The sequence below is a fragment of the Bacteroidia bacterium genome (assembly GCA_039924845.1).
Taxonomy (GTDB): Bacteria; Bacteroidota; Bacteroidia; order DATLTG01; family DATLTG01; genus DATLTG01.
In genome coordinates this window covers 1-57,671 of record JBDTAC010000068.1, presented here as the reverse complement: position 1 = coordinate 57,671, position 57,671 = coordinate 1, and the positions used below count along the sequence as shown (strand labels likewise).

Here is a 57,671-nt window from a genome sequence, read left to right as displayed (position 1 = left end):
CACACATCAGTCATTTTATAAATATTCTGATTTATGCATTTACGTGTATTTTTCTTTTTTTATTCCTGCAAAAATTATTTAAAAATTATTCCATTCTCTTGCCACTGCTCGTTACTACACTGTTTTTGGTGCATCCTATCCATGCTGAAGTAGTAGATAGTTTAAAAAACAGAGACGCATTATTTAGTTTTTTTAGCTCTATTTTGTCTGCATATTTTTTTATAAAATATGCAGAAACCAATCGTGTTAAAAATATTTTTTTGGGAGGAATTACATTCATTGTAGCGATGGCCTCTAAAATTGATGCCATGACGTTTATCGTAATTATTCCCTTATTCCTCTACTTTTTCGGCAAATGTAATTGGAAGCAATTAGTTATTTGTTTTGGATGTTTACTACTTTCGGTAATCGTTTTTATATTGATACAAAAAAAATTATTATTCGGAATTCCAAAACATCGGGTTTTGGGGTACATCGAAAACCCTTTGTATTTTATACGTGGATATGCCACACGGGGAATTGCCGCATTGGCTACTTTTTTTTGGTATATTCAACTATTCGTTTTCCCGAAAAAATTAATTTGTTATTACGGCTACAACCAAGTGGATATTTTGTATCCGAATAAAATGATTCTTATAATGTCGCTTATAATCGTCGTCTCTTTTCTCATCTTGGCATTTATTGGATTAAAGAAAAAAAAGGTTTTTGCATTTGGTATTCTTTATTTTTTTATTTCGATTTCTATGTTCCTTAATATTTTGGTTCCTGCTGTTGGGATTGTCGCTGAACGTTTCGCATACATTCCTTCATTGGGTCTTTGTATTTTATTGGCAATCGGATTATTGGAGATTTTTAAAATCTCTTATACATCACATCAAGTAAGACTTTTGAAACTGAATCGTCCTTTTTTATTTACTATTTCTATCGTATTAGTTTTATTTTCAGTACGGACCATTGCACGAAATTTTGATTGGAAAAATCATTATACCTTATATTCTCACGATATTGTTGTTGCCGAAAAATCCGTCCATTTACAACAACTATATGCTACTAAATGCTTGGAATATTATTACGCTGACGATAACACGACAGGACAAACCAAAGAGCAATTAAAAAATGCTGCAATTGCTTCCTACAAAACTATTTTGGGAATTTATCCCGACGATAGGACTTCGCTAAATGACCTTGGAAAAGCAGAGATGATTTTTGAAAAAAACGATTCTGCCGCACTGCCGCTTTTGCAGAAAGCCGTGGAAGTGGATACGAATTATGTCGTCGCGTTTTTTAACCTTGCCACTTGCGAACATTTACTTGGCAACGACAGTCTTTCAGAAAAATATTTTTTAAAATCCATTGCATTAAACCCTCATTTTATGCCCGCTTACGTCAGTTTGACCAATTTATATTTACATCACGAATTTTACGATGCTGCTTTTGCGCTCAATTATGGAGCTTTAGATAAAGGAATAAAATCGGCAGCCATTTACTCCAATTTAGGAACCATTTATTTATGGAAAAACGATTCTCTGAAAACGGCAGATTACTACGAAATCGCTGTTCGTACAGATTCTATAAATAATGTAGATTGTCGTTTTTTAGAAAATTATTTTTTGAAAAAAGGAAACATCGAAAAATATAAGAAGTATCAAAAACTTTCCGCTCAAAAAATAATCCATCACGAAGAAGATATTCGCTTTTGAAAAATTATTTTTTTGAAGCCTCTTTTTGAAGTCAAAATTTCGAATTGAAAAATTATTTTTTTAAATCATTTTTTCGAAAAGAAAAAACTTATTCTTTTGTAACTTTCGAAATGGCGCTGGGTATTTGCAATAAATCGTAACTGTTATCATAAATCAAAAATTTATTTTTCCAGTCGGGTCCAAATTTTTCTTTGTAATCTCTCAAGCCTTTGTAATGTGAAAAGGAGCGAATATTTTCGTAAGCGAATTTCATTGTTTTTTCCGTAAAGTTTTCGCCTTTTTCAATTCCTGAAAGTGTTGCCAAACCTAAATTTACGTAGCGAATATTTTTTGTTTTAAAATACTCAAACATACTCACCATTAAAAAATCGAGTGAGCCGTTGGGCGCCGCATTTGTTTTTCGAATTAAATCGTACGTGCCACTTTCTGGAAAATAATCTGGCATTATATTTACAAAAGCCACTACTTGTTCTTCCGCATTTTCAACAGTCAAAATAGGCGTTATTTTCAAAGTTTCGAAATCAAAAATACCTTGCGATAAATACAATTCATCTCTATTATTATCCTTCAACCATTCGTCTGAAACAGATTTTAATTTTTGCAAAACGCCATCCTTTACAGGCGCTTCGTGTATTTTTAAATGATAACCCGAAGTTTCTACTTTCTTAATCGCATTGCGAATGGATTTCATTTTTCCACCTTGCAAACTAAATGTAGAAAGATCCAAAACGGCTTCTTGACCAATAATTAAATGCTTTTTTTTCAATGAAGTATAAATCGGCAAACTGGCTTCTGGAACTCGATAATAAAGCGCTTTCAGTCCATTGTCACGACAATATTTTTCAAATTCGACAATGGCTTCTGTCATTTTGTTTACATCGGCACAAACTGGATCTTCCAATACAATGGCATAATTTCCGCCGACTTTATAAGAAATAAATGCTTCGCGATCGGCAGTAAAAAAGAAATATTTATCCAAATAAGTTTTGAAATAATCGAGCGATGATTTTCCATATTTCTGTACTAATTTTTCCGCTTCATCTACCTCACTTTCTTCCGATTGTTGGTCTTTCACAAAAGGTCGCAAAATACTGAACAGCACAAACGAAATGGCTGCAAAGCCAAAGAAATAAATAGAAAATAAAAAATTTCGCGCAAATTTTGTGTGTGGATGGAGTTCTCCGGCATCAAATAAAAAGAATATTTTCAAAAATGTTTTTATAGATGCCGTCCACGAAAAATCTATTTGGAAATGTCGTTTGTCTAAAAAATAAAATCCGAGAATTCCGTATAAAAAAACACAGGCAAAAGTGATTAAAAAAGTAGTAATACTGAGTCGTGCCAAACGTGGATCAGGTTTCACAGAATATTGTTTTTTCGTGTAAATAAGTGCTGCGCAAGATATCAGCGCAAGCGTGGCTTCTTCGTAATCAAAGGCTTTTGCGATGTGTCCCAAAACGGATAAGGCAGTAATCACAACCGCCAACCACCACGCAGTTTTTACACCTCGTAACAAATACATGGATAAAATAATCAACATAAATCCAAAAACAATTACTAAAAAATTAGAAATATTGATGACATCCAAAGGCAAAATACTTTCCAGCAAATGCAATCGTGCTGGTATAGATGGAGTGATGGCAGAAATAATATTAATGATGCCGAGAATTAAAATAATGATGGAAGGCAAAATGCGCAATAGTAAATTATCTTTCTTTAAAATAAACGTAACAGCGCCTGTTAAAAGCGGCAACCAAAATTCGAAAAACCGAAATAATAATGTTACAGAAGCTGCGCCAATAGTAGTAAATCCGTATTGAACCAAAGTGTACGTCATGGTTACTTCGATGGCTCCCATGCCGCGCAAAAATGGAGAAACAATGAGTAACATCACCATCACCACATAGGCAATTATGGCGGCTTCGAATGAAGGTGAAATACCGAGTGCCAACATGGCGATATACACGTGCGCAATACCGACTACTTCGATAAAAAAGGAAAGAATATTTACTAAAATAAAATTTTTCTTACTTACTTTTTGATTTCGAAGTTCATCTAAAATCATTGCTAAATCAGGTACGTAGCGAATGACAAAGCGATACACGACTCCTTCTTTCATCAAAGAATAAGCAGCGAAAACTAAAATAAAAATCAGTAAAATCAATCCCCCAAAAGCGAACATTTCGTTGGACGTAATGCTGTTTTTGAGAAGCATGTACAGCAAAGTTGGGATGGCAACAACCGCGACCGAAACAATTCCGCAAAGCCCGTAAATGTAGGATGCAAAATGAATTTGTGTTTTCGTAATATTTTTTTGTTCGATGGGTTTTGTGAAAAAAGCGAGCGAAGAAAAACCTCCGGCAGGCAAGAAAACACTCACTACATTTCGTTTTAAAAATAAAATGCAAGCTGTTTTTAAACCCACTTTTTGGTAAATGGATTTAAAACTGTATTGATACATCAAGCCTTGCAGCAGAATGTAAAAAATGGTAAAAAGAAATCCGATGCCTACGTAAAATAAATTGGCATTTTCTAATTTGTCTTGAATGGCGACCAATTCCAAGTGCTGATTTTTCACGAAAAACAAACACAAAGAAAGCATCAGCAAAGCCAGCAATACTTGCCAAACGGATTTTTTGCTGAAGGTTTCGATTAGTTTTGATCGCAATCTGCGCTTGCCCATTCCTGAAAAATAATTTCCTCAAATTTAGCGTATTCTTGGAAAAGATTCATCTAAAATTCAACTCTTAAAAAAAGGCTTCCGAAAATTATTTTTTTCAATAGTTAAAAAGCGCTATTAATTGTTTTTCAAATCTCTCTTTCGGTAAAAAATCAGCTTCTAATTCTGCCGACATCGGAACGGGAGTATCCAAACTCGCGCTCCGCACCACTGGCGCATCCAGACTTTCAAAACAATTTTCAGAAATCATGGAGGCAATTTCGCCGCCAATTCCGCCTGTAAAAGTATCTTCGTGCAACACCAAAGCTTTTCCAGTTTTTTTCACGGAATCAATAATAGCTTGTTTGTCGTAAGGCAATAAAGTTCGCAAATCAATCAAGTCGGCAGAAATTTCAGGATGCAAATTCAAAATCTCTAAAGCCCAATGCACGCCCATTCCGTAGGTAATAACAGAAAGTTGAGTTCCTGTTTTCAACAATTTTGCTTTTCCAATTTCAATCGTATAATAATCATCCGAAATATCTTCCGAAATACTTCTGTAAAGTGCTTTGTGTTCGAAAAACAAAACTGGGTTTGTATCGTCAAAAGCTGCTAACAACAAACCTTTTGCATCAGATGGAAAAGCAGGATACACAATTTTTAATCCGGGTGTATGAAAAAACCAAGCTTCGTTAGATTGAGAATGAAACGGTCCAGCTCCTACGCCTGCACCTGTCGGCATACGAATTACCACATCGGCATTTTGTCCCCAACGGTAATGCGATTTCGCTAAATTATTGATAATTTGATTGAATCCACAGGTTACGAAATCCGCAAACTGCATTTCCACCATTGCCTTAAAACCGTTGATAGACAAGCCGAATCCAGAACCGATAATCGCCGATTCGCACAAAGGCGTATTGCGCACACGCTCTTTTCCAAACTCCGCCAAAAAGCCTTCCGTGATTTTAAAAACTCCACCGTACTCCGCAATATCTTGTCCCATTAAAACCAATTCAGAATGTTTTCTCATCGCCTGACGTAAACCATCAGAAATAGCGTCAATCAAACGTTTACTTGATTTTTTTTCAGATTTCGGAGCAACGGAAACATTTGCAAAAGGTGCGTACATATCACCTAATTCTCTTTGCGCATCTGGCTTTACGATGTTTTCAGCGTATGCAATTTCCAAGCCTTTATCAATTTCCTGTTTTATTTCGCTGCGGTATTCTTGAATAATCGTTTCGGTCAACACACTTTCTTCCAACAAATATTTTTCATAATTATTCAGAGGATCTTTTTTTCCCCATTCTTCCATCAATTCTTTCGGAACATATTTGGTACCCGACGCTTCTTCGTGTCCGCGCATACGAAACGTCATACATTCCAACAATATCGGATGCGGACGTTTACGAATGGATTCTGCAATTTTCAAAACCGTGTCGTACACTTCCAACACATTATTTCCGTCTACCTGCACGCCTTCCATCCCATAACCAATGGCTTTATCAATAAATTGTTTACAACGAAATTGCTCGTTCGAAGGCGTAGACAAACCATAACCGTTATTTTCCACAACAAAAATAACTGGCAAATCCCACACAGCAGCCACGTTCAGCGATTCATGAAAATCACCTTCGCTCGCGCCGCCATCACCCGAATAAACTGCTGTTACTTGATTGTTTTTTTTCAAAAGATTCCCCAATGCAATTCCGTCGGCAATCCCCAATTGCGGACCGAGATGCGAAATCATTCCGATAATTTTATATTCCTGCGTTCCGAAATGAAACGAGCGATCTCTACCTTTTGTAAAGCCGCTTTCTTTCCCTTGAAATTGAGCAAAAAGACGATTCAAAGGAATTTCACGCGAAGTAAAAACACCCAGATTGCGGTGCATCGGCAAAATATATTCTTCTTTTTCCAATGCCATCGCCACTCCCACAGATGAAGCTTCTTGTCCGATACCCGAAAACCATTTGGAAATTTTTCCTTGACGAAGTAATAAAAGCATTTTTTCTTCTATCATGCGCGGCTTCAGTAAGCCATTGTAGAGCGCAAGAAGGGTAGAATCTTTGTATTTTTTTCGGTTAAACCGAATTTCTGTTTGAGCTGTAATCATAAAAATATTTTTCTGGCAGACAAAGTTATACAAAAGACCGATTATAGCGAAAGTGTTTCTTCATTTTCAATCGTTTTATACCTTTGCTTTTCAAACTTTTTTTATGATCCCATTTTCGCCTCCGCACATCGACCAAAAAATAATCGACGAAGTAACGCTCGCCTTGCAATCTGGCTGGATTACCACCGGTCCGAAAACAAAATTTTTCGAGAAAGAAATAACACACTATTGCGGCAACAAAAGCACGCTGTGTTTAAATTCGGCTACGGCAGGCATGGAATTAATGTTGCGTTGGTTTGGTGTAAAAGCCGGCGACGAAGTTATTCTTCCAGCTTATACGTATGCCGCTACTGCCAATGTAATTATGCACTGCGGCGCTACTCCTGTTTTTGTGGATGTGAATAAAAATGATTTTAATATTTCCATTTCTGCGATTGAAAAAGCAATTACATCCAAAACAAAAGTAATTATGCCAGTGGATTTTGGTGGATTTCCATGTGATTACGATGAATTAAATGAATTAGTCATTCGTTTGAAAAATAAATTTTCGGGAGATACTTTAGAACAAAAAAAATTAGGTCGTATTTTAATTCTCGCAGATGCAGCACATTCGTTTGGCGCGATTTATAAAAACCGTACATCGGGCAGTTTAACAGATGTTTCGGTCTTTTCTTTTCATGCCGTAAAAAATTTAACTACTGCCGAAGGTGGCGCCATTGCACTGAATTTTCCCGCTCCTTTTGATAACGATAGTTTGTATCAATCGCTTTGCATAAAATCTTTGCACGGACAAAATAAAGATGCGCTGGCAAAATCACAAAAAGGAAATTGGCGCTACGATATTGTAGAACCCGGCTATAAATGCAACATGACGGACATCGCAGCATCCATTGGCAGAGTAGAATTAGCGCGTTATAAAAACGACACCTTAGTAAAACGGAAACACATTATTTCTGTTTACAATCAATACCTTTCCAAACACAAATGGGCAGAAATTCCAGAACAAAATACAAATGAGAAAACTTCTTCCTTCCATTTATATCCTTTGCGGATAAAAGGAATTACGGAACCACAACGCGACGAAATCATTCAATCTATTTTTGATTTAGATGTTTCCGTGAACGTGCATTTTATTCCCGTTCCGATGATGAGTTTTTACAAATCGCTTGGATATGATGTAAAAAACTATCCTGTTACATTCGATAATTATTCGCGTGAAATATCCTTGCCTGTTTTTTATGATTTAACAGATGACCAAGTCAAAACCGTTGCAAATGCTGTCATTGCATCTGTTGAGAAAGTGCTTTCGAAAAAATTATTTTTTGAAACTTGTTTTTTCTCCAATAATTGGTGGTTGAAAAATTATTTTTTTAACCGACCAAAACGCAAGCTGTAAAAAAGGGGCAGTCTACTAATTTTATAAGGAGCACCCAATGTTTTTAATACTTCTTCCATCTTTCGAGTCATTAAACAAGTGATGATAATTTCTTCTCCTTTTGTTGTGATAAGGCGAGTGTAAAAATAATACTGCATTCCTATAATGGCGAAATTGTACGATACTGCCATGTACACAACTATTTTTTCAAAATCTTGGTTTTTGTATTTTTTTTCAACACCATTTTTTTTCACAATTAGTTCGTCAAAATTTATGGTAATTTCTTCTCCTTTGTTTCTTAAGTAATATTCTATATGTAAATAAATGGCAGGAAGAGCAGAAAATAACCATCCACAAGTAAGTGCTATTAAGTATCCTAAACCTGGAAAAAAATATAAATAAATACCCATTATAACAATCCCAAAAATTTGATAGTTAAAGGCATCGAATTGGTTTTTAAGGGTAATTTTTAAGGTCATAATGTTTTTATGTTTTAACGAGGAGTCCACAGCCTCTGTTTATAGTATAAAATGATTACTTGTAATAATCTTTTCAAATTCTTGAGATTCTTTTGAATATTCTTTTGAAGATTTTTTTGGAAGATGATCGTACGCTTTTTCTCCTAACCAGAAAAGTCCTCCTACAGCTCCTCCTAATAAAGCACCAGCAGGGTCAAATCCTGTTGAACCGATTCCTGCCCCAATCCCTATTGACTCTAATAATCCATAAGAAACTGCTAAGTCCGTTCCAACCGAAAGAACAGTTCCTGTTGTTTTGTAGGCAAATCTTTTGCCACTTATTTCTCCACTTACGTAATCTTCTCTATTAGCCTCAAAATTAAGAATGTCGCCTCCGTAGCCTATAAAATTCAATCCATCTCCTGCATATCCTACTACTGCTGCAACATGGCTATTTTTTACTATTTTGGCTGTTTCTTTTAAACCAGAACCTAAATCACCAATTAAATCCAAAGATTCTCCATTATTCTTAGCAAAACTTACCGTATCTCCTAAAATAGCATTTTGTGCAGACTGAGGAACTTCACTTTCAGTAGGAGGCGGTTTTGGTCTATCTGCCACTATTGATACTGGTTTCAAATTTTTTAAAGGTAAGCCGCTACTACTTGAAGGCAATGTATCCTTACCAAAAGGATCGCAGTAAACAATCGGATTATCACCAAAACCAACATAAGGAGATTCCCCTGCTTTTGTTTTCGTGTCTAAGCTCCAACACCTGCCACCTAAACGGGTGTCCAGTTCTCTAAACTCGGTGGTGTAGGCGTTTCCAGTGCCATAAATCTCATCGTCTTTCTCCATTCCACTTAATCCGAACCTAAATCTTCCTGTATAGGTTTCAACAAAACTAACTGAAATAGAAAAATTATTTTTCATTTTTTTCTTTTGATAAAAATACAAAAAAAGTTGTATTAAAAATAAAAAATCCATTCCTTTTGAGAATGGATTTTAAACAATTTTAATCAAGAATAAATATAGTACTAAGCAGCTTTTTGTGTCTTAGACGTAATTTTATATTTTTTTCGCACCTTCTCCATATCCTTCAATAAAAGGTCTATGCTTTGATAGTACTTTTCACCCATTTTGTTTCTGATGTCCCGTGTCATTTGCACAGCATCAAATTTTTTCTTTCCCGTTTTCATTTTCTTATTCATTTTTAGTTAAAATTTCTCTTGGAGTTCTTATCTCCATTAATGGATAACCATTTTTTAAATTTACAGCGTTATACAGCCTAATTCTATCCAAGTTTACAATATGCTTAAAATTCCAGCTAACAAGAACATCCAAACGATTAACTGTTGCTGTTGCAATATGTAATGCATCGTTAAAGGATTTAGCTGTTATTGCTTTCTCCTTAATATAATTCCTCGCTAATTGTATGCTCTCAGTATCTAACAAAATTCGTTCCGTTTTTATTGATTCAAAAAATGTCATAATATGCTTTGGTGCATTTTCGAGTTCTTGAATAGTTAAATCAGAAACCACAGGAATTTTCGTTCGCTTTTCAAACTCCTTAAATAACTTGATTGTCCATTCTTCAAATTCTTCATCAAAATATCCTCCTATAACCGATGTGTCAATATATACACGCATACTTACTGTCTTTTAACTATTACAAAAATATCGAAAATTTCATTCCATTTTACAATTTTTCATTTTTTTAATTTAACGGAAACCATTTATTGATAAGCGTTCTTTGTTCGTTTAAATTATTTTGTTTGTAGCGTTCGGTAGAAGAAGTCCAGCGATGACCTGCTAATAATTGAACCTGTTCTAAGAATATTTTTTTCTCGTTCAGCCAATTAGCAATAACACTTTGTGGAATTGTTTTCGGTTAGCAATTTGAAATTCCAATCGGCAAAATCATTTCCAATTTTTTTTTCTTTTAAGTCCTCTCCTTTGGGGAGGATTTAGGTGGGGCTGAATGGTCCATTGCTCTGCTTCCCCTCTTGGCTACGCTATCCCTGATACGGCTGAAATGGTTTTCAAAAACTTTTTTTTGCAAACTCTTTTTTTTCGTTCAGAAAATTATTTTTTGAAAACTTTTTTTTCGTTTGAAAAATTATTTTATGAATTAAAAAGCTCAGGTGCAAATTGGAACACTACCAACACTACCTACTTGTCCCAGTTACAAATTCCTTTTGTAAAGATGATATTATCCATAATTACCACAATGTCTTTTATATTATCATCTTTTGAAAGGTATTCAATCGAATTTGAAACTTTTTGTTCATCATCTAATTCTATTAAATAATAATAATTAAACTCACATAAACCACTATTGCATCCTTCTAATTGGGATTTGAATAAAACAAAATTAACGTTACTGTTTCGTACTGTGTCGCTGTTATATATTCCTTGATAAACAAACATTAATCCTTTGTCGTAAATAAGTCCAACGTTGATAAATAACGAATCCTGATTAACGATAAAATAATCTGTTTTCCCTTTACTCGTATTATAAATATGATTATACGATAAACTAAATTGGATTGAGTCGGGGCGAGTAAACACATCCAATGAGGAATCCTCAATCGAGGAGCCCATAAGAAATTCGCTCGAAATATCTTTTATACTAATTTTTTGTCCTAAACAAGGCAAATTTAAAAGCAAGGCAATTAGTAAAAAACAAAATGAAGTACTAATTCCCTTTCGCTCCTGTTGCTTTTTTATATTCATCTGTAACTTTCATAAATGTAGTTCCGTAAGTTTTACCTCCTATTCCTATTCCTCCATACGCAGCAGTAGTTTCCCATTTATAATCATAGGTGCCTCGTATGCCAGTTTCTTTTCCCGCTTTATTAAAAAAATATCCCACGCCAGGTTTAGCATTGTTTTTTAAACCAAATAAATTATCTGCTTGAGAGGAAAAACGTAACCCTTCAGCCCATTTTTCTTTAGGGCTAGCAATGTCATTTCCTGCCCAGTTTGTTCCACCATTTGAGTAATCTACACCATCTGTCAAAGCATTAATTGCACCAGCAATAGCAGTTTGCTGAAATGTTCCATTTCTTGCTTTGTCTGAAGTATTGCTAAATATTTTAAACTGAGCGTTTGGATTACTTGAAGCGTAAGCAATAACAGATTTCCCGCTAATTTTTTTATAATTCAACATCGCACTTGCTATTCCCCATACTTCTTTTTTGTTATAAACTTTATCACCGACAGAACTTTCTCCATATGCAGTACCTGCAAATTTGATAAATTCAGAGTGATTGATATTTAATGATCGTGGATTTATTGGAACGAAAACTGTAGCTGTTTTAGTCTTTTGAACTTCTACATCGTCCGCTGTAAAAACTTGCTGACTTTTACCGATTCGTTTTATAAATTGTCCATTTGGTTTATAATAAAACTCTAGCCCATCTCTATCAATCCCTGCAATAGGCGTATTACTTGAAAATTGGAAAGGTGTTAGCATCGGATATTTTGCCGTCAAAGGGTCAACACTCATAAACCTACCCAATCTCGCATCGTACATCCTCATGCCGTAATCGTAGGCGTTTCCAGTTCCGTATAGCTCGTTATCTTTTTCTTTTCCGTTGAAGCCGAAACTAAATCTTCCTGTATAGGTTTCAAAAAAACTAACTGAAATGGAAAAAGTATTTTTCATTTTTTTCTTTCGATAAAAATACAAAATAAATTGCATGAAAAATAAAAAATCCATTCCTTTTGAGAATGGATTTTAAACAATTTTAATCAAGAAATCAGCTAACAAGATTATTCAAATCTTGCAGGTATTTTTTAATTGCCATCGCGTGAGATGGGAAATAATTTATAAGGACTACACGTTCTTTAATCTTGTCATAGCCGTATCTGTCATACAATTCTCCGAAAGTCGAATTAAGAAATGATGACGATAACGGAGTGCAATCTTTTAGCGATAATTTTACATTTTTGCCTGTGTCCATCGCTTTACTCATCGCTAAGTATAAAGCAAGTCCCTCCGTTGTGGTAGCTGTACCAGCAACAGTATCCATCAGGTTTATTACTACAGTCTTAGTGTTCATGGGGCATATATATTTTGCAAAGTTACAAATAAAATTCTTGTTCGGAAATCTCTTCTGTTTCAAGAGGTCTTAGATTCTCTGTTTTCAGTTTAATTACAATCTGAGTACCTGGAAAATTATTAGCGATGGCTCTTTTACGAAAGTAAGTACTATTTTGTTCCACAAATCCGTGATTTGAAGTAATTGTCAAACCACTTTTTAGCGTTTTAACAGCTGAGATAACATTGTTAAGCCCGAAACCTCTGTTCTGTGGAGTAGATTTTGTGGAAAATCCTTTTTCGAAGGCTTTCTCCAAAGCTTCGTCATCTGTCAAAGGTTCTTTCCCTTCTTGTTTTAAAAACGTGTTGATTGTGTTTGGAATTCCTTTACCAAAATCACACATCGACAATACTATTTCGTTTTTGTTCGGATAATATTGTGTGAAAACATATCCGCTCACTTCTGATTGTGCGTGGTCAATAATGTTGTTAAATATTTCTACCAAAGCCGTATCCAACGGCTGTAAATCTTTACCGCTAAAAAAATGATTCCGATAATAATTTGTCGACATAGAAGTATAAGGGCTTATCATTTCAGGATGTAATTTCCAAAGGCAAAATGCAGTTCCTATTTGTGTTTGTCTATAGTCTTTTCTGTTAAATCCTTCTTCCCAATATTGAAAAAAATTAAGTTTTTCCAAATACTTCGCTCCTTTAGAACTTGTGTTTTTGAAACTAATTTCAATTTTTTTTAAATGATATTCTTCAATCAAACAAGCTAATGACACAACGTGATGTGGTTTAATAAATCTTACATTAAGCATATCAAACTCTATCGTTTGTGGGTGTTTATTTAATTTAGTAAGCCTGTTTTGATTTAAAAAATCAGCCCAATCCTCAGTAATATTAGATGTTTCAACTGCTAAATAATGTGTCTCCTTCATTTGAAATAAAATTAATTCATAGTACAAAAGTAAAATTTAATTTAACGGAAACCATTTATTGATAAGCGTTCTTTGTTCGTTGAGATTATTTTGTTTGTATCGTTCGGTAGAAGAAGTCCAGCGATGCCCTGCCAATAATTGAACTTGTTCGAGTGGTATTTTTTTCTCGTTGAGCCAGTTAGCAATAACACTTTGACGAATCGTTTTTGTGTTTAAATTTCTATCAGGAAAAAGCGGTTTATAGGTAAAGATTAAATAATTGAAATGTTCGTTGTTTAGCGGTTTTCCTGTGCTTCCTGTGAGTACTGTTTGTACCTGTGCTTCTCTTTTTACTTCGTGTATTAATCGGTAAAGCAAATTAAATTGTTTCGGATGAATCTCTAAATGCCTTTGAGAATGCTGCTTACTTTCTTTGATAAAAATTATTCCATTTTCTAAATTGATGTGTTCTGTTTTTAAGTGTATAATTTCTGAAACACTTAGTCCTTGATAAATCAGCAAGGATACAATTGTTTGATTTCTGAGTTTGTTGTCAGCATAACGCTCTTCTCTTTCCATCAGTATTTCTAATTCTTTGCTTGAAAATAAATCTTGATGAATTATATCTCTTGTTCTTTTGCTTTTTAAATACAGCGTTTTACACGGATGAAAATTTCTTTTTCCGATTTCAATTAAATAATCATAATACTTTTTTATACCTGCAAGTACTGTATTGGAAGTATATGTATCGGGATAGAATTTTCTAACATCGCTCATGTAGTTAAGTATGTCTTGATGTTTGTATTCATCGGCTTTCGGATGTGAGCTGAGGAAGACGGAAACCGTATAGAGATAACTCTTAATCGTTTGTGCCGTGTGGTGCTGTTCGTGTAAATAATTTTCAAGTGTTTTCATTTGTTTCGCTTTTTCAATTTGTAATTTTCAATTATCAATTCTCCATTTTCAATTAGCTGTTTCTGTGAATCGCTATTTTAAAATTTAGTTGTTGCTTTCTGCGCTTGGAATAAATGTGTGAAGTATCAATACTTTGATGCCCCAAAAAATTCTTTACAAATTCAATATCTGCTCCTTTGTCAAGCAAGTGAGTAGCGATGCTATGACGTAGAGAGTGCAAACAGATTTCTTTTTTTATTGTTGTTCTTTTTAGAATTTCTTTCAAATCTTTGTACAAGTTGTCTCCTTGCATTCTTAATCCTGAATTGTTTAAAATAAAAGAGGATTCGATGTGTTTTTGTCTTCTGTTGATGTATTGTTCTCTTTCGTAAATCAAATATTCTCGAAGTGATTGTAGTACACTATCCGAAAGTGGAACAGTTCTGCTTCTGTGATTCTTTCCATCTCTAACTAATAAAAGTCCTTTGCTCAATTGTACATCGGACGTATTCAAATTTTGTATTTCTGTTCTTCGCAATCCACATCCATAAGCCAGCGATAGAATCGCTTTTTCTCTTTTTGTTTTTGTTGCCTGATACAATTCTTTTGTTTCTTCTACACTCAGCATTTCTCTTTCTCCATTTTTACCGATACTGAATTTTGGTAAACGTGCAGGAGAACCTTCTATGATACCCACATCCGTCAAATAATCAAAAAAGAGGCGTAGGGCAAAAAGCTGTCCTCTTATCATTGAATTGCTCAAGCCGCCTAATCTGCGTTTATTTGGTCTTTCTCCTAAGTATTCATAATATGCTATCACATCGCTTGCTTTAACCTGTTTTACGTCTGTAATAGTTTTGCTTTCCAAAAAGAATAAAAATTCACGTGCGCTTACTGCATACATTTCTGATTTAGCATAGCCTTTTGTTTGCAATGCTTTTGCAAAATCTTGATAATACTGTTCGTATTGTTTGTTGTAGAGTGGTAGGCTTTTCATTTTTATTAAATTAAGGATTCAGAATTAAGAATGCAGAATTTTTGTTCGGTGTTTTTGTTTCGTGTTTTTTCATTTTCAATTCTCCATTATCCATTTTCAATTAATTTTTAATTCTTGCTGTAAACTATGTACTCTTGGAATTATGGAACGCCAAGAGCTTTTCTCAGTGCTGCATAAGAGGTGGCGTTCCAAGCTCTTTGGAACGCCAAGAACCACCAAAAGCGCAGAATGCGCTTTTAATTCTTTCTTTCTCGGTTTTCATATCGTCCCAATAGGTTATTTTGTATTGAAAACCTCTGTTGGCATAACCGCCTATTCTCTGCACGTATTCCAATTTTTCCAGTTCTTCCATTTGCCGAAAGCATTGTGTTTTACTTAGGTTTAATGCAAGCCTAATTTCTCTTTGCGTAAAGACTATGCCGCTGTGCGGCTGACTATTTATTTTATCGGTTTGATTCGCGTTTTCGCTTTTTGTTGGTTCGGATAAAAGAACAGGCTGTGCCTGTGCCTGTTTCTCTTTATTGATAGTTGTAACATAGTTTTTCAGTTCATCAAAAAAATGTCTGAGAGAAGAATCCAAGTCATCTATTTTCATCATTATAGCATCAAAGAAAATTCGGCTCGCGATTTCTATGTCTTGTTCCTCAGTGATTAATCTACCTTGTTCGTCTTTCTTGCGTTGGTATTGATGCAACAGCGTGATTTGTTTTATGAAAACTTGGTACTGAGTATGTAGCCTTCGCATAGTTTTAGCTTGTAGCGGAATTTGTATTTTATCTGAATACGGATTCACAACTTCCATCGGCTGTAATGCTCTGATACAATTTTGTAAAAAAAATTTCGCTTTTTCTTCTTCTTTGCTGTCTATGTGTCCTGCTAATTTTTTGTGTTGATACTCCATTATTTTTTTTGTTTGTTCTTGGCTTTCGTCTATGCCTATCATAACAGAACGGTTCATGGTATCGTAGTGCATTTCTGCTTGGGTGGTAGCTATCAAAGAAGCAAAATGGCTCTTGACTGTTTTCATCGTTGATACTATCGCTCCTGTGCGATCCTTTTGTGTGGTGGAACAATGAATCGTTCCTGCGCTTTGTAATTCTCTGAAAGCATATCCAGCTTCTTCTTCTAATGAATCATAATCTTGAAGTAGGATAACTTTATCCATCAGTTCTTCTTTGTTGTAATGGTAAAAGGATTTACTTGTTACTCGTGTCATACTGAGTACATCTTCTTGCGGCAGGCATTGTCCTATCGTATTTATCAAATGACTTTTTCCGCTTCCGCTGTTTCCTTGAACCAATACATGAAGTGTTTCTTTCATCTTGTAAGTAGAAGCAACAACAAATAAAAGTCTGCGACTATTTTCTTCTCCTACCACGCCTGATTGTTCAATCAGCTTGTCTATGTTTTGCATCAAATTTTTGTTTGACAAAAATGCTACGCAATTTTTTTTTGTTTCGGGTAATAGGGCTGCGTAATTTCTTTTATTATTAAAAACAGGCTGTGCCTGTTCTGTTTGTTTTTCTCGAAAAGTTTCGAGTAAATCCGTCAGCAGGATTAAATCGTTTTCTATGCCTGCAGTGTTTTGATGAAACAGTTCTGCGATTTGTGCTGCAAATTGCAGGAGGTGTTGCCGCTCGTATAAATCTATTTTTACTCTTTCTTTTCTGCCGTGTTTTTTTTCTTCTACCATCAAGGTTATTTGCATACTGCCCAAGTCTTGACCTAACGCGCCCAATACATTGTAATCGTTTTCCGTCCTGCTTAAAACCAATTTATATTCATTCACTACTCTTAACTGTGGCGGCAAGGCAATGAGTTTAGCAATTCCATCGCTGGCATATTTTTGATAAAATTCATTCAAGTTTTCCTTTTCAGGAATTGCTACTCTTTGAACTTTGGCTCTTACACCTATCTCTCGTATCTGCTCCTCCACAGCCGCAGGCTGTTCTATTGTTTGTTCGTTTTCCACAGCCATAGGCTGCTTTATTATTTGTTCGTTTTCCATTTTATATTTTCATTTTGTAATTCGTAATTCTTAATCCTGCATTCTTAATTCTTAATTTGTAAATCAGTGGCAGAGCCACATTTCTCAATTAAAATAATTTCTTCCAAGTCATTTAATCCTTCTATCGCTTCGATATGTTCTTTACTCATTTCTCCGTTGTGCAAAGCGAGAACAGCTTCTTTGTTATCCATCACATTGGATTCTAAAAGTGTAGCTGCATCCAAAATAGTTTCTGTTAGGTACAAGCGTTTGCATTGTGGATGTGGGTAGTTCGGATAAAGTCCTAAGCTGTTTAAATATTCCTGTTTGTCTTTTGTAATGCCGATAGCATAAAAGTTTAGCACTTCGTTTTCTTTGTTACGTAGTGGAAAAAGAATCGCGTTTTTTCCAAAACAACAATAGCCTGTTTCTCCTGTATTGGTAGCTGCGGTGGATGCTATTAAAAATCCGATGCTTTTTAGTTCTTCAATAAATTCTTTGGTTTTCCGATGATGGATTTGTCCTGAATTAAATACCGCTCCGCTCTTTTCTATACTCAAAGATTTGTTTTGCAACCACTTTTTTGCTGTGGTAGATTTGGCACTTCGTATCCCATTGTTCATAGAGGCATGGAGCTTTTTAAATACCGCTTTATCTGAGGGTGTCGGCTGAAAGGCTTGCCCTCGCGCATCATAGATGTTTTTCATGCTTGCGAACCACGACACTTTTTTTTGTTTGTGCAAGCATTTTATAGCACTATATTTTATCCGAAGCCCTTGTTTTTGCTTGCGAGTATGAATTTTTTGTTGCAGCGCATCGTAGCTATAAACCATCACTTCTGTTTTCTTTTTTTTTGTTTGATGACTGAGAAGTATCGTTTGTTCTTTTTCTTGTTTGCGCCAGTTGTTTTTTGTTACGTAGGTATTGAGCAGTTCGGACGGATAACTACTCAGTAGAAATTTACCTTGTATCTTTTCAAGTGCTTGTAATAGCTTTTCGTAGTCTTGTTCTGTATAGCCTTTGTAATGTCCGCAGTCGGAATTAAAATAGGGTGGGTCGAGATAAAAAAAAGTATCCTTGCCATCGTATTGCTCAATTACTTTTAGCGCATCCTTGCATTCTATTTGTACCTGCTCTAATCGCTTGGCATATTCTTTTGTAAACGCTTCTCGTTTATTGGAAAGCGTCCTGCCAATAATTGAACTTGTTCGAGCGGTATTTTTTCTCGTTGAGCCAGTTGGCAATAACACTTTGCCAAATTGTTTTTGTGTTTAAATTTCTATCAGGAAAAAGCGACTTGCAAATAATCTGCAATTAGTAATTATCAATTATTAATTACTAATTCTCCATTGTCAATTGCTGCTGCTCCTTCTTGTAGCTACACCATCCCTGATACGGCTGAAATGGTTTTTAAAAACTTTTTTTTGCAAACCATTTTTTTTCTCGTTCAGAAAATTATTTTTTTGAAAACTTTTTTTTAGTTTGAAAAATTATTTTATGAAACTGGTTTTTTATTCCAATTTTTTATTTTGCTGCTCCGAAAAATTATTTTTTGAAATGTGTTTTTCGTTTGAAAAATTATTTTTTGAAACCGTTTTTTGATTTGAAAAATTATTTTTTCAAATACGTTTTTTCAATCAAGTTTTTATTTTTCTTCTCCGAAAAATTATTTTTTGAAATGCTTTTTTGGTTTGAAAAATTATTTTTTGAAATACGTTTTTGATTTTTTAAAAAGGACAGGTGCAAATTGGAACACTACCTATCGCACTACTCACTAACATTATTTTAGAGTCGTATCTTTTACGGATAAGTTATCTAAATTTACAATTTTGCAAGAATAATTATTTGTCGTTTTAGGTTGTTCCTCTAATATTAATACAACTTCTTTGGGGCTTATCCATTTTTTCACATCATAATCTAACGATATGCCATTTTCATTCTCTATTCCTTTTACATGTGTAATATTTATTTGCTTAACAACTTGCATTTTACCAGCTCCTTCAACTTTTCCCTGTCGCAGTTCTTCTATAATGGTACAAAATCCTTCTTCCTCTGAAAAAGTAATCAATCTATACCAATAATCGTGTAAGGTATCAGATGGTATTGTAAATCCTTGTTCTGCCCAATAAACATGCTCAATTTCGGGATAAAATTCTGGACAATTAAGATTATTTGTTTTCGAATTATTGGTTTTGCACCCAATAAAATATATTGAAAACAGAATTACGCATATTCGCATTTTCATTTGATTTAAAAATTTAGACGTAAACATTGAAATTTATAATAATCACTTTTTGTACTAATCATTTTTTTCTAATGTCCTATTTTTTTAGTTTATCCCTTAATTTTTTCATGTTTATTGTTTTATTTGTTCGTTAGCAGGCGGTGGAGATTTTAATTTATCTTGAGTAGCAGGAGCGACAGAATCGGGCTTATAGCCTCCAGTATCATTATTTAAACTTGTTGACTTTGCCTCTTTATCATTAACGCGTAAATCCTTATCTGTTGGTCTTTGTGTTTTATCTGGATTTGAGGCATCATATACTTTTTTTGCCTCATCTGCGTTTTTTCCTAATCCCATGTCAAGATGAAAATGCCCATCAGTATAAGGCTCTCCATCAGGGTTAATCCTTAAACCCGCTTTTTTAGCCGCCTTTTCTAATGTTTTTAAATCCCAACCTCCTGTCGCTAAATCTACTGCTAATGCACCATTTTCTTGAAGATGCCTAGATTGAGATGCTGATTTTCCAATAATACCTCCATTTGACCTAGAACGTATTTTTCCGTCTTTATCTCTGTATCTATCTCCTCCAGTAATAGGAATTTTGTATGAATGTATATCACGTCCTGAAATTGCTGATAAAGCAATATCAAATGCCTTTAGTTTTTGAATTAATGCTTTGTTGCTTAAAACGTATTTTCCAGGATTCGTGATATCCTTTCCAAAAGGATCGCTATAAACAATAGGGTTATCACTAAATCCTGCATAAGGACTTTCCCAAGGTTTTATATCAGGGTCTAAACTCCACCACCTGCCACCCAAGCGTGTGTCAAGCATTCTAAACTCTGTTGTATAAGCATTTCCGGTGCCGTATATGTCATTATCTTTCTCCATTCCGTTGAAGCCGAACCTAAACGCAGTATTGTTAAAATTCCTGCTATATAGGGGCGCGCCAAAAGGATAATAATCGGTGCTGCTAAGTATATCCGGCTCGTAAGAGGCAATTAGCATAGGATTGGTAAGGCTTTGTATCGGTATCTTTTTATCCGTGAAAACGCTCAACACATTACCTAAATGATTAGCAGCTTCGTAATGTATGTTTCCCAAATAATGGTTAATGGTATCAATATTTGTGAGTGGCAATGCACCAATCATTTCGGTTGCGCCCACTTCTGTACCCAAGCGCGAACTTCCGTAAATGTTGCGTTCGGTTTCCTTATAACTTAAACTAATGTTGGTGCCAACGGTATCTAACTTCTGCTGATACACCACCAATTCATTGCCTTGTGCATCACGAACGTAATAAGTATAAGTCCAACGCAAAGGCTCGTCTGTACCTCCGTTTTCCTTGCTGCTGCCGTGTGGTTTCACTACTTTGCTGATGCGGTTTCCACTTGGGTCGTAGTTAAACGCTAAATCAGGTAAGGCACTGCTTGCTGTCCTGACTACTTCCTTTATCTTTCCATAAACCGTAACGTACGACATGTTTAGCTGAACATAAGGCATGTTTAGCTGAACCTTAGGCACGTTTACATGAACGTATGGCACGTTTACATGAACGCATGACACGTTTACCTGAACGTATGGCACGTTTATCTGAACGTATGACACGTTTACATGAACGTATGGCACGTTTACATGAACGTATGACACATTGTGTTTTACCAAAAACGCTTTTACTTGTTTTTCCATTACTGAAAAATTATTTTTTTGAACAGAAAAACGCAGGTGACATTCTGAACACTACCTTAATACACCTTAGAATCTCCTAAATAAATAATGAAGTAATATGCAAATTTTGGATTAAATTTTATTTTTTTTGTTGTTATTTTACCCCAAGTAGATGTACATCGAATTTTGAAAGTTCCTTTTTTTATTTTTACGCTAAAAAATCCTGTACTATCTGCATAATTCCAGCCATCTGAAAATAAATTCTCATTATCCCAAGATGTTTTACCTTCAAATTTTATAGGTTCCTGAAACGCGGATTCTCCTTTTTCGGTGAAAATTTTTCCACTTACCAACACGCTATCCGAATTTTTATCTTTACTTTTTGTTTTCGTCATTTTATAACGACCTGGAATATAATAGCCATTGTCAATCTTTTTGGATTGGACAAATCCACAGAACAATAATGTTAAAAAAAATATTCCAAATAGTAATTTATTTTTCATAACATTTATGGTTTTAAAATTACTTTGCCTTGATCAAAATTTGCGGGTTTGTTACCTGTTTCATGTACTGTCGCATTACCATCACCTTTTGTCGGATCGTGCTTAGTTACATTAGCAAAAATATCTTTAATCGTAAATCTATCAACCGAGTTTGAATGATTTTGGTCATTAACACTCACGGTCATTAAGCCATTCTCCTTGTGATCTATTCCCAATGTATGACCGACCTCATGGGCACCTACACCATCAGTTGATTCGTAAGATTTTTGAACAGCAATATGGGTTCCATTTTGATAAGTTACACCTGCTCCTCCCTCATCTTTTACTTTCGGATCAACAAAAACAGGATTATCATCTTTTTTAACACTATAAATATTACTCTCACCTAAATAATTACCTTTAGAATCTTTTCCTTCTATTATTGCATCATATTCTGGATTAGCTGATTGTTTCACAGTAAGTTCAAATTTTATATTATAACGAACCTTATCATTGCCACTTCCCACCTCATATTGAAATTTTCCGCTTTGGTTATTCCAATATTGGGTTGCCTGTACCGCTGAGTTATATGAATCTTTATCTCCTTTTTGTGTGTAGTAAGTTGCTTTTATAATAATGGTTTTCGTATCGTGATTAGTATAAACTCCATAATCCATACCATCAAATTCTTGTTTTAAAATTGGAGAATTTCCAACGAAAGAATATGGACTTTGATAAGGATACTTTGCAAAAAGGTTGTCTATGCTGAACCATCTTCCTAATCTCGCATAATACATCCTCATGCCGTAATCGTAGTCATTTCCAATACCGTAAAGCTCGTTGTCTTTTTCTTTTCCGTTGAAGCCGAACCTAAATCCTGCTGTATAGGTTTTAACAAAACTATCTGAAATGGATAAAGTATTTTTCATTTTTTAGAACCTATTTTGGTTTGCGCTTGAAGGAAATTAAGGCTCGGAAAAAGGAAGGTAATTAATGAGGCTTGAAAAATTATTTTCTTCACGAGCATGAATTTAGCTTGGTAAATGTAATTCAATCGAAAATGATAAGCAAACTATTTTTCTCCCCCTGCCCTCTCCAGCAGAGATAAATTGGATTTGCTTTTTTGTCCCCCGCTGGACATTATGCAATCTCGCTGAACATTTACTCAATCTGACTGAGCGATAATGCAATTTCGGTGAACATTTAACCAATCTGACTGAGCGATAATGCAATCTGATTGAGCATTTACTCAATCTGACTGAACGATATAGCAATCCGATTGAGCATTTATGCAATCGCATCGAGCATTTATGCGGCTGTTAGTTCTAAACACCCAACATCAAATGCTGAATCATTTCAGAAAGAGACTCCCTTTTAATTATCAATTAACCATTGTCAATTCTCCATTATTCTATTTTCTTCTTCTAAATTCTGCACACAAAACAGCGGTAGCAATAGCAGCGTTGAGAGAATCCGCAGCATCCATTTGGTTTAATGAAAAGGAAGGAATGGATATCTTTTCATTAATATGAGGAAGTAATTTTTCGGAAATTCCTTTGGATTCATTTCCAATCACGATAAAACCAGTTTGATTTAATCGCTTTTCGAAAACATTTTCTCCGTTTAATACAGCTCCGTAAATTGAAAAATCATGCTCGAAAGTCGTATTGGAAAATAAATGTTTCAAATCCATATAACACACATTTACGCGAGCAATGGAGCCCATCGTAGCTTGAATCACTTTGGGATTGTACACATCCACTGTTTCGGGCGAACAAATAATGTTCGCAATTCCGAACCAATCAGCAATGCGAACAATGGTGCCCAGATTTCCAGGATCCCGCACATCGTCCAACACAATACTCAGTTGATTTTTTAATTCTGAATTTATCAAGGAATGAACTGGGATTTCGCAAACAGCCAATACTTCATTGGGCGTACTGAGCGAAGAGATTTTTTTCAATTCAAGTTCTGACACTATTATTTTTTCAATGCTTTCGGGAATCGTCTCCAAAAATATTTTTTCGAAGAAGTCAGCAGTTCCGAATAAGGCGCGTACTATTATTTTAGAACGCAGTAATTCAGGCACGATTTTAGCTCCTTCCGCCACGAAACAATGCTCCAATGCTCTGTTTTTTTTGAACTGTAATCCGGTAACCTGTTTAATTTGATTTTTTGAAAGCATTTATTTTAAGCCTAAATTATCGTCTAAAAAACTGATAAATAATATTAATTTTGCCAATTAAGGCGCATTGAACAGAATGTCAAAATTACAAATTTCCGAACGATTTTCTTTGAAAAAATACAGCATATATACCTGCCTTGTTTTCAGCACGCTTTTTTTTGAATACGCCTGTAATCCTACCCGCAGACTGCATGATGGTGAATTTCTGCTCAATAAAAACATCATCGTTGACAAACATACCAAAATAGAACGCGCCCAAATAGAAAGCTATATCAAGCAAAAACCCAATCGTAAAATTCTCGGAATTGTGCGCTTTCACTTAGGTATTTACAATTTAGTAAACGAAGACAAAGCCAATCAGAAAAAAATTGCGCACGACAAAAAAATAGATGCGATTAACCTGAAACGTGCAGCAGAAGGCAAAAAGCTAAAGAGCAAAGACCATCTGACTTTTGACGAATGGCTACTCAAAATTGGCGAGCCGCCAGTTATATTCGATTCTACTTTAATGCAAAAATCGGCACAACAGATTCATTTATTTCTGAACAACAAAGGATATTTTGATAATACCGTTCGCGATTCTGCTGTATATAAAGGAAAACAAGTAACTACGTACTATTTGTTGCAAACTAAAAAGCCGTATTACATCCGCCATGTCAATTATGAATTTAAAGATCCGCAATTGCAGCCTATTATTTATGCCGATTCTGGAAATTGTTTGGTGAACCAAGGTGCGATTTACGATTTGGATATCTTAGAAAAAGAAAGAGATCGCTTGACGACCTTACTGAATAACGATGGCTATTTCGACTTCACTAAAAATTATATTTATTATTCTGTTGATACCACTATTGGCAACAGAATGTTGGATGTTACTATTGATTTTAGTAAGTATCAACAACAAGTTTCGGGGCGTTCGGATTCTGCCATTGAAATTCCGCATCCGCGTTACCGAATCAACAATGTGTTTGTTAGAACGGATTATGATCCGCAAAAAGCGGACAAAATAACGGAAGACACCTTGAATATAAACGATTGTTTCATTATATATTCTGGCAAACTAAATTACCGCCCCAATTTATTTCTAAATGCTATTTTCATAAAAAAAGGCGATTTGTATCAATTGAGAAATGCCACCGATACGTATCGGAGATTGTCGGAAATAAAGGCGTTTAAGTTTATCAATATCCGATTTGTGAAACAACCCGGCAATTTATTGGATTGTTATATAGAAGTGGCTCCTGTGGTAAAACAAGCATTTACCATCGAAACAGAAGGGACTAACACCTCGGGAGATTTAGGTGTTTCCGGAAGTGTTATTTATCAGAATAAAAACCTTTTTAAGGGCGCGGAAGTTTTACAAATTTCTTTCAAAGGAGGAATTGAAGCGCAAAAATTAGTAACGACTACCGGACCGCAAACAACCGTGCAAAATTTTTTGCCATTCAACACTCTTGAATTCGGACCGCAAGCCACTCTGACAGTTCCGCGTTTTTTAACTCCGATAAAAGTAAATGCTTACAAAAATGCCGATCCGCAAACGGTCTTTACCAGCGCACTGAATTATCAGCGCAGACCGGATTATACGCGCTACATTGCAAATCTTACTTTCGGTTATACTTGGAAAGAATCCATTCGTAAAACACATACACTTAACCCACTCGAAATAAGTTTTGTGAAAGTAGGATTGCAACCCGCTTTTGAATCATCTTTGTTGCAAACAAAGGATTTACTGCTCATCAACAGCTACACCAATCACATGGTTACCGATTCGCGCTATACTTTCCAATACAATGATCAAGACATTAATCGGAAAAGCCACAATTTTGTTTTTTTTATAGGTAATTTAGAATCGTCCGGCAATATCCTCCGAGCTTTTGATGATTTCACAAACGCCGTAAAAAACAGCGAAGGCAGTTATCAAATTTTAAATTTACCTTACTCGCAATACTTGCGTGCCGATGTAGATTTTCGCTATTATCGCATCTTAACGCCGCATAGCAAACTTGTTTTTCGTACGGTAGGAGGAATGGGTTATGCGCTTTCTAATTTGGATGCGCTTCCTTTTGAAAAGGCTTTTTATGCAGGAGGTTCGAACGATATTCGTGCGTGGAGAGCGCGAACATTGGGTCCTGGAGCCTATTCTGCCACCGGAGAAACGTTTGACCAAGTAGGCGATATTTTAATGGAAGGAAATATGGAATATCGTTTTAATATTTTTAGAATGCTGAATGCTGCCGCATTTATGGATGCCGGTAACATTTGGTTGCGCAAACCCGATCCAAATAGACCCGGAGGAGAATTTAACGTTAATACCTTTGCCGGACAAATAGCCATTGGCGCAGGGTTAGGTTTACGTGTTGATTTTAGTTTTTTTATTATTCGCTTGGATGCTGCTGTTCCGCTGAAAGATCCTTCTTATCCGATCAACCAACGTTGGCAATTTGGAAATCATCCTTTGGCTTTGTCGAAAATAAATCTGAATTTCGGAATTGGTTATCCGTTCTAAAAAAGGTGTTTGAAAAATTAATTTTTCAAACACTAAAATTAACAGAACGCAATCGCTTTATTTCACCGCAATCACGGATATCTCCACATTCACATCTTTTGGCAAACGTGCTACCTGAATGGTTTCACGCGCAGGAAAATCACTTGTAAAATAAGAACCGTACACTTCGTTCACTTCCGAAAAATTAGTCATGTCTGATAAAAAAATACTTGTTTTTACAATCGAATTAAAATCCAAATTCGCTTCCGCTAAAATGGCTTTTATATTCTCCATTACTTGTTTTGTTTCGGATTTTATATCGTTCACTATCAGATTTCCAGTAGTTGGATTGAGTGCGATTTGACCTGAAACAAATAACATGTTATTTGCAAAAACAGCCTGACTATAAGGTCCTATCGGTGCGGGCGCTTTGGTTGTTTGAATGATTTTTTTCATTCTTTGAAAAATTATTTTTTCGAGACTCAAAAGTATCAATAATAATTAGTATAAGTTGATATAAAAAGTGTAATTTCGTGTCGGTCGAAATGCTTTATTGATTTTGGAAAATAATCCCCCCGTTATCATCTCCAAGAAAACTTGTTCTTAAAAAATGTTAAATAAAAAAAAGTGCAGGCGTGTTTATTGCCGAAAAAAAGTATTTTTGCGCTGCTCATAAATAAAGAAAATTCAAAAACAATCCAATGTTCACACTCTTAAAAAAAGAGATTAGCAGTTTTCTAAATTCATGGATAGGATACCTTACTATTCTCGTTTTTTTATTGGCTGTAGGTTTGTTTATGTGGGTTTTACCGATGGATTCCAATGTATTAGAAAGTGGATTCTCTTCGTTAGATGCTTTGTTTATTGTAGCTCCTTGGGTGTTTTTATTTCTGATTCCTGCCATCACGATGCGCTCTTTTGCTGACGAAAGAAAAGGTAGAACCATCGAATTGTTACTCACGCAACCACTTTCCGATCTTCAAATTATTTTAGCAAAATACGCTGCCGGATTATTTTTGGTTGTGTTTTCCTTATTACCCACATTGATTTATTATTACAGTGTTTCTCGTTTGGGAAATCCTCCCAGAAATATTGATACTGGAGGAATGTGGGGCTCTTACATCGGCTTGCTTTTTTTAGGTGCCGCCTTTGTTGCCATCGGTATTTTTGCTTCTTCCGTTACCGAAAACCAAGTTATCGCCTTTATTTTGGCAGTTTTACTTTGTTTGTTTTTTTATTACGGTTTCGAATTTATAAGTACCGCACACATTTTTGGTAAAGTAGATAATTTCATTTTAGCTTTGGGCATCAATGCACATTACGCCTCCATGAGTCGCGGAGTGATTGATACACGCGATGTTTTGTATTATCTCAGCCTTATTGGTATTTTTATTTTGCTGACAAAAACAGTTTTAGAAAGTAGAAAATGGTGATTGAAAAATTAATTTTTTGACCGACAATTTTGACACAGAAAAGAGGAAATAAAAAACGCGATATCATTTGGTTGGTGCTCAGTATTGCCATTGTCGTGCTGTGTAATTTTATCGGCTCTTTTGTTTTTCATCGTTTTGATTTAACATCCGAAAAACGGTATACTTTATCGGACGATACCAAAAAAATGATGGAAAGCGTGAACGATATTGTTTACGTAAAAGTGTATTTGGATGGTGATTTCCCTTCAGGATTCAAGCGTTTAAAAAGTGAAACGAAAGAAATGTTGGATGAGTTTCGTGCTTATTCTCACGGGAACGTTCAATATGAATTTATCAATCCGTCTGCTAATCCAGATACAAAAGTACGCGATGCTTTTTACCGCCAATTGTACAATCAAGGATTAACGCCCACTAATTTACAAGTGAAGGACGACAATGGCGGATCGTCCGAACAGGTTATTTTTCCTTGGGCAGTAATCAGCTACAAAGGACAAAGTGCGCCCGTTCAATTGCTTCAAAATGATCCCGGTGTTCCGCCAGACGAAGCACTGAATAATTCTGTTCAAAAATTAGAATATGATTTCGCAAGTGCGATGCGCATTTTAAAAAATCCGGTACGTCGTGAAGTTGGCTTTTTATACGGGCACGGAGAATTAGACTCCTTGCGAGTTGCCGATATTACCAATACCTTGAATGATTTTTATGTAACAAAACGCGTAAAAATAGAGGGAAGATTAAAAAGTTTGCAAGACATTGGACTGTTGATAATCGCCAATCCAGATACCATTATCAACGAAAAAGATAAATTTATCATTGATCAATTTGTGATGCACGGAGGAAAAATTCTTTGGCTCGTTAATTCCGTTTATACTAATATGGATAGTTTGCACCATTCAGGCATTACGATGGGGCTTCCGCGTGAGTTGAATTTGAATGACATGCTTTTTAATTACGGTGCGCGCATCAATACGGATATTGTTCAGGACATGCAATGTTCCATGATCCCTATTAACAAAGCTTTTCGAGGTAGTCCGCCAGATTGGCAATTGGTGCCTTGGGTTTATACGCCCTTGGTGGGAAATAATCCTCAAAATATCATTACAAAGAATTTAGATTTGATAGAATTTAATTTTGCCAGTTCCCTTGATACTATTGGTTCAGAAGGAATTAAAAAAACCTTTTTACTACGTACTTCTAAATACAGCCGTTTGGCAGAAACACCTACGCGCGTAAGTTTAGGAATTGTGGAATATCCTTTGGCAATGCAGCAATTCGATAAGCCTTTCCAGCCATTGGCAGTGCTGTTGGAAGGTAAATTCAAATCGTTGTACACCAATCGCGATATCCCAAAAATTGTGAACGACAAAGAAATTGATTACAAATATCAAAGTCCGGAAACGAAAATGATTGTGATTGCGGATGGAAACGTTATCAAAAACGAAGTGCAGCAATCAACAGGAAGAGCGCTTCCTTTAGGCTATGATTTTTACACGAATCGCACTTACGGAAATAAAAATTTTATACTCAATTGTATCAATTATTTAACTGGTGATGAAAGTTTAATTCCGCTGCGCGGAAGAGAAATTAAATTGCGTTTGCTCGACAAGAAAAAAATAGCGAACGAGCGCTTGCAATGGCAAATAATCAATACAGTACTTCCTTCTTTGTTAATTATTATTTACGGAATGATTCAATTTTTTGTGAGAAAACGAAAATATTCTCTTTGAAAAATTAATTTTTTGAACGCCTTTTTCTAACCAAAATAATTTTTGTTATTATGAAAAAAAATAAAATCCCATTGATGATTGTCGCATTTCTGGTGGTAATTGCCATTTTCGTGTTTATCAACCGGCAAACAGACAGCACCATCAACAAAGCAGAAACTGCTTTCGCAGTAAGCGATACGGCTTCGATTGATAAAATATTTTTAGTGAATCAAAATAGACAAGAAGTAACGCTTACCCGTGTACAAGCTGGTGTTTGGAAAGTGGACGATAAATTTTATGTGCGCAACGATGCTATGAATACTTTATTAACAACAATAAAAAACGTAGATGTAAAAAGCCCTATTGGCAAACTCGGTCGTACAAATGTGTTGAAAGATTTGGCTGCTGGCGGAACGAAAGTGGAAATTTACCAAAACGGAAAATTAGTGCGTAGGTATTATGTGGGCGGCGAAACTCAAGATCAGTTGGGAACGTATATGTTGCTTTCTGATCCAGAAACAGGGAAAAACAGCACAGATCCTTTTATTATGTACATTCCTGGGTTTGACGGATACCTGACTACGCGTTATTTTACGAAGGAATCTGGCTGGAGAGATCGCAGCGTTTTTAGGTATATCCCTACGGAAATAAAATCGGTGCGCGTTCAAAACAATCAACAGCCAGAAAAAAGTTTCCAACTTAATTTCATTAATTCCAATCATTTTTCCTTAGTTTCATTAAGCAACAGCCCTTTCCCGAAATGCGATACCATCGCTGTAAAGCAATACTTTTCTTATTTCCAAAATATAAATTTTGAAGGATTTGCAGATAATTTACCGATACACACACGCGATTCTATTTTAAATACTGCACCTGGATTTATCATCACGGTAACGGATGTAAAAGGAAATCAAAAAACATTGAAAACGTATGCGAAATCTGCACAGCCAGATCAATTGGATCAATTCGGAAAACCATTAGTTTACGATAGCGATCGCTTTTTTGGCTTGATTGACGGAAAAGATTTTGTGTTGATGCAATACTACGGCGCCGGAAAAATTTTACAAACAGAAGATTATTTTAATCCGGATTATGATCATTTGAATACAAATAACGCTGTTAAAAAATAGTGTATAACTATTCGGGTACTACCTTTTAATAACAGCGTTGATACGTTAAATTTGTAGTTCGAAAAAATAATTTTTTAAACGACAAATTCTATGGTGTTCATTGTATCCAGTTCCACTTTATTGAGACAACTTCAAACTTTGAGTGGGGTTCTAAATTCGAGCAATACGCTCCGCATTTTAGATAATTTTTTATTCGAAATAGAGAAAAAGAAATTAACGGTTTCTGCTTCTGATTTGGAAAGTACTATGACTACCAGCATTCCTGCGGAAGCAAAAGATGCCGGAAGTATTGCCATTCCTGCAAAATTACTATTGGATATTTTAAAAGCCTTGCCAGATCAACCGCTTACCTTTACAGTGGACGAAGAATTATTCGGAATAGAAATTAGTTCTGATTCTGGAAAATATAAATTGATTGGACAAAACCCGAAAGAATTTCCGAAAGTTCCTTCTATTGACGCACCTTCTGCAGTTGAGTTGGAGCCAGCAGTTTTGGCTGCTGCCATCAACAAAACAATTTTTGCAACGGCTGCCGATAAATTAAGACCAGTGATGACGGGCGTTTTATGTCAGTTATCGAAAGAAGGAACAACTTTTGTTGCCACAGATGCTCATAAATTGGTGCGTTACAAACGTTCCGATGCGGTATCAAATACAGCGGCTTCCTTTATTTTACCGAAAAAACCACTCGGATTATTGAAAAATATTTTAGCCAATGTGGAAGGAAAAGTGAAAATGGAATACAATAAAAAGAATGTTTCTTTTTCGTTTGATTCGACCATTATTACCTGCCGTTTAATTGATGGACAATATCCGAATTACGAAGCGGTTATTCCGAAAGACAATCCCTATAAATTAACGATTGATAAACATGCTTTTTTGAGTTCTATCAAACGCGTTTCTATTTTCTCGAATAAATCAACGCAAATGATTCGTTTGAAAATTGCTGGAAGCGAATTAAATATTTCTACTGAAGATGCTGAATATTCCAGCGAAGCGAACGAACGTTTGACATGTCAATATTCTGGCGACGAAATGGAAATTGGTTTTAACGCTAATTTTTTAATTGAAATGCTTTCCAATTTAGATTGCGACGAAGTGTGTATGGAATTATCTTCGCCGAACAGAGCTGGAATTATTACGCCCGCGCCACTTGAAAAAGATAATAAAAACGAGACTATTTTAATGCTTGTAATGCCTGTTGCTTTGATGCAAATGGCTTAAAATTTCACGAATAAAAAGGATTTGAAAAATTATTTTTTCAAATCACAAAACCAAAAACCCAATGTTTTTGATTCGAGCAAGGAACAGTTATCTTCTGATTTTTTAATTTCAAGCGGACGATAAATTTTCTCTGCTATTGAAAAATTTATTTTCTTTTTGAAAATTGGTCCTGCAAAACAAAAGGTGTGAAACTCTCCGTTTTCTCCACAAGGATCTACGTTATCTGGCAAATCAGTTATAAATTTTTGTGTGATGATTTCGCCTACGTGTTGTTCATTTAAAAAGGCATCGTTGGCACAACAAATAATAGTTTGGAAACCGAGCGACAAAAATTCTGTAATCAACTCCTTCGTATTTTTTTTCCACAAAGGATAAATTCCTTGCATGTTTACTTTCGCCAAATTAGCATCGCGATACGTGCGTAAATCTTCCAAAAAGATGTCGCCAAAAATTATTTTTTCAACTCCTTTTTTTTTGTAACGAAGTAAAAATTCTTCCATCTTATTTTCGTATTCTGCATTGGAACCTTGATTCACATAGATTTTCTCCAAAGGAATTCCCACAGAATCTGCTTGCATTTCCAGTAATTCTTCGCGCACGCCGTGCATCGAAACACGTTTGAAATTTTCATTCACCGTCGTTAAAAATGCGATAACTTCATATTTGTTTTCCTGCTGTATTTTGTATAATGCCAGAGCGGAGTCTTTGCCTCCGCTCCAACAAAAAACAACTTTTTCTTTTTTCTCCATTAAAAATTATATCTCAAATTTACGTATTCTCCTCTGCCTCTGGTAGTGTATCCATTGATTTCGCTGTAAGGCGTGTTGAAAATATTTTCCATACGGAAGCCTGCCGAAAAATATTTGCAGAAATTGTATTTCGCATTAAAATCGACCAAGGTATATGCTGCTACATCTGTTGTGCCAAGCGCACCATAAGGACCGAGATTGCCTTCGTAAACAGCATCTGTACGAGACCCCACCATATGAATATCCATTCGTAAAATTAATTTTTCGATTGGTTTGTATGTCATTGCTATATTAGCGTTGTTTTCTGGTCTGCGCAATAATCCAAAAGTATTTGTTTTTTGTGTAAGGAAAGCACCACCGTCAAACAATTGCACATAATTATCCTGTGTTTGTTCTTTACTAATAGAAGCCGGATCGTATTGCAATGTTCCGTTTACAACGCTCATATTGGCTGAAAAAAATATTTTTTTACTGAGTTCGGAAGTAATCGTGAATTCAAATCCTGTATTGGTTTGTGTACCCGCATTCACATACGTATCGCCGATAAAATCCAAGTAAGAAAGTGAATCAATTGGTTTTTTACTATTCCATAAATACACGTATTGAATCGAATTTTGTACTACTGTGTTGAACCATGTAGCAGTAAAATGAGTGTGATTTCCGAAATCGTGTTTTATACCCACTTCAAAACTTTGCGATGTTTCAGCTTGCAAATTTTTATCTCCCATATTTATTGAAGAACTTAAAGCTACATCTATTGGCGAATATAACTCATACAAAGATGGTGCATTAAAACCAGTGGAATAACTTGCATACAACAAAGAGTGTTCACTTAATTTATAAGAAGGATTTAGTTCGTACGAGAGATTATTTCCGTACGTATTTTGATTATTGAATCGCCCACCGATAATCAAATTAAAATCTTTCAATTTTTCGTTGATACATTTTCCGTTGATATCTGCCTGCGCATATTCGTAAGTAATATTTTGATGCGCATTTAGCGAATCTATATTATTCGTAGAAATAAATCCATCAGAATCATAAATTCCACTCGACGTCATGGTTTCGTTGTACATTCCGCCACCAGCAATCAGCGAAATATTTTTTAAATCATATTGCAATTGAAACTCGTTTGTTGCAGAAGTTCCTTTATAAATTTCATTCGAATATTCAGGTGTTCCGTATTTAAAATCAATTGTTGTGTCTTGTATTTCTTTGCGTTGCACATTAGAAATGCCACCATTAAATTGGATTTTAAAATGATCCGAAAATTTATAACTCGCATTATAATTATAGGATTTGCGCGTAAAAATAAGTGTATCCTTATTTGCATTCGTGTAAGCGCCAGCATCAATTCCAGCACCTGAAATCAGGTATTTATACGATGCAGAAACATTCCATTTTGCATTTTTAAATCCGACAGTTCCTGTCATTTCTGTTTTAACATAATTATCTCTGTCTGGATTTTGTTGATACGGCAAAGGATGGGTAACGGTATCCACCGTTGAGTTTAAACCTTGTACATCCCATCTATTGATTCCGCTTTCCACATAAAAGCCATTTTGAAAAGTATAATTCAAAAAAGCATTCTCGCGAAATGTAGAGGTTTGATTTCCGAATGTTCCTGCGTCTTCCGAAGCATCTACATGAAAGTCTTTTGAAAAATTATTTTTTGTGATGATGTTGATGACTCCACCAATGGCAGAAGAGCCATACAAGGTACTTTGCGAACCTCTTACAATTTCGATGTGATCCACATTTGCCAAAGAAAGCTCAGATAAATCAATCGCGTCATCTACTGTTGAAGGATCGGTTATCCGCACTCCATCAATCATAACCGTTGTTTGATTGTTGTCGGCTCCTCGCATAAAAATACTTTGATTGGAACCTGGATTTTGACCTGTTCCCACAATGTAAATGCCTTCTTGTTGCGAAAGTAATTCTGCCACACTATTGTAAATGGAATTGTGAATTTCTTGGCTCGAAATAACAGTAATACTTCGCCCCACATCAAGTACATTTTTTTCGGTACGGGTGGCGCTAACTACTACTTCATTTAATTTTTGTTTGGCAATTAGCGATGTGTCTCGCTGGGCAAAAACGCTTTGTTGTGCAATTAGTAAAATACCTATTACAAACAGGTTCATATAATTTTTTTTCTCCTTTTTCATTTTAATTTTTTTTAAATAAGTGAAACAAAAGGAGTAAAAAGAGAAAGGAAAAGTAATCGCAAAAACGATTTCCATTCTGAGCTCTTTACCCGAAAGCATTGAATTAATTCTGAATTGGCAGGTCTTCTGACTTGCTCCGTTTTGTCTGGCCTTCCCATTCGTTATTTGAACAGTGGCGATGGAATTGACAAAATTTGTAAGAGCTCACAGCAGCGGGAACTGTTCCTGATTTTAACAGGATTCCCTTTTAATTTTGATGTTTAATGAAAAACATCTAAAACCACTTCGGCGACAAATGTATTTATTTTTTGGTACAATAATAGTGTTTGAAAAAATATTTTTTCAAACACTATTAAATTCGATTCTGTCAAAAAAGGCATAAAAAAAATGCAAGCTCAAGAGCTTGCATTTTTTCAATTCGGAAACTATTTTTTCTAATAAAAAATTATTTTTTTGATGGATGTATGTGCCGTTTCTGTATCGGTAATTTTCAAAAAATAAATTCCAGGAGCAATCGTTCCTCTTTGCATCGCGTAAAAGGAACCATTAAATTGGCTGCTCAACAATTGTTTTCCAGCAACATCGTACAGTTGAACCAAATGTTGGTTGGTATTATTTTTACTGAATTGAATAAATACATCGCCTTGCGAAGGATTTGGATAAACAGTAAGGTCGTTATTTTGCACCAATTGCGGAACTGTTGTTACAGAAGGTTGCACTAATAAAGGACGTAAAAATATTTTCACGAAATTAACAGTGGTGTCCATGTAAGCAATTTCTGCAGCTGTACTTCCAGCATACGGAACGTGATCTGCATTGTAAAAAGTATAAAAAGGATTTGGAACACCTACGTGTGTAGCGCGCAAATGCAGCGAATGACTTCCATCTACACGCATAATCGGATTGCCTGCAACTACGATAATCGAAGAGCCATAAGGAACGGTGTGATCAGAATCTCCTTGCATACTCACAAACGGAATTGCGCCTGTTTTTATCCAAGCAGAATCTCCCAAAGCACCACATAAATTCACTACTCCATTCACGTTATCCGAATAACCTGGATTTCCACTTGTGCCTTCCAAACCGCCTAAAGAAGCAATGTTTACATAGGATGGAACTTCGCTGTTTTGAGTTAGATACGCTAAGTGCAATGCCATAAATGCACCCGCAGAACTTCCGCCGGCGAACACATAATTGGGTTGTACTTTATAGGTATTGGTCGTTGCAAAATCTTTTCTGAAAAAGCGAACGGCTGCTTTCATATCTTGAACAGCCCGAATAACAGCCGGTACCGCATGAATTGAATCGAAGGGATAAAATCCCAAACGATAATTAATAGATGCTGTTACGTAACCCATTTTCGCAAAAGTGGTACAGAGCGAAGTTACATCTTGGTCGGTGCTGGCACCGCCGACAAAACTGCCTCCGTGTGCAAAAACAAGAACAGGACGTTGAGAAACAGTATCTCCGACAGGTTGATAAATATCCATCGTGAGTGTTACCGGACTACCAGTATAATCCGTATTAGAGCCATACGTAACGCCAGAAGTAATGGTTACAGAAGAAAATACTTGCGTATAATATCTTCCGTGTGTGGTGTCAATCGGGATGGTTCCTGTGGCAGATGCACTTTGTGCCATCGCACCAACAAATAAGAAAGCCAACATCTTTAAGTAGAAATTTTTTTTCATAGTGAATTTTTTTAAGGTTTATTGAGGGTTGAAAAATTATTTTTTTGAGTGGTATTTTTTAATACTTCTGTAAAAGTAGTTTATATTTTTTAAAAAACATATTCTACGCCGATACCCGGAATAATAGCTTTCGTTTTATACGTTCCGCTAAATTGTGTTTCGATGTTGGTATCTGTGCGTGTAGCCACATCATCATACAAAAAAGACAAATCCACATTTATTTTTTTAGATGCTTTCCAAGTCATTCCTGCACTTAAGCCAATTTTATTGGCATCGGGCGTTTCCGGTGTTAAATAGCCGTTGGGCACTGGACTCAAATCATAATACACTCCCGCTCGTAAAATTATTTTTTCACTCAACTGATATTGTGCACCTACACGAAAAATAAAAGCATTTTTATAATCTCTCGGCGAATGAATATTTTGAAGTTGTGCGGTAGTTGTTTTAAAAGTGAAAGCCAGCGTATCGTAGGAATTCCAGCCCACATAATTTACATCAAAAGCCAATTTTAATTTCGGATTAACAACGTAGCCAAAACCAATACTGGCTTCAAAAGGCATTACAATTTTACTTGTAAAAGTAGTGGTTGGAAAATAACTACTCAAGGATGCAGGAACCGTAAAATTAGCCGTTCCGTTGGTAATATTGACAGGCACATCGGAGCGAAAATCCAATCCGACAGAAAATTTTTCAGTGGGCTTATAGTAAATGCCTGCGTTGAATCCGTAACCATTTGCGCTACCTTTCAAATTGGCTTCTCCGTAAGTCCCGTTGGTATTTTGAACAGGAATGGCGCGCTGTAATTGAAAAGATCCGATACCAATTACCGCACCCAAACCAATTCCCAATTGCGGGGTGAGTTGGTAAGAGAAAGTTGGTTGGATAAAAATGGTTTTCAAATCAATATTTTGAAGTAAAAATTCTCCTTTCCAATTGCTTGGATATTCTACGCGACTGCCAAAAGGCGTATAAACGCCCAATCCCACATTCCATTTGGCTGTTTTTTTGAATTTAAAATTAGCGTATAAATTAAACGGAGTATCCACTCCTGGTGTCGTTCCTACGTTGTACGTATCGGGCGAAGGAGCTAAATATTCGGTTCTCGGAAAAATAAAATTTCCAGAAACATTTACTGCATTCGTATCCATAAAACACAAAGCGCCAGGATTAAACAAAATGCAGGCGCCATCGAGCAACAAACCCGTGCCGGTATGTCCCATTCCGATTTGTTTTTGTCCTTGCAGATTTACCTGGAATCCGCCTGCTTCAACGGATAGAGCGCTTATTAAAAATAACGAACTGAGTAAAATGTTTTTCATTGAGAAAATTTATTTCCTCAAAAATACTCTTTTTTCGGAAATTGTAATTTTGAATAATAACGAAAAATGGTATTTCGAAAAATTAATTTTTCGAAGACAAAAAAATGGCATCTTTGGTTTTAGTACTATTTTTGAAAAGGAGCGTTCCAAAAAATAATTTTCAAAATATAAACAACGATGCGAATTTCTTTTCTGTTTAAATCGGGATTCATTTTAATGGTATTACTAATCGCTTTTTATTTCGGAAATCCTCAAAATAAAAATGCAGATAAAACGCTTTTAAATCCAAATCTCCAGTCGTTGTTGCTTCATTTTAAAAATACAAATTCATTTCCTGTAAGGATTGATTCTACTTATATGACTAATTTTAGTACGAAAGATTCTTTGGGTGCAAATGAAATAAGATTATTAACCACAAAATGGTTGGACGACAGTCTTGTTATGAACGATGAAGATCGGTTGAGCGATTTTTATAAAATAGATTCGGTAAAAGCAGCGCATGGTTTTTCGAAATGGGCGGAGAAATTAGACATTGGAATGACGAAAAACGCCAATGCGTACGGTTTGCAGAAAATAAATTTGAATCATCATTTGTCGTTATTGATTTGGGCAATTTCTTATTCCAGCTACGAAGCAGACCCTTGGTGGCATACAACGAGTATTAATTTTACAGAATTAAATGAAAATAAGTTGGGAGAAACATTTTGTTTGGGACAAATTTCTTTTTGGATAGATACTCCAAATTCCTATCAATTTATTTTGTCGGGAATTTTAAATCGAGATGGAAAATTAGTGTTGGATAAAAAATCGGAAGAATATAATTTAGACGATTCAACAAAAACACTCGAAAATACGCATTTTGAGTACAGCCTCACAAATAATAAAATTATTCTGAAAGTAAAAAATACGTTTTGAAAAAATAATTTTTCAAAATGAAAAAGCACGAAAATGAAAAAATAAGCACGGGATAAATCCTTTAATACACTCAATGTAAAATCAAAAAAATCGTGTAAATAAAATGTATCCTTATCACAACAAAATAAAGCAACGAATTAAAAATAAGGAGTTAGTAAGGTACGAATACGTGGAGAATTATAAATCAATAAAACCTTGCTTACTTTTATATTTTTCTACCGAGCCAAAAATAAGGCCGATTCGTAAACATCGCTTTGAAGAATATGAATTGATTTTAAACGAATTTGCAAATAGATAAGGATAGAAAATATTCTGCCCCTCAAAAAAATAATTTTTCAAAACGGTAAAAACTTTTGTCTTCGGAAAGATTCTTCACTCCGTTCAGAATGACATTCACATTTTCAAATTAGCAAATTTCCAAATCAATTCTCCATTCTGAATTTTTAATTCTTAATTTATAAGGATCCAATCATTTTCTCCGGTTTTACCCAATCGGTAAATTGCTGATCGGTTAATAAACCTAAATCTATTGCTGCTTTGCGAAGCGTTAATCCTTCTTTGTGTGCTTTTTTTGCAATTTTTGCTGCATTTTCATAGCCGATATGCGTATTGAGCGCGGTAACCAACATCAGGGAGTTTTCTAAATTATGTTGTATCTTTTCGTGATTCGGTTCAATACCCAAAGCGCAATGCTCGTTAAAAGAGTTGCAAGCATCGCCAATTAATCGCGCCGACATCAACAAATTAAAAATCATAACGGGTTTAAAAACATTCAATTCAAATTGTCCGTTCATCCCGCCCACCGAAATCGCAACGTCATTCCCAATAACTTGCGCACATACCATTGTCATCGCTTCACATTGTGTCGGATTTACTTTTCCTGGCATAATGGAAGAACCTGGTTCATTTTCAGGAATTGAAATTTCACCAATTCCACAACGTGGACCAGAAGCCAACAAACGAATGTCATTCGCAATTTTCATCAAACTCACCGCAATCATTTTCAACGCACCCGAAGTTTCCACAATCGCATCGTGTGCGGCAAGCGATTCAAATTTATTTTCGGCGGTAATAAAAGGTAGTCCAGAAAGTTCCGCAATTTTTTTCGCCACCAACACATCGTAACCTTTCGGAGTATTTAACCCGGTACCAACCGCAGAACCGCCCAAAGCCAATTCCGACAAGTGTTTCAATGTGTTTTTCAGCGCTATTATTCCGTGTTCTAATTGAGAAACGTAACCCGAAAATTCTTGCCCAAGCGTTAATGGCGTTGCATCCATCCAATGCGTACGACCTATTTTCACAATGCTTTTGAAGTCTTTTGCTTTTTTATCGAATGTATTTTTTAATAATTCCATATTTGGAATTGTATTTTTGATAATTAATTTATACGCTGCAATATGCATGGCAGTGGGAAATGTATCGTTAGACGATTGTGATTTATTCACGTCATCGTTCGGATGAATGGATTTTTTTTCGTCCATTAACTTTCCGCCCATTAACACGTGCGCACGATTGGCAACCACTTCGTTCACGTTCATATTCGATTGCGTTCCAGAACCTGTTTGCCAAACTACCAAAGGAAATTGGTCGTCTAATTTTCCTTCTAAAATTTCATCGCATACTTTTCCGATGATGTCGGATTTATCTTTCGGAAGCACGCCTAATTCGCAATTAGCAATGGCTGCCGCTTTTTTCAAAATGGCAAATGCCTTGATAATTTCTTCCGGCATGTGTTGTCCGCCAATTTTAAAATTGTCTTTGGAACGTTGTGTTTGCGCGCCCCAATATTTTTCGACAGGTACTTTTACCTCGCCCATCGTGTCTTTTTCGATTCTGAAATTCATGATTTTTAGGTTTTTTTATTCGTGTATTTTTAGGTTTGAAAAATTATTTTTTTGAACGTTAAATTATTTCTAACACCTTTTCAGGCGGACGACCAATCACCGCTTTATTTCCATTTACTATAATCGGACGCTCAATCAATATCGGATTCTCCACCAATATTTTTATCCATTCGTCTTCCGAGAAATTTTTTTTCGAAAATTTTTCTTTGAATAACATTTCATTTTTTCGCACTAAATTTTCAGCTTTTATGCCGAGCAATTTTACCAATTTTTTCAATTCATTTTCAGATGGTGGATTTTTCAAATAGTCTACCGTTTCGAAAATTATTTTTTTGTCTGTTAAAATGCCGCACGCTTCGCGGCTTTTAGAACATCGGTTGTTGTGATATATTTTTATCATCTTTTTTTATTAGTGATTATGTAATGAGGTAATTAAATGATTAAGAAACTAAGAGATAAAGTGATTAGGTTTTTAAATCTTCTTTTAATTTTTTAATTAATCTGTTGAGTAATGCACTTATTTTTCCCATCATTTCATTTACGGAATTATATTCTGTTAGATTAATATAGTTAATTTCATTAGAAATAGTAAGTAATGTATCTACTTCACTCAGAGAACCGGAAGCAATGTACAAGAATTGAATAAACTCTTTTTTAGTATTTCGAGCAGCATCTTCCGAAATATTTGTTGGAACAGAAACTGCGGTTCTTCGCAATTGAGAAATCAATCCGAATTTTCCTCCCTCTGGAAATTTATTTGTAAGTACATAAATACGCTTCACAAATTCAATTGCATTTTGCCAAACAATTAATTTTTTATGCGGACGCTCAATCATTTTTTTCCTCTCTTCTTAATTACCTCATCACTTAATCACCTAATCACTTTTTACGAATTACCAAATTCCATTAAAAATCGTTTTATAAATTCGTTCAAATCTCCATCCAATACGGCTTGCACGTTGGATGTTTCGTATTCTGTACGCACATCTTTAATTAATTTATACGGATGCAACACATAATTTCGGATTTGCGAACCCCACTCTATCTTTTTCTTCGAACCTTCAATAATATTAATGGCTTCGCGCTTTTTACGCATTTCCATCTCAAATAATTGTGATTTTAAAAGCTTAATCGCATTCTCTTTATTTTGCAATTGCGAACGCGATTCTTGATTTTTAATTACAATTCCTGTTGGCTTGTGATACAGTCGTACTGCTGTTTCTACCTTGTTTACATTTTGTCCGCCAGCTCCTCCCGAACGAAATGTTTCAAATTCAATTTCAGATGGATTGATGTCAATTTCAATCGTGTCATCAATCAGCGGATACGCGTAAACAGACGCAAAAGAAGTATGTCGTTTGGCATTGGCATCAAACGGAGAAATGCGCACCAAGCGGTGTACGCCGTTTTCGCCTTTCAAATATCCGAAAGCATAATCGCCTTCAATTTGCAACGTAACCGATTTAATTCCCGCCACATCGCCATCTTGACGATCGGTTTCTTTTATAGTAAATCCATTTTTATCCGCCCACATCATATACATCCGCATCAACATCGCTGCCCAATCGCAACTTTCCGTGCCGCCCGCGCCAGAATTGATTTGTACCACAGCGCTCAGCACATCTTCCTTGCCGCTGAGCATATTTTTAAATTCTAATTCTTCGAGTTTTTGCGTGGCGAGTTTTACTGTTTCGTCCACTTCCAATTCGGTGGCTTCGCCTTGTTTTTGGAAATCAAAAATCAACAATGCATCGTCCATACTTCGCTGTAAATCATCGAAAGCATTGGTCCACATTTTTTTTGATTTTATTTGACGCAACAATTCCTCCGCTTTTTTGGGATCATTCCAAAAATCGGGAGCTAAACTTTTTTCTTCTTCTTCGGCTATTTGTTTTAACTTATGATCGAGGTCAAAGATGCCTCCTCAACGCTTCGGTGCGCTCTTTCAAGTCTTTAAGTTGTTCGGCTGTTATCATGGCGCAAAGATATAAAATTTGTTTTTCGCGAAGTCAAAAAAAAGAGCTTCGAAAAATTATTTTTTTGAACCTCTTTTTTCAGCTTTAAAATTATCCGTTTTCAATTTTTCTTTTGGTTAAAAGTCCTCTTAATTTTCCTATTTTTGTCGCGTTTTTTAAACGTTTCAAAAATTATTTTTTTGAATGAAGATTTTTACCAGCATTGCCGATTTTCCTATAATTATCGTTCCTGTAGTAACCACCGGGACCTTTGATGGCGTGCATTTGGGACATCTCAAAATAATTAATCGTTTAAAAGAAATCGCTACAAAAGAAAAAGGCGAAACCGTTTTACTTACTTTTTTCCCGCATCCGCGGATGGTGCTTTTTCCGGACGATAACGACTTAAAATTATTGCTGACGCAAGACGAAAAAATTCAGTTACTCGAAAAAGCAGGTATTGATAATTTAATTGTCTTGCCTTTTACCAAAGAGTTTTCACGACTTTCTTCCATCGATTTTGTGCGCAGTATTTTGGTGGATGGAATTCACACCAAAAAATTGGTGATTGGTTATAACCATCATTTCGGCAGAAACCGCGAAGGCAGTTTTGAGCATTTAAAAGAATTTGGTCCTTTGTACGGTTTTGATGTGGAAGAAATTCCAGCGAAAGACGTCGAAAATAGTGAGGTGAGTTCTACAAAAATTCGCAAAGCTTTGCAAAAGGGCGACATCCGAAAAGCCAATGAATACTTAGGTTTTCCGTATTTTATCACTGGTAAAGTAGTGCAAGGAAAACAATTGGGGCGCACGCTCGGTTATCCCACGGCAAACCTCGAAATAAGCGACAAACACAAGCTCATTCCTGCCGACGGCATTTACGCCGTAGAAATATTGCACGCAAAAAAGATGTACAAAGGCATGATGAGCATCGGCAAAAATCCAACTGTTGGAGGCACTTCGCGTACAATTGAAGTAAATATTTTTAACTTTGATTCGTCTATTTACGGAGAAGAGTTGGTGATTTATTTTAAAGAATTTTTGCGAGACGAAAAAAAATTTTCAGATTTAGATTCGCTTATAAAGCAGATTGGGCTTGACAAAGAACATAGTTTAAAAATTCTAAATTCCTAAATTTTGAATTCGAAAAAGATTTTTTCCTTTCAAAAAATTATTTTTTTGATGCTGCTTTTTTTGGCTTTTCAAAAACAAGCAAAAGCGCAGTTATTGGATTCGCTTTCCTTAGATACAATGCACGCCTGCACCAGTATCGCGGAAGCGATGAAACATCCCGATGAAGTTAGAAAATTGGTGTTGCGCAGAAAACATTTGGAGGCCTTTCCGAAAGAAATTTTTTTGATGCACAATTTACAATACCTCGACTTAAGTAAAAATAAAATTACCGTTATTCCTTCTGATATCAAGGAATTGAAACAATTGCAAGTACTGCAACTGGCGCGTAATAATATTGATACACTGCCGCCAGAAATAGGCGATTTGAAAAATTTATTTTGGCTCAACGTCAATCAAAATGGACTTTACGCTTTGCCGGCAGAAATCGGGAAACTTACCAATTTGCGCATATTGGATTTATGGAATAACAATTTGTCTTTTTTCCCGGATCAAATGAAAGAGCTGCGCAGACTGAAAATGCTGGATTTACGCGTTATTATTGTGAGCGACATCAATCAAAAACGCTTGAAAAAAATGTTGCCGCATACGTTGATTTATTTTTCGCCAAACTGCCGCTGCGAAGAAGATTTTTAAGCCGTTTTTTCACTCTCGAAAAAATAATTTTTCAAACATCCTTTTTTCACTCTCCAAAACCGCCTTATCAACAATAAAAAAATCTTTATTAACAATGGTAATATCACTTACATAGCGGATATATATTTCTTACCTTTGCAGCTAATAAAAATGAGGATGAGCAGTTTGAAAAAAATAAACAATGCCTTAATTTCAGTGTATTCTAAAGATGGTTTAGAACCAATTGTTCGCCAACTTCAAGCACTTGGGGTGAAAATTTTTAGTACAGGAGGTACACAAACTTTTATTGAAAAATTAGGTGTAAGCGTTGTTCCTGTTGAGGAATTGACATCTTATCCTTCGATACTTGGCGGAAGAGTGAAAACATTGCATCCAAAAATTTTTGGCGGAATCCTTGGCAGACGTGAATTACAAGACGATTTAATGCAATTGGAAGAATATCAAATTCCGGAAATTGATTTAGTCATTGTTGATTTATATCCTTTTGAAGACACTGTAAAATTAGGCGCTTCGGAAAGCGACGTAATTGAAAAAATTGACATCGGCGGTATTTCATTGATTCGTGCCGCAGCCAAAAACTTTAAAGATGTAGTGATTACTTCTTCAAAGAATGATTACTCTTTTTTGCTCGAAACTATTTTAGAAAAACAAAAAGGGCAATCTTCGTTAGATGACCGAAAAGCATTGGCAACAAAGGCTTTTAATGTTTCTTCGCATTACGACACCGCTATTTTTAATTACTTTAATTCTGAAAAAAATAATTTTTTCAAGCAAAGTGTTTTAAATTCTAAAACGCTACGTTACGGCGAAAATCCTCATCAATTGGGTGTTTTTTACGGAAACTTAGACGAAATTTTTACACAGAAAAACGGGAAAGAATTATCCTATAATAATTTATTGGATGTAGATGCTGCCGTAAATTTAATGGCAGAATTTACCGATACTACTTTCGCGATTTTAAAACACAACAATGCTTGCGGAATTGCTTCCGATAAAAATTTATTGACTGCATGGAAAGCTGCTTTGGCAGGCGATCCAGTAAGTGCTTTCGGTGGAATTTTAATTACTAACGTACCATTAGATGTTGCTACTGCCGAAGAAATAAATAAATTATTTTTTGAAGTTATCATCGCGCCAGCCTACGAAGAAAAGGCTTTCGAGATTTTAAAAACAAAACCGAATCGAATAATTTTAGAGCAGAAAAAAGTTTCGCTTCCGAAAAAGAATTTTCGAACACTGTTAAACGGCGTCATCGAACAAGACAAAGATTTAAAAACAGAAACCATCGCAGACATGCGAACGGTAACGCTTGTAAGTCCTACACAAGCCGAATTAACCGACCTTGAATTTGCAAATAAAGTAGTGAAACAAAGTAAATCAAACACCATCGTTTTGGTAAAAAATAAAAAACTTTTAGCAAGCGGTGTAGGACAAACATCTCGCGTAGATGCCTTGCAACAAGCCATTCACAAAGCCACCAGTTTTGGTTTTTCATTGGAAGGTTCCGTGATGGCATCGGACGCATTTTTCCCATTTCCGGATTGCGTAGAAATTGCACACAAAGTGGGAATCAACGCAGTTATTCAGCCGGGAGGATCCATTAAAGACAAAGACTCTGTTACCTATTGCGATGCGAATAAAATGACGATGGTGATGACGGGAACAAGGCATTTTAAACATTAAAATAAATGATTGAGGATTTCTCATTTAGGATTTAATTCTCTTAAAAAAATTTAATACTAACAATTGGATTGGAAATTTTAAATCCTAAATTTCAGAATCCTAAATCGAATAAAAAAAGAATGGGTTTATTTAATTTTTTAACACAAGAAATAGCGATTGACTTGGGAACAGCCAATACGCTGATTATTCACAACGACAAAGTAGTGGTGGATGAACCGTCTATTGTTGCCATTGACCGATTGACCGGAAAAGTAATTGCGGTAGGAAAAGTGGCGCAGCAAATGCACGGAAAAACGCACGAGAACATTAAAACCATTCGTCCGCTGAAAGATGGCGTAATTGCGGATTTCCATGCAGCGGAACACATGATTCGCGCGATGATAAAAATGATTAATCCAGGAAAACATTTGTTCAATCCTTCTTTAAAAATGGTTATTTGTATTCCTTCCGGAATCACGGAAGTGGAGAAACGCGCCGTTCGAGATTCCGCAGAACATGCAGGCGGAAAAGAAGTTTATTTGATTCACGAACCAATGGCTGCGGCTATCGGAATTGGAATTGACGTGGAAGAGCCGATGGGAAATATGATTATTGATATTGGCGGAGGAACCAGTGAAATCGCGGTTATCGCGTTGGGCGGAATTGTTTGCGATAAATCTATTCGGATTGCAGGAGATGATTTTACAGCGAATATCGAAGAATACATGCGCAGACAACACAATTTATTGATTGGTGAACGCTCCGCAGAAATCGTAAAAATAAAAGTAGGTGCAGCGATGGAGGAAATTGAAGATCCACCTGAAGATTACGCTGTACACGGAAGAGATTTGATGACAGGCGTTCCGAAAGAAATCCATGTTTCATATAGAGAAATTGCGGCAGCATTGGATAAATCCATTTCGAAAGTGGAAGAAGCTGTTTTAAATGCGCTGGAGATGACGCCACCAGAGCTTTCCGCAGATATTTATAAAAAAGGAATTTATTTGGCGGGCGGCGGTTCCATGTTGCGCGGATTGGACAAACGTATTTCCTTGAAAACGAAATTGCCCGTTCACATTGCGGAAGATCCACTCAGAGCAGTTGCGAGAGGAACAGGAATTGCTTTGAAAAATGTAAATAAATTTCAGTTTTTGATCAAATAAAAATGACCTTGAAAAAGAGGTTTGAAAAAATATTTTTTCAAACCTCTTTACAGCAGATAAATCATGAGAAACCTTGTTACCTTTATCTGGAAACACCATTTTTTCTTTCTGTTTGCCCTATTGCAGGGCTTCTCCATCTTTTTAATTGTTCAGAATAATAAATTTCAGCGCGCCGGATTTATCAATTCATCCAACAAAGTGGCCGGATTTTTTTTTACGCTTTCATCGCAAGCCAACGAATACCTCAATTTAAAAAATACGAATCAAAATTTAGCAACGGAAAATGCGCGTTTGCACAATTTGTTGCTTTCCTCTTTTATCCAGACCAAGGCAGAAAAATATTGGATTAACGATTCCATACACAAACAAAAATATCAATACATCAGCGCTAAAGTCGTTAACAATTCAACCGATCAACGCAGCAATTATCTGACCTTAGAAGCAGGAAGTTCGCAAGGTGTGAAACCAGAAATGGGCGTTATTTCGGGATCCGGAATTATTGGAATTGTAAAAAATGTTTCTGCTAATTTTTGTTCCGTCATGTCGGTTTTACACAAAGAAACAAAGATCAGTGTGATGATAAAAAAATATGGCGCATTTGGTCCACTTTCGTGGGATGGCGGCGATTATCGTTATGCACAGTTAAGTGATATTCCTGGAAATATTAAACTTCAAAAAGGAGACACTATTTTGACAAGCGCTTACACTGGAATTTTTCCGGAGGGCGTAATGGTAGGTACAGTAGAAAGTTTTTCGACCGTTCCCGGAGAATATTTTTTCAAAGTAAAAATAAAACTTTCCACTGATTTTAAATCCGTAAGTAGCTACGTTTTTATAGTTGAAAATGTGATGAAAGAGGAACAAGATAGTTTAGAAAAAGTTTCGCAAAATGCTCAATGACGTTCTCCGAAATACCGCACGCTTCCTGATTTTAATGCTTTTGCAGGTGCTCATCGTGAAAAATATCGAACTCGGAAAATTCGTAAATCCGTTTATTTATATTTTATTTTTGATGATGCTTCCTTTTACCATTCCCAATGGATTATTGCTGATTATCGCATTTGTAACGGGCTTAACGATGGATATGTTTTACAACACGATGGGAATGCACGCGTTTGCTTGCGTGTTTATGGCGTATTGTCGCCCAAGCGTGTTGCGCATTATTTCTCCACGCGATGGATATGAATTTGGTGCAGAGCCTACTTTGCGCTCGATGGGTTTACAATGGTTTTTACCTTATTCGATCGTGTTGGTACTCATTCATCACACCGTTTTATTTACAGTCGAATTTTTTCGTTTTTCAGAATTCGGATCTACCTTCTTAAAAATTATTTTTAGTTCTATTGCCACCATTATTTTATTGTTCATCAGCCAATTTTTATTTTATAAAGAAAAACAAAAATGAATCGTTTTTCGGAAAGGCAATACGTAATTATTGGTATTTTTTTGCTGGTCGGATTGGCTTTTATTATCCGTCTTTTTTACATTCAAGTCATCGACGATAGTTACAAATTAGATGCGCGCAATCAGGCTTTTCGCTACGTAACGCAATATCCCGACAGAGGATATATTTTTGATCGCAACGGAAAAATTTTAGTGTATAATTCGGCGGCGTATGATTTGATGGTGGTGCCGCACGAAGCAAAAAATATTGATACGATGGCACTCTGCAATCTCATCAATATTTCGAAAGAAGATTATATTGAAAAAATGAAAAAATCTTCGACAAGTCCTAATTCCCCACGTATTCCTTCAGTCTTCGCATCTCAACTTTCGGCGGAAACGTATGCTTTGTTGCAAGAACAATTGTATCGCTTTCGCGGATTTTATGTTGAAACGCGCTCGCTCCGAAAGTATCCGATGAAAACAGCAGCACACGTTTTAGGCTACGTAGGCGAAGTAAGTGAAGACATTGCCGATACCAGTTCGTATTACAAACAAGGCGATTACATTGGTATCAGCGGCATAGAGAAATCCTACGAAAAAGAATTGCGTGGAAAAAAAGGATTGAAAATTATCATGGTGGATGTGCACAACCGAGAAATGGGCAGTTATCAAAACGGGAAATACGATACCATTGCCGTTCCGGGCGCCAATCTCACCTCCTCTATTGATGCGGTTTTAGAACAGTTAGGTGAAAAATTATTGCAGAATAAAGTTGGAAGTATTGTTGCCATTGAGCCCGCAACTGGTGAAATTTTAGCGATGGTTACTTCACCTTCTTATGATCCAAATTTATTGGTCGGACGAGAGCGTTCGCACAATTACGCGCAACTGGCTTTGGACACTATTACAGTGCCTTTGTTTAACAGAGCGTTGATGGCGCAATATCCTCCGGGCTCTACCTTTAAGCCAATCATGGCACTCATCGGACAACAAGACGGCGTGTTATCTCCAAGTACGCATTATTATTGTGATGGCGGTTTTCACATGGGTAATTGGACTGTTAAATGTGATGCGGCGCACGGTTCCCTTGATTTGGAAGATGCGATTGCACATTCTTGCAATACTTATTTTTGCAATGTTTTCCGCAGTGTGATTGACGCGCCGCAATACGATAGAAGTACCGTAGAAGGTTTTGAGGCTTGGAAAAAGGCTATTTTCAGTTTCGGTATTGGTCAGCGGTTGGCGATTGATTTACCCAATGCACTCAGAGGTTCCGTGCCTTCCGTTAATTATTACAATACTTTATTTGGAAAAGGTGCTTGGAAAGCTTCTAATGTTATTTCGCTCGCCATTGGTCAAGGCGCATTGGGCGTAAACCCACTACAACTCGCCAACGAAGCGGCAATTATCGCAAACAGAGGTTTTTATTATATCCCGCATATCATCAAATATATTGGTGATAAAAAAATGCAATTGCCAAAATACACCACCAAACAATATACTATTGTGGATCAAAAATATTTTGGAATTGTTGTAGATGCGATGGCGGAAGTGGTGGAAAAAGGAACAGCCGCTGCTTCAAAAATAAACGGAATTGACATGTGCGGAAAAACAGGAACAGCGCAAAATCCGACGGGAAGAAACAATTCGCTTTTTATCGCTTTTGCGCCGAAAGACAATCCAAAAATTGCCATTTCTGTTGTGGTGGAACGTGGCGGATTTGGTGCAGAAGTAGCTGCTCCTATTGCGAGTTTAATGATAGAAAAATATTTAACGGATACGATTACTCGTCCTGATTTAGAAAAAAAGATTATCGCTGAAAATTTAATTCAATACGTTGAAAAGAAGTAGCACTAAAATAGTAGAAGGAGTTGATTGGACACTTATCATCATGTATGTGATGTTTGTGTGCATCGGCTGGATGAACGTGTACGCCGCCATATACAACGATGCGCACAGCAGTATTTTTGACATGTCGCAGAAATACGGCAAACAATTAATTTGGATTGGAACCGGATTTTTACTCGCCCTTATTATTCTCATTATTGATGTTGATTTTTACACCGCATTTCCTTGGCCCATTTATGTATTAAGTATGTTGATGTTGGTCGCAGTTTTATTCCTGGGAACCACTATTTCTGGTAGTAGATCTTGGTTTCGGATTGGTCAAGTGGCTATACAGCCCGCCGAATTTGCCAAGTTTGCCGTCGATTTGGCTTTGGCAAAATACCTCAGCAATATGGATACGAACATGAATAAATTATCCACCAAAATAAAATCCTTTCTCATTATTTTATTTCCCGCATTACTCATTTTACTCGAAAACGAAACGGGTATCGCCTTGGTTTATTTGGTATTTATTTTAGTGATGTATCGCGAAGGATTATCCGGGAACATGCTTCTGTTGGGCTTTTTGGTGTTGTTGCTTTTTGTGCTTTCTTTGGTCGTCGATAAAATTATTTTAATCGGTACACTTTCTGGTATTGCAGTAATTTTTATTTTGTTAATGAAAAAGAAATTGAAAAATATTTTTTTGATTCTAAGTGTTTTGCTGCTTTCCTGCGGAGCTGTGGTTGGCACGAGTTACGCATTTAATCATTTGCATGGATATCAAAAAAAGAGATTGGATGTTTTTTTAGGAAAAGGCGATGCCAGCGAAAAAACAAAATCGGGCTACAATGTCAATCAAGCAAAAATTTCAATTGGTTCTGGAGGCTTTACTGGAAAAGGTTTTTTACAAGGCACGCAAACAAAATATAATTTTGTTCCGGAACAAGCTACTGATTTTATTTTCTGTACCATCGGCGAAGAATGGGGATTTCTGGGAAGTGCTTTTGTAGTTATCGCTTTTATGTTTTTTATCTGTCGAATTGTTTTTTTGGCAGAACGACAGCGCTCTTTATTCAGTAGAATATACGGTTACGGCGTGGCGTCCATTTTCTTTTTTCACGTAATGGTAAACATCGGCATGACGATTGGATTGGTTCCTGTTATCGGAATTCCCTTGCCATTCTTCAGTTACGGAGGTTCCTCGCTTTGGGCATTTACTATTCTATTATTTATTTTTATAAAATTAGATGCTTCGCGCTTACTCATTTTGCGCTAAGCAATAAAATTCCTTTTGAAAAATTATTTTTTTGAAGCCGTTTTTTTGATGTAGAAAAATATATTTGAAAAAATATTTTTCAAAGCATAGCGTAGGATGTTTTTTTCTTAAAAGATTATATTTCATAACTCCGTTGGAGTAGACAAAAAGTCTAAATTTTATTCGAGATTCGATACCGAAAAAAAATTCTTCGCGTAGATTCTGAATCAAGTTCAGAATGACGATAAATTTTCAATTAGCATCGCTACATCTGCACATATTCAAATTCTCAAATCTAATTTAGGAATACATTTTATCCATTAAATTTTTGTATTTCGCTAAAATAAATTTGCGCTTTAATTTTAATGTAGGCGTTAATTCTCCCGTATTTACGCTCCATTCATCGGCAATCAATGCAAACTCTTTGATTTGTTCCACGTGTCCGAAGTTTGGATTCATTATTCCAATTTCTTTTTTGAAACGGGCAATTACCAAAGGATTTTTAATCATTTCGGCATTGCTTGTGTACGGAATATTTTTCCGATTACACCATTCTTTTAAATATGGAAATGCAGGTATTACGAGCGCTCCAGCAAATTTTTGTCCATCGCCCACCACCATAATTTGTTCCATAAAATGCGATTCCTTAAATTTATTTTCAATCGGTTGCGGAGCAATGTATTTCCCTCCCGAAGTTTTCAATAATTCTTTTTTCCGATCGGTAATTTTTAAATATTTTCCATCTTCCAACAAACCAATATCGCCTGTGTGAAACCAACCTTCGCTATCAATTACTTCCACCGTTAAATCCGGACGTTTGTAATAGCCTAACATAACGTTAGGTCCTTTCACCAATATTTCTCCATCCGCGGCAATTTTTACTTCCACATCTTTAATTATTGGGCCTACTGTTCCGAATTTCGCGCCGCCTTTGGCAGTAGTGTTTACAGAAATAACAGGAGAAGTTTCCGTTAATCCGTAGCCTTCCAAAACAATAATTTTTGCTGCCCAAAAAACACGTGCCAAACGTGGTTGCAAAGGCGCACTTCCCGAAACAATGGCTCTTACGTTTCCGCCCAAAGCTTCGCGCCATTTACTAAAAACGAGTTTGTTGGCAATGCTCAGTTGATACGCGTACCACCAGCCATTTTTGCCATCTAATTCATAACGCAAACCAAGATTTAAAGCCCAAAAGAAAATTATTTTTTTGATACCTTTTAATCCACTTCCGGTAGCAACAATTTTTTCATATATTTTTTCGAGTAAACGCGGAACGGTTGAAAACACTTCGGGTTTAACTTCTTTTATATTATCTATTAATTTATCAATACTTTCCGCATAATAAATAGAAACGCCCAAATACATATATAAATAAGTAAGCATCCTTTCGTATACGTGATTAATTGGTAAAAAACTCAGGGCTTTCGCTTGATTATCAATGGGCGGCAGGTCTTCAACGGCAATTACATTACTCATAATATTTTTATGCGAAAGAATTACTCCTTTTGGTGTTCCTGTTGTTCCGGAAGTATAAATAAGTGTGGCGATATCATCCGGTTTTACCGCAGCCTTTAGAGCATTTAAATTAGTGGTCGAAAAAACTTTTTTTCCAGCTTCTAAAATTTCTGTCCAACTTTTCGCGCCAATTACCGAATCGAATGTAAAAAGATTGTTTATCGTTGGGATTTCACTAGCGATATTTTTTATTTTTAAAAATAATTCTTCGCTCGAAACAAACACCAATTTTACTTCTGCATCATTTAAAATAAAACGATAATCGGCTTCGCTGATGGTTGGATAAATTGGCACGTGAATGGCTCCAATTTGCAACATGCCCATGTCCAAAAAATTCCATTCATAACGATTGTTAGAAATGGTCGCAATTTTATCCCCCGCTTTTATTCCAGCTTGTAAAAGTCCGCAACTTATGAAGTTTGAATTGACAATAAAATCGGCAGTGCTAATTTTTACCCATTCGTTATTTACCTTTGATGCCAAGGCATCCGGCTGTGGAAATTTTTCTGCATAACGCGGAAGAATGTCAAAAATTCGGAAGTCGTACATTGTAAAATATTTTTTTGATTGCTGTCCAAAGTTAAATAATAAAAGTATGCTGATTTCGCTTTCGCAGATAAAAAAAATCTTTTTCGCACGAAGTAAATAGATTAATTTTGCAAGGTTTTTAAAAATTATTTTTTGATGCAAACGAAACCTATTTCTACCCAACTCACAGAAATACTGAATATTTCTTTTCCGATAATTATGGCTCCAATGTTTTTGGTGTCGAATGTAGCAATGACAGAAGCTGCAATGGAAGCTGGAATTGCAGGTGCTTTTCCTTCGTTAAATTATAGAAAAGAAGGCGAACTCGAAACTGTTTTAGATACCTTGAATGCTTCCCAAAAGAATAAAATAGGCACTTACGGAATTAATTTAATTGTGCAACAAACCAATCCTTTGTACAAAAAGCATTTAAAAATTTGTGTCGAAAAAAAAGTTCCATTTTACATTACTTCGCTTGGAAGTCCGAAAGAAGTGATTGAACAAGCGCACGCTTATGGCGGAAAAGTTTTTTGTGATGTAACCAATATCGCGCATGCAAAAAAATGTTTCGACTTAAATTGCGATGGCTTTATTGCCGTTGGACAAGGCGCTGGTGGACATGCTGGACCGTTTCCGTTGCAGGTGTTGATTCCATCTTTGCACCAACATTTTCCTGAAAAACCAGTTGTGGCAGCTGGAGGAATTGCAAACGGAAAAGGAATTTTATCCATGCTCGCATTAGGTGCAGCAGGCGTTTCCATCGGTACGCGATTTATTGCCAGCACGGAAGCAACTGTAAAAATGGAATATAAAAATGCGATTGTAGATTCTAAAATGGAAGATATTGTGCTTACCGAAAGGATTTCAGGAACGCCGTGTACTATTATTAATACACCTTTCGCGAAAAAAATTGGGTACAAACAAAATATGATTGAGCGGTTTTTATCTAAAAATAAAACCACTAAAAAATATTTTAAAATGTTGGTGCAGATTAAAGGAATGAAAGAATTAGAGGCTTCGGTAAAACCTGGAAACTATGATACACTTTGGTGCGCAGGACAATCAGTAGAATTAATTGAAACGATTTCTTCTTGCAAAGAAATCATTGAAAAATTAAAACAAGAAACTTTTTCGGAATACGAAGGCTTGAAAAAATGTTTTTCGGAACGATAATTTCAAATAGTTTTTGGTTTTTACTCTTTGTTATTTAGAAAAAATATATTTCAGAGAGAGGAGTAAGAGGACGGAAGCGAAAATTTCTCGTACTGCATGCGCATTTAAAGACAAAGCAGTTTTGGAGCCGATAAACCCTCCAAATACGAATGCTACTGCGATAATGGCGGCATATCGAATATTGAGATTTCCATTTTTATAATAATTGTATGCTGCTAAAATTCCGATAGGAGGGAGCATCAGCGCCAAACTTGTTCCTTGGGCTTCGTACTGCGACAATCCAATCAAAAAAATTAAGGAGGGAACAATCACGATTCCGCCACCGATACCCACAAAGCCGCTCAAAATCCCTGCCGCCAAGCCAATACAAAGTAATATTATAAAAACAACAGTCATTTTAGTAAAAGTATGGCTTCAAAATTAATTTTTTTTTTTGATTTTTCCCGTATTTCCTTATTGCTTTCATCGCTCCTTTTTTTTTTAGATATTTGCAAACACTCAAACGCAAATGGATACTCGGGAAATTTTAAATGAACTGAAATTAACGGCACAGCTCATGGAGTTGCACAATGAAAACTCGTTCAAATCTGCGGCGATTGCGAATGCAACTTACAAATTAGGAAAAGCGCACGTTGCTTTGGATAGTCCGTCTTTATTGGAAATGGAAGCAAATCCACTTATTGGTAAAAGTCTTGCTGGAAAAATTTTCGAATTGCAAACTACAGGAAAATTAAGCGAATTAGAGGCTCTAAGAAAAAAAACGCCCGAAGGGATTATTGAAATGCTAAGCATAAAAGGCATTGGTCCGAAAAAAATTGCTGCCATTTGGAAAGAATTAGAAATCGAATCCGTCGGAGAATTATTGTATGCGTGCCACGAAAATCGTTTGGTAACTCTAAAAGGTTTCGGATTAAAAACCCAGGATCAAATTAAAAAATCCATCGAATTTTCGGAAGGAAATGCCGGAAAGCTTCATTATTCTTACGCTTTAGAGATTGCCGAAAAAATAATTTTTGAAATCGAAAAAAAGAATGATATCGAATTAATTAGTGTTACCGGTGAATTGAGAAGAAAAAATGAAGTGGTAGACAGTATCGAAATTTTAGTTGGCACACTTACCGAAATAGATTTAAGTGATTTTGAAATACCAAAAACAAATGCCGTAAAAATTATTTATTGCGCTCCCGAAAATTATTTTTTCAAACTCTTCGAAACTACTGGAAGTCTTGAACACGTTAGCGAATTAAATGTGCCTTCGAAAAATTATTTTTCAGAAGAAGAAATTTACGCATCCTTAAAAATGCAATATATTGAGCCAGAATTGCGCGAAGGTACGAATGAAATTCAGTTGGCGCGCGAAAATAAAATTCCGAAACTCATTGAATTAAAAGATCTAAAAGGCATTATTCACAATCACACCACTTACAGCGATGGCACTAATACTTTACGCGAAATGGCTGAATATGCGAAAGAATTAGGTTATGAATATTTGACTATTTGCGACCATTCAAAATCGGCAGTTTATGCAAACGGATTGCAATACGAGCGCGTTTTAGCACAGTTTCAAGAAATTGACAAATTAAACAAAGAACTTTTTCCGTTCAAAATTTTTAAAGGAATTGAATCCGATATTTTGAATGACGGAAGTTTAGATTACGACGAAAAAATATTGGAGCAGTTTGATATCATTGTGGCTTCCGTGCATTCCAATTTAAAAATGGACGAAGAAAAAGCCACGCAACGTTTGCTGAAAGCGATTGAAAATCCGTACACCACGATACTCGGTCATCCCACAGGAAGATTGCTGCTCTCGCGCCCAGGTTATCCTTTGCAGATGGAAAAAATGATTGATGCTTGTGCCGAAAATAATGTCATTATGGAATTAAATTCGCATCCCTATCGCTTGGATATTGATTGGCGCTGGATTTCGTATTGCATCGAAAAAGGAGTGAAAATTTCTATTAATCCGGATGCACATTACAAAGGCGGATACCACGATATGATTTACGGGATTGGCACAGCACGAAAGGGAATGCTTACGAAAGAAAATTGTTTTAATGCCTTGAGTTTGTCGGAAATGGAGAAATATGTTTCCCAACTCAAACAACTTAAATCTGAAAATAAATCATGTTAAATTCGATTGCATATTGGTTGATGAAAAAGCGGATGCACCAAATCGAGCTTTTTATGAAGTATCCTCTTGAAGTGCAAGATGAGTGGTTGAAAAAATTAATTTTTTCAGCGAAGGATACCGAATGGGGAAAAAATTTTTCTTACCACTCGATTCAAAATTTTGATCAATTTAAAAATACCGTTCCGATTCAAGATTACGAAAGTTTGAAGCCCTTTATTGATCGAATCAGAAAAGGCGAACAAAATATTTTGTGGCATTCGGAAATAAAATGGTTTGCCAAATCATCCGGAACCACCAATGATAAAAGTAAATTTATTCCGGTGAGTGAAGAATCTTTGGATGACTGTCATTACAAAGGCGGCAAAGACATGGTTTCGATTCATTGTAACAACCATCCAGAAACAAAAATTTTTAAAGGCAAAAATTTAGCATTGGGCGGAAGTCACGAAGCAGACAATTTGACCAATTACGACGCGCGTCACGGTGATTTATCGGCGATTATTATTGAGAATTTACCTAAGTGGGCGGAGTATTTGCGCGCACCTGATATTTCCATCGCCTTGATGAATGAGTGGGAAGAAAAATTGGAAAAGATGGCGCGCGCTACCATGGAAGAAAATGTAACGAGCATCGCCGGAGTTCCTTCCTGGATGCTGATTTTACTAAGGCACATTCTCGCGTTAAGCGGTAAAAAAAACATTGTGGAAGTATGGCCCAACTTGGAAGTTTTTTTTCACGGAGGCGTAAATTTTAGTCCGTACAAAGAACAATTTAAAAATATTTTTAATTCCTCTTCGATTAGTTATACTGAAACGTACACGGCTTCCGAAGGCTTTTTTGGATTGCAAGATCGACACGGAGCTGACGGAGAAATGCTGCTGATGCTTGATTACGGAATTTATTATGAATTTTTA

General features: G+C 35.9%; 49 protein-coding genes and 1 riboswitch (1 of these 50 running past the window's edge). Of the genes, 19 read left to right on the top strand and 30 right to left on the bottom strand.

The window, feature by feature from the left end; all coding sequences use genetic code 11:
* Positions 1–1,700, top strand: the 3' portion of a protein-coding gene (locus tag ABIZ51_07535; GenBank protein ID MEO7088625.1) for a hypothetical protein. It extends 280 nt beyond the left edge of the window; only the last 1,700 of its 1,980 coding nucleotides appear in the window; the start codon falls outside the window, past its left edge; its stop codon occupies positions 1,698–1,700.
* 88 nt (positions 1,701–1,788) lie between these two features.
* Here ABIZ51_07535 and ABIZ51_07530 read toward each other — a convergent pair whose 3' ends face one another.
* Both ABIZ51_07530 and ABIZ51_07525 read right to left on the bottom strand, forming a co-directional pair.
* Entirely contained in the window at positions 1,789–4,383 is a 2,595-nt protein-coding gene (locus tag ABIZ51_07530) for a phosphatidylglycerol lysyltransferase domain-containing protein (protein MEO7088624.1), read from the bottom strand.
* A gap of 94 nt (positions 4,384–4,477) precedes the next feature.
* Positions 4,478–6,478, bottom strand: coding sequence for a dehydrogenase E1 component subunit alpha/beta (locus ABIZ51_07525; protein ID MEO7088623.1), 2,001 nt, complete (start codon positions 6,476–6,478; stop codon positions 4,478–4,480).
* Positions 6,479–6,581: 103 nt separating this feature from the next.
* Here ABIZ51_07525 and ABIZ51_07520 point away from each other — a divergent pair, with 103 nt between their 5' ends.
* Positions 6,582–7,874, top strand: coding sequence for a DegT/DnrJ/EryC1/StrS family aminotransferase (locus tag ABIZ51_07520; protein MEO7088622.1), 1,293 nt, complete (start codon positions 6,582–6,584; stop codon positions 7,872–7,874).
* On the opposite strand, the gene ABIZ51_07515 is transcribed toward ABIZ51_07520, so the two are convergent.
* The 17 genes from ABIZ51_07515 to ABIZ51_07435 form a co-directional block, all read right to left on the bottom strand.
* A complete protein-coding gene (locus ABIZ51_07515) occupies positions 7,841–8,332 on the bottom strand; it encodes a hypothetical protein (GenBank protein ID MEO7088621.1) in 492 nt (163 codons plus the stop codon). The genes ABIZ51_07520 and ABIZ51_07515 overlap by 34 nt on opposite strands.
* Before the next feature lie 39 nt (positions 8,333–8,371).
* Positions 8,372–9,298, bottom strand: a complete 927-nt coding sequence (locus tag ABIZ51_07510) for a hypothetical protein (GenBank protein MEO7088620.1) — start codon at positions 9,296–9,298, stop codon at positions 8,372–8,374.
* Positions 9,299–9,348: 50 nt separating this feature from the next.
* Positions 9,349–9,510, bottom strand: coding sequence for a hypothetical protein (locus ABIZ51_07505; GenBank protein MEO7088619.1), 162 nt, complete (start codon positions 9,508–9,510; stop codon positions 9,349–9,351).
* Positions 9,511–9,514: 4 nt separating this feature from the next.
* Positions 9,515–9,961: a PIN domain-containing protein gene (locus tag ABIZ51_07500; GenBank protein ID MEO7088618.1), complete on the bottom strand. Its 447-nt coding sequence runs from the start codon at positions 9,959–9,961 to the stop codon at positions 9,515–9,517.
* Between the two features lie 522 nt (positions 9,962–10,483).
* Positions 10,484–10,915 carry a hypothetical protein gene (locus tag ABIZ51_07495; protein MEO7088617.1) on the bottom strand — a complete coding sequence of 144 codons (432 nt, stop codon included), beginning with the start codon at positions 10,913–10,915 and terminating at the stop codon, positions 10,484–10,486.
* 94 nt (positions 10,916–11,009) lie between these two features.
* Complete coding sequence (locus ABIZ51_07490; GenBank protein ID MEO7088616.1) at positions 11,010–11,981, bottom strand: RHS repeat-associated core domain-containing protein; 972 nt, start codon at positions 11,979–11,981, stop codon at positions 11,010–11,012.
* 94 nt (positions 11,982–12,075) lie between these two features.
* Positions 12,076–12,378, bottom strand: a complete 303-nt coding sequence (locus ABIZ51_07485) for a DUF4325 domain-containing protein (GenBank protein ID MEO7088615.1) — start codon at positions 12,376–12,378, stop codon at positions 12,076–12,078.
* Positions 12,379–12,400: 22 nt separating this feature from the next.
* Positions 12,401–13,300, bottom strand: coding sequence for an ATP-binding protein (locus ABIZ51_07480; protein ID MEO7088614.1), 900 nt, complete (start codon positions 13,298–13,300; stop codon positions 12,401–12,403).
* Positions 13,301–13,336: 36 nt separating this feature from the next.
* The gene (locus ABIZ51_07475) at positions 13,337–14,194 is read right to left on the bottom strand and encodes a tyrosine-type recombinase/integrase (GenBank protein MEO7088613.1); all 858 of its coding nucleotides are present in this window, start codon (positions 14,192–14,194) and stop codon (positions 13,337–13,339) included.
* Positions 14,195–14,246: 52 nt separating this feature from the next.
* A complete protein-coding gene (locus ABIZ51_07470) occupies positions 14,247–15,170 on the bottom strand; it encodes a tyrosine-type recombinase/integrase (GenBank protein ID MEO7088612.1) in 924 nt (307 codons plus the stop codon).
* Between the two features lie 163 nt (positions 15,171–15,333).
* On the bottom strand, positions 15,334–17,178 hold the full coding sequence (locus ABIZ51_07465; GenBank protein ID MEO7088611.1) for a hypothetical protein: 1,845 nt from the start codon (positions 17,176–17,178) through the stop codon (positions 15,334–15,336).
* Between the two features lie 44 nt (positions 17,179–17,222).
* Complete coding sequence (locus ABIZ51_07460) at positions 17,223–18,407, bottom strand: DNA adenine methylase (GenBank protein ID MEO7088610.1); 1,185 nt, start codon at positions 18,405–18,407, stop codon at positions 17,223–17,225.
* Positions 18,408–18,937: 530 nt separating this feature from the next.
* Entirely contained in the window at positions 18,938–19,402 is a 465-nt protein-coding gene (locus ABIZ51_07455; protein ID MEO7088609.1) for a hypothetical protein, read from the bottom strand.
* Between the two features lie 111 nt (positions 19,403–19,513).
* The gene (locus ABIZ51_07450) at positions 19,514–21,070 is read right to left on the bottom strand and encodes a hypothetical protein (protein ID MEO7088608.1); all 1,557 of its coding nucleotides are present in this window, start codon (positions 21,068–21,070) and stop codon (positions 19,514–19,516) included.
* A gap of 56 nt (positions 21,071–21,126) precedes the next feature.
* On the bottom strand, positions 21,127–21,552 hold the full coding sequence (locus tag ABIZ51_07445; GenBank protein MEO7088607.1) for a hypothetical protein: 426 nt from the start codon (positions 21,550–21,552) through the stop codon (positions 21,127–21,129).
* Positions 21,553–21,557: 5 nt separating this feature from the next.
* Positions 21,558–22,460 carry a hypothetical protein gene (locus ABIZ51_07440; GenBank protein ID MEO7088606.1) on the bottom strand — a complete coding sequence of 301 codons (903 nt, stop codon included), beginning with the start codon at positions 22,458–22,460 and terminating at the stop codon, positions 21,558–21,560.
* 482 nt (positions 22,461–22,942) lie between these two features.
* Positions 22,943–23,716 carry an RNA methyltransferase gene (locus ABIZ51_07435; protein MEO7088605.1) on the bottom strand — a complete coding sequence of 258 codons (774 nt, stop codon included), beginning with the start codon at positions 23,714–23,716 and terminating at the stop codon, positions 22,943–22,945.
* A 76-nt stretch (positions 23,717–23,792) separates the two neighbouring features.
* Here ABIZ51_07435 and ABIZ51_07430 point away from each other — a divergent pair, with 76 nt between their 5' ends.
* Positions 23,793–26,225 carry a BamA/TamA family outer membrane protein gene (locus ABIZ51_07430; protein ID MEO7088604.1) on the top strand — a complete coding sequence of 811 codons (2,433 nt, stop codon included), beginning with the start codon at positions 23,793–23,795 and terminating at the stop codon, positions 26,223–26,225.
* 57 nt (positions 26,226–26,282) lie between these two features.
* Here ABIZ51_07430 and ABIZ51_07425 read toward each other — a convergent pair whose 3' ends face one another.
* The gene (locus tag ABIZ51_07425) at positions 26,283–26,660 is read right to left on the bottom strand and encodes a RidA family protein (protein ID MEO7088603.1); all 378 of its coding nucleotides are present in this window, start codon (positions 26,658–26,660) and stop codon (positions 26,283–26,285) included.
* Between the two features lie 245 nt (positions 26,661–26,905).
* Here ABIZ51_07425 and gldF point away from each other — a divergent pair, with 245 nt between their 5' ends.
* From gldF to dnaN, 4 genes are all read left to right on the top strand, one after another.
* Complete coding sequence (gene gldF, locus ABIZ51_07420; GenBank protein MEO7088602.1) at positions 26,906–27,637, top strand: gliding motility-associated ABC transporter permease subunit GldF; 732 nt, start codon at positions 26,906–26,908, stop codon at positions 27,635–27,637.
* Between the two features lie 29 nt (positions 27,638–27,666).
* Entirely contained in the window at positions 27,667–29,364 is a 1,698-nt protein-coding gene (gene gldG / locus ABIZ51_07415) for a gliding motility-associated ABC transporter substrate-binding protein GldG (GenBank protein ID MEO7088601.1), read from the top strand.
* A 50-nt stretch (positions 29,365–29,414) separates the two neighbouring features.
* Complete coding sequence (locus ABIZ51_07410) at positions 29,415–30,473, top strand: hypothetical protein (protein MEO7088600.1); 1,059 nt, start codon at positions 29,415–29,417, stop codon at positions 30,471–30,473.
* Positions 30,474–30,563: 90 nt separating this feature from the next.
* Positions 30,564–31,697 (top strand): DNA polymerase III subunit beta, encoded by a 1,134-nt coding sequence (gene dnaN / locus ABIZ51_07405; GenBank protein MEO7088599.1) that lies wholly within the window; start codon positions 30,564–30,566, stop codon positions 31,695–31,697.
* A 29-nt stretch (positions 31,698–31,726) separates the two neighbouring features.
* On the opposite strand, the gene ABIZ51_07400 is transcribed toward dnaN, so the two are convergent.
* The 4 genes from ABIZ51_07400 to ABIZ51_07385 all read right to left on the bottom strand — a co-directional run bounded on the left by ABIZ51_07400 (position 31,727) and on the right by ABIZ51_07385 (position 37,627).
* A complete protein-coding gene (locus ABIZ51_07400; protein ID MEO7088598.1) occupies positions 31,727–32,446 on the bottom strand; it encodes a diphthine--ammonia ligase in 720 nt (239 codons plus the stop codon).
* Positions 32,446–34,617, bottom strand: a complete 2,172-nt coding sequence (locus tag ABIZ51_07395) for a TonB-dependent receptor (protein ID MEO7088597.1) — start codon at positions 34,615–34,617, stop codon at positions 32,446–32,448. The genes ABIZ51_07400 and ABIZ51_07395 overlap by 1 nt, the downstream gene beginning before the upstream one ends.
* Positions 34,618–34,715: 98 nt before the next feature.
* Positions 34,716–34,917: riboswitch (cobalamin riboswitch) on the bottom strand.
* A gap of 134 nt (positions 34,918–35,051) precedes the next feature.
* Positions 35,052–36,308 (bottom strand): T9SS type A sorting domain-containing protein, encoded by a 1,257-nt coding sequence (locus ABIZ51_07390; protein MEO7088596.1) that lies wholly within the window; start codon positions 36,306–36,308, stop codon positions 35,052–35,054.
* A gap of 89 nt (positions 36,309–36,397) precedes the next feature.
* Positions 36,398–37,627 (bottom strand): outer membrane protein transport protein, encoded by a 1,230-nt coding sequence (locus tag ABIZ51_07385; GenBank protein ID MEO7088595.1) that lies wholly within the window; start codon positions 37,625–37,627, stop codon positions 36,398–36,400.
* Positions 37,628–37,804: 177 nt separating this feature from the next.
* Between ABIZ51_07385 and ABIZ51_07380 the strand changes: the two genes are divergently transcribed.
* A complete protein-coding gene (locus ABIZ51_07380; protein ID MEO7088594.1) occupies positions 37,805–38,542 on the top strand; it encodes a hypothetical protein in 738 nt (245 codons plus the stop codon).
* A gap of 455 nt (positions 38,543–38,997) precedes the next feature.
* Here ABIZ51_07380 and fumC read toward each other — a convergent pair whose 3' ends face one another.
* The 4 genes from fumC to prfB form a co-directional block, all read right to left on the bottom strand.
* On the bottom strand, positions 38,998–40,389 hold the full coding sequence (gene fumC, locus ABIZ51_07375) for a class II fumarate hydratase (GenBank protein ID MEO7088593.1): 1,392 nt from the start codon (positions 40,387–40,389) through the stop codon (positions 38,998–39,000).
* A gap of 58 nt (positions 40,390–40,447) precedes the next feature.
* Entirely contained in the window at positions 40,448–40,789 is a 342-nt protein-coding gene (gene arsC, locus ABIZ51_07370) for an arsenate reductase (glutaredoxin) (protein MEO7088592.1), read from the bottom strand.
* A gap of 64 nt (positions 40,790–40,853) precedes the next feature.
* Entirely contained in the window at positions 40,854–41,225 is a 372-nt protein-coding gene (locus ABIZ51_07365) for a four helix bundle protein (protein ID MEO7088591.1), read from the bottom strand.
* Positions 41,226–41,275: 50 nt separating this feature from the next.
* A protein-coding gene (gene prfB / locus ABIZ51_07360) for a peptide chain release factor 2 (protein MEO7088590.1) occupies positions 41,276–42,365 on the bottom strand; the annotation gives its coding sequence in 2 pieces (ribosomal slippage) (positions 41,276–42,310 and positions 42,312–42,365; 1,089 coding nt in all).
* 183 nt (positions 42,366–42,548) lie between these two features.
* Between prfB and ABIZ51_07355 the strand changes: the two genes are divergently transcribed.
* The 8 genes from ABIZ51_07355 to rodA all read left to right on the top strand — a co-directional run bounded on the left by ABIZ51_07355 (position 42,549) and on the right by rodA (position 51,428).
* Complete coding sequence (locus tag ABIZ51_07355) at positions 42,549–43,478, top strand: bifunctional riboflavin kinase/FAD synthetase (GenBank protein ID MEO7088589.1); 930 nt, start codon at positions 42,549–42,551, stop codon at positions 43,476–43,478.
* Positions 43,479–43,538: 60 nt separating this feature from the next.
* Complete coding sequence (locus ABIZ51_07350; protein ID MEO7088588.1) at positions 43,539–44,111, top strand: leucine-rich repeat domain-containing protein; 573 nt, start codon at positions 43,539–43,541, stop codon at positions 44,109–44,111.
* Positions 44,112–44,267: 156 nt separating this feature from the next.
* Positions 44,268–45,794 carry a bifunctional phosphoribosylaminoimidazolecarboxamide formyltransferase/IMP cyclohydrolase gene (purH, locus tag ABIZ51_07345; protein MEO7088587.1) on the top strand — a complete coding sequence of 509 codons (1,527 nt, stop codon included), beginning with the start codon at positions 44,268–44,270 and terminating at the stop codon, positions 45,792–45,794.
* A gap of 119 nt (positions 45,795–45,913) precedes the next feature.
* Positions 45,914–46,936 carry a rod shape-determining protein gene (locus ABIZ51_07340; GenBank protein ID MEO7088586.1) on the top strand — a complete coding sequence of 341 codons (1,023 nt, stop codon included), beginning with the start codon at positions 45,914–45,916 and terminating at the stop codon, positions 46,934–46,936.
* Between the two features lie 63 nt (positions 46,937–46,999).
* Positions 47,000–47,836 (top strand): rod shape-determining protein MreC, encoded by an 837-nt coding sequence (gene mreC / locus ABIZ51_07335; GenBank protein ID MEO7088585.1) that lies wholly within the window; start codon positions 47,000–47,002, stop codon positions 47,834–47,836.
* Entirely contained in the window at positions 47,826–48,341 is a 516-nt protein-coding gene (gene mreD / locus ABIZ51_07330; GenBank protein ID MEO7088584.1) for a rod shape-determining protein MreD, read from the top strand. Before mreC ends, mreD begins: the two co-directional genes overlap by 11 nt.
* Entirely contained in the window at positions 48,338–50,173 is a 1,836-nt protein-coding gene (gene mrdA, locus ABIZ51_07325) for a penicillin-binding protein 2 (protein MEO7088583.1), read from the top strand. The genes mreD and mrdA overlap by 4 nt, the downstream gene beginning before the upstream one ends.
* The gene (gene rodA / locus ABIZ51_07320; GenBank protein ID MEO7088582.1) at positions 50,160–51,428 is read left to right on the top strand and encodes a rod shape-determining protein RodA; all 1,269 of its coding nucleotides are present in this window, start codon (positions 50,160–50,162) and stop codon (positions 51,426–51,428) included. The genes mrdA and rodA overlap by 14 nt, the downstream gene beginning before the upstream one ends.
* Before the next feature lie 279 nt (positions 51,429–51,707).
* On the opposite strand, the gene ABIZ51_07315 is transcribed toward rodA, so the two are convergent.
* Positions 51,708–53,471: a long-chain fatty acid--CoA ligase gene (locus ABIZ51_07315; GenBank protein ID MEO7088581.1), complete on the bottom strand. Its 1,764-nt coding sequence runs from the start codon at positions 53,469–53,471 to the stop codon at positions 51,708–51,710.
* 135 nt (positions 53,472–53,606) lie between these two features.
* Here ABIZ51_07315 and ABIZ51_07310 point away from each other — a divergent pair, with 135 nt between their 5' ends.
* A complete protein-coding gene (locus tag ABIZ51_07310; GenBank protein ID MEO7088580.1) occupies positions 53,607–54,623 on the top strand; it encodes a nitronate monooxygenase in 1,017 nt (338 codons plus the stop codon).
* Positions 54,624–54,653: 30 nt separating this feature from the next.
* Here the strand turns inward: ABIZ51_07310 and ABIZ51_07305 are convergent, their stop codons facing one another.
* Positions 54,654–55,019 (bottom strand): sulfite exporter TauE/SafE family protein, encoded by a 366-nt coding sequence (locus ABIZ51_07305; GenBank protein MEO7088579.1) that lies wholly within the window; start codon positions 55,017–55,019, stop codon positions 54,654–54,656.
* A 112-nt stretch (positions 55,020–55,131) separates the two neighbouring features.
* Between ABIZ51_07305 and ABIZ51_07300 the strand changes: the two genes are divergently transcribed.
* Positions 55,132–56,757: a PHP domain-containing protein gene (locus tag ABIZ51_07300; protein MEO7088578.1), complete on the top strand. Its 1,626-nt coding sequence runs from the start codon at positions 55,132–55,134 to the stop codon at positions 56,755–56,757.
* Positions 56,751–57,671 (top strand): GH3 auxin-responsive promoter family protein (locus ABIZ51_07295; protein ID MEO7088577.1); only part of this gene is annotated, 921 nt, incomplete at its 3' end. The genes ABIZ51_07300 and ABIZ51_07295, both read left to right, overlap by 7 nt.

Excerpts from the sequence above, each read along its gene's own strand:
- ABIZ51_07470 (MEO7088612.1), bottom strand. The coding sequence starts at position 15,170 with ATGAAAAGCCTACCACTCTACAACAAACAATACGAACAGTATTATCAA.
- ABIZ51_07400 (MEO7088598.1), bottom strand. The coding sequence starts at position 32,446 with ATGGAGAAAAAAGAAAAAGTTGTTTTTTGTTGGAGCGGAGGCAAAGAC.
- ABIZ51_07520 (MEO7088622.1), top strand. The coding sequence starts at position 6,582 with ATGATCCCATTTTCGCCTCCGCACATCGACCAAAAAATAATCGACGAA.
- ABIZ51_07465 (MEO7088611.1), bottom strand. The coding sequence starts at position 17,178 with ATGGAAAACGAACAAATAATAAAGCAGCCTATGGCTGTGGAAAACGAA.
- ABIZ51_07425 (MEO7088603.1), bottom strand. The coding sequence starts at position 26,660 with ATGAAAAAAATCATTCAAACAACCAAAGCGCCCGCACCGATAGGACCT.
- ABIZ51_07310 (MEO7088580.1), top strand. The coding sequence starts at position 53,607 with ATGCAAACGAAACCTATTTCTACCCAACTCACAGAAATACTGAATATT.
- mreD (MEO7088584.1), top strand. The coding sequence starts at position 47,826 with ATGCTCAATGACGTTCTCCGAAATACCGCACGCTTCCTGATTTTAATG.
- ABIZ51_07355 (MEO7088589.1), top strand. The coding sequence starts at position 42,549 with ATGAAGATTTTTACCAGCATTGCCGATTTTCCTATAATTATCGTTCCT.
- ABIZ51_07365 (MEO7088591.1), bottom strand. The coding sequence starts at position 41,225 with ATGATTGAGCGTCCGCATAAAAAATTAATTGTTTGGCAAAATGCAATT.
- ABIZ51_07430 (MEO7088604.1), top strand. The coding sequence starts at position 23,793 with ATGTCAAAATTACAAATTTCCGAACGATTTTCTTTGAAAAAATACAGC.
- mrdA (MEO7088583.1), top strand. The coding sequence starts at position 48,338 with ATGAATCGTTTTTCGGAAAGGCAATACGTAATTATTGGTATTTTTTTG.
- ABIZ51_07440 (MEO7088606.1), bottom strand. The coding sequence starts at position 22,460 with ATGAAAAATACTTTATCCATTTCAGATAGTTTTGTTAAAACCTATACA.
- arsC (MEO7088592.1), bottom strand. The coding sequence starts at position 40,789 with ATGATAAAAATATATCACAACAACCGATGTTCTAAAAGCCGCGAAGCG.
- ABIZ51_07500 (MEO7088618.1), bottom strand. The coding sequence starts at position 9,961 with ATGCGTGTATATATTGACACATCGGTTATAGGAGGATATTTTGATGAA.
- ABIZ51_07455 (MEO7088609.1), bottom strand. The coding sequence starts at position 19,402 with ATGAAAATGCGAATATGCGTAATTCTGTTTTCAATATATTTTATTGGG.
- ABIZ51_07445 (MEO7088607.1), bottom strand. The coding sequence starts at position 21,552 with ATGAAAAATAAATTACTATTTGGAATATTTTTTTTAACATTATTGTTC.
- ABIZ51_07475 (MEO7088613.1), bottom strand. The coding sequence starts at position 14,194 with ATGAAAACACTTGAAAATTATTTACACGAACAGCACCACACGGCACAA.
- ABIZ51_07515 (MEO7088621.1), bottom strand. The coding sequence starts at position 8,332 with ATGACCTTAAAAATTACCCTTAAAAACCAATTCGATGCCTTTAACTAT.
- ABIZ51_07305 (MEO7088579.1), bottom strand. The coding sequence starts at position 55,019 with ATGACTGTTGTTTTTATAATATTACTTTGTATTGGCTTGGCGGCAGGG.
- ABIZ51_07390 (MEO7088596.1), bottom strand. The coding sequence starts at position 36,308 with ATGAAAAAAAATTTCTACTTAAAGATGTTGGCTTTCTTATTTGTTGGT.
- dnaN (MEO7088599.1), top strand. The coding sequence starts at position 30,564 with ATGGTGTTCATTGTATCCAGTTCCACTTTATTGAGACAACTTCAAACT.
- ABIZ51_07525 (MEO7088623.1), bottom strand. The coding sequence starts at position 6,478 with ATGATTACAGCTCAAACAGAAATTCGGTTTAACCGAAAAAAATACAAA.
- ABIZ51_07485 (MEO7088615.1), bottom strand. The coding sequence starts at position 12,378 with ATGAACACTAAGACTGTAGTAATAAACCTGATGGATACTGTTGCTGGT.
- ABIZ51_07380 (MEO7088594.1), top strand. The coding sequence starts at position 37,805 with ATGCGAATTTCTTTTCTGTTTAAATCGGGATTCATTTTAATGGTATTA.
- ABIZ51_07450 (MEO7088608.1), bottom strand. The coding sequence starts at position 21,070 with ATGGAAAAACAAGTAAAAGCGTTTTTGGTAAAACACAATGTGTCATAC.
- ABIZ51_07505 (MEO7088619.1), bottom strand. The coding sequence starts at position 9,510 with ATGAAAACGGGAAAGAAAAAATTTGATGCTGTGCAAATGACACGGGAC.
- ABIZ51_07490 (MEO7088616.1), bottom strand. The coding sequence starts at position 11,981 with ATGAAAAATACTTTTTCCATTTCAGTTAGTTTTTTTGAAACCTATACA.
- fumC (MEO7088593.1), bottom strand. The coding sequence starts at position 40,389 with ATGAATTTCAGAATCGAAAAAGACACGATGGGCGAGGTAAAAGTACCT.
- ABIZ51_07385 (MEO7088595.1), bottom strand. The coding sequence starts at position 37,627 with ATGAAAAACATTTTACTCAGTTCGTTATTTTTAATAAGCGCTCTATCC.
- ABIZ51_07480 (MEO7088614.1), bottom strand. The coding sequence starts at position 13,300 with ATGAAGGAGACACATTATTTAGCAGTTGAAACATCTAATATTACTGAG.
- gldF (MEO7088602.1), top strand. The coding sequence starts at position 26,906 with ATGTTCACACTCTTAAAAAAAGAGATTAGCAGTTTTCTAAATTCATGG.
- mreC (MEO7088585.1), top strand. The coding sequence starts at position 47,000 with ATGAGAAACCTTGTTACCTTTATCTGGAAACACCATTTTTTCTTTCTG.
- ABIZ51_07300 (MEO7088578.1), top strand. The coding sequence starts at position 55,132 with ATGGATACTCGGGAAATTTTAAATGAACTGAAATTAACGGCACAGCTC.
- ABIZ51_07530 (MEO7088624.1), bottom strand. The coding sequence starts at position 4,383 with ATGGGCAAGCGCAGATTGCGATCAAAACTAATCGAAACCTTCAGCAAA.
- ABIZ51_07435 (MEO7088605.1), bottom strand. The coding sequence starts at position 23,716 with ATGCTTTCAAAAAATCAAATTAAACAGGTTACCGGATTACAGTTCAAA.
- ABIZ51_07510 (MEO7088620.1), bottom strand. The coding sequence starts at position 9,298 with ATGGATTTTTTATTTTTAATACAACTTTTTTTGTATTTTTATCAAAAG.
- ABIZ51_07340 (MEO7088586.1), top strand. The coding sequence starts at position 45,914 with ATGGGTTTATTTAATTTTTTAACACAAGAAATAGCGATTGACTTGGGA.
- ABIZ51_07410 (MEO7088600.1), top strand. The coding sequence starts at position 29,415 with ATGAAAAAAAATAAAATCCCATTGATGATTGTCGCATTTCTGGTGGTA.
- ABIZ51_07315 (MEO7088581.1), bottom strand. The coding sequence starts at position 53,471 with ATGTACGACTTCCGAATTTTTGACATTCTTCCGCGTTATGCAGAAAAA.
- ABIZ51_07495 (MEO7088617.1), bottom strand. The coding sequence starts at position 10,915 with ATGGGCTCCTCGATTGAGGATTCCTCATTGGATGTGTTTACTCGCCCC.
- purH (MEO7088587.1), top strand. The coding sequence starts at position 44,268 with ATGAGCAGTTTGAAAAAAATAAACAATGCCTTAATTTCAGTGTATTCT.
- ABIZ51_07395 (MEO7088597.1), bottom strand. The coding sequence starts at position 34,617 with ATGAAAAAGGAGAAAAAAAATTATATGAACCTGTTTGTAATAGGTATT.